Source organism: Salmonella sp. 32010601201800023SM (assembly GCF_017572235.1).
In the GTDB taxonomy this organism is placed as follows: domain Bacteria; phylum Pseudomonadota; class Gammaproteobacteria; order Enterobacterales; family Enterobacteriaceae; genus Salmonella; species Salmonella enterica.
This window is the reverse complement of sequence record NZ_JAGEQS010000004.1, coordinates 115344-172632: the sequence shown is the minus strand read 5'-3', so window position 1 is coordinate 172632 and position 57289 is coordinate 115344. Positions and strand designations below refer to the sequence as shown.

The 57289-nt window shown below is 51.6% G+C and carries 57 protein-coding genes and 1 tRNA gene (2 of these 58 only partly in view); 45 read left to right on the top strand and 13 right to left on the bottom strand.

The window, feature by feature from the left end:
• The 17 genes from J4617_RS14025 to J4617_RS13945 form a co-directional block, all read left to right on the top strand.
• Positions 1-412, top strand: partial view of a lysis protein gene (locus J4617_RS14025; protein ID WP_023138246.1) — the 3' portion only. Its footprint begins 26 nt before the window's first position; 412 of the gene's 438 nt are visible here — the last part of the coding sequence; its start codon lies beyond the left edge, outside the window; it ends in the stop codon at positions 410-412.
• Between the two features lie 198 nt (positions 413-610).
• Entirely contained in the window at positions 611-1153 is a 543-nt protein-coding gene (locus J4617_RS14020; protein WP_023138247.1) for a Rha family transcriptional regulator, read from the top strand.
• Positions 1154-1380: 227 nt separating this feature from the next.
• Positions 1381-1623, top strand: a complete 243-nt coding sequence (locus J4617_RS14015; RefSeq protein ID WP_000807788.1) for a DUF2560 family protein — start codon at positions 1381-1383, stop codon at positions 1621-1623.
• A 2-nt stretch (positions 1624-1625) separates the two neighbouring features.
• Positions 1626-2066 carry a hypothetical protein gene (locus J4617_RS14010; RefSeq protein WP_000113732.1) on the top strand — a complete coding sequence of 147 codons (441 nt, stop codon included), beginning with the start codon at positions 1626-1628 and terminating at the stop codon, positions 2064-2066.
• A complete protein-coding gene (locus J4617_RS14005) occupies positions 2063-3475 on the top strand; it encodes a PBSX family phage terminase large subunit (RefSeq protein WP_093984248.1) in 1413 nt (470 codons plus the stop codon). Before J4617_RS14010 ends, J4617_RS14005 begins: the two co-directional genes overlap by 4 nt.
• A 2-nt stretch (positions 3476-3477) precedes the next feature.
• Positions 3478-5604, top strand: coding sequence for a portal protein (locus J4617_RS14000; protein WP_093984247.1), 2127 nt, complete (start codon positions 3478-3480; stop codon positions 5602-5604).
• Positions 5605-5617: 13 nt separating this feature from the next.
• Positions 5618-6511 carry a phage capsid protein gene (locus J4617_RS13995; protein ID WP_140775540.1) on the top strand — a complete coding sequence of 298 codons (894 nt, stop codon included), beginning with the start codon at positions 5618-5620 and terminating at the stop codon, positions 6509-6511.
• Between the two features lie 10 nt (positions 6512-6521).
• The gene (locus J4617_RS13990; protein WP_093984245.1) at positions 6522-7799 is read left to right on the top strand and encodes a P22 phage major capsid protein family protein; all 1278 of its coding nucleotides are present in this window, start codon (positions 6522-6524) and stop codon (positions 7797-7799) included.
• 39 nt (positions 7800-7838) lie between these two features.
• Positions 7839-8024, top strand: coding sequence for a hypothetical protein (locus tag J4617_RS13985; protein ID WP_079957352.1), 186 nt, complete (start codon positions 7839-7841; stop codon positions 8022-8024).
• Entirely contained in the window at positions 7999-8481 is a 483-nt protein-coding gene (locus tag J4617_RS13980; RefSeq protein WP_079812206.1) for a packaged DNA stabilization gp4 family protein, read from the top strand. The genes J4617_RS13985 and J4617_RS13980 overlap by 26 nt, the downstream gene beginning before the upstream one ends.
• Before the next feature lie 8 nt (positions 8482-8489).
• On the top strand, positions 8490-9908 hold the full coding sequence (locus J4617_RS13975; RefSeq protein ID WP_093984244.1) for a packaged DNA stabilization protein gp10: 1419 nt from the start codon (positions 8490-8492) through the stop codon (positions 9906-9908).
• A gap of 3 nt (positions 9909-9911) precedes the next feature.
• Entirely contained in the window at positions 9912-10613 is a 702-nt protein-coding gene (locus J4617_RS13970) for a hypothetical protein (protein WP_000774917.1), read from the top strand.
• Complete coding sequence (locus J4617_RS13965) at positions 10613-11068, top strand: DUF2824 family protein (RefSeq protein WP_023241090.1); 456 nt, start codon at positions 10613-10615, stop codon at positions 11066-11068. The genes J4617_RS13970 and J4617_RS13965 overlap by 1 nt, the downstream gene beginning before the upstream one ends.
• A gap of 2 nt (positions 11069-11070) precedes the next feature.
• Positions 11071-11760, top strand: coding sequence for a hypothetical protein (locus J4617_RS13960; protein ID WP_023241089.1), 690 nt, complete (start codon positions 11071-11073; stop codon positions 11758-11760).
• Between the two features lie 9 nt (positions 11761-11769).
• Positions 11770-13125: a phage DNA ejection protein gene (locus J4617_RS13955; protein ID WP_170930909.1), complete on the top strand. Its 1356-nt coding sequence runs from the start codon at positions 11770-11772 to the stop codon at positions 13123-13125.
• On the top strand, positions 13125-15095 hold the full coding sequence (locus J4617_RS13950; protein WP_093984243.1) for a DNA transfer protein: 1971 nt from the start codon (positions 13125-13127) through the stop codon (positions 15093-15095). Before J4617_RS13955 ends, J4617_RS13950 begins: the two co-directional genes overlap by 1 nt.
• Before the next feature lie 138 nt (positions 15096-15233).
• A complete protein-coding gene (locus J4617_RS13945) occupies positions 15234-15527 on the top strand; it encodes a hypothetical protein (RefSeq protein WP_071533035.1) in 294 nt (97 codons plus the stop codon).
• Positions 15528-15547: 20 nt separating this feature from the next.
• Here the strand turns inward: J4617_RS13945 and J4617_RS13940 are convergent, their stop codons facing one another.
• Positions 15548-15796 (bottom strand): Arc family DNA-binding protein, encoded by a 249-nt coding sequence (locus J4617_RS13940; RefSeq protein ID WP_000532177.1) that lies wholly within the window; start codon positions 15794-15796, stop codon positions 15548-15550.
• 135 nt (positions 15797-15931) lie between these two features.
• On the opposite strand from J4617_RS13940, the gene J4617_RS13935 reads away from it, so the two are divergent.
• The gene (locus tag J4617_RS13935) at positions 15932-17683 is read left to right on the top strand and encodes a phage tailspike protein (protein WP_023241086.1); all 1752 of its coding nucleotides are present in this window, start codon (positions 15932-15934) and stop codon (positions 17681-17683) included.
• 63 nt (positions 17684-17746) lie between these two features.
• Here J4617_RS13935 and J4617_RS13930 read toward each other — a convergent pair whose 3' ends face one another.
• From J4617_RS13930 to J4617_RS13915, 4 genes are all read right to left on the bottom strand, one after another.
• Positions 17747-18886 (bottom strand): acyltransferase, encoded by a 1140-nt coding sequence (locus J4617_RS13930; RefSeq protein WP_110161801.1) that lies wholly within the window; start codon positions 18884-18886, stop codon positions 17747-17749.
• A gap of 149 nt (positions 18887-19035) precedes the next feature.
• Positions 19036-20205 (bottom strand): tyrosine-type recombinase/integrase, encoded by a 1170-nt coding sequence (locus J4617_RS13925; protein ID WP_053253415.1) that lies wholly within the window; start codon positions 20203-20205, stop codon positions 19036-19038.
• A gap of 163 nt (positions 20206-20368) precedes the next feature.
• Positions 20369-20443 (bottom strand) — tRNA-Arg (locus J4617_RS13920).
• Between the two features lie 75 nt (positions 20444-20518).
• Positions 20519-21460: a formate/nitrite transporter family protein gene (locus tag J4617_RS13915; protein WP_001590337.1), complete on the bottom strand. Its 942-nt coding sequence runs from the start codon at positions 21458-21460 to the stop codon at positions 20519-20521.
• A gap of 288 nt (positions 21461-21748) precedes the next feature.
• On the opposite strand from J4617_RS13915, the gene mlaA reads away from it, so the two are divergent.
• Positions 21749-22504: a phospholipid-binding lipoprotein MlaA gene (gene mlaA, locus J4617_RS13910; protein WP_000776787.1), complete on the top strand. Its 756-nt coding sequence runs from the start codon at positions 21749-21751 to the stop codon at positions 22502-22504.
• A 60-nt stretch (positions 22505-22564) separates the two neighbouring features.
• Here mlaA and fadL read toward each other — a convergent pair whose 3' ends face one another.
• Positions 22565-23872: a long-chain fatty acid transporter FadL gene (gene fadL, locus J4617_RS13905; RefSeq protein ID WP_001549822.1), complete on the bottom strand. Its 1308-nt coding sequence runs from the start codon at positions 23870-23872 to the stop codon at positions 22565-22567.
• 370 nt (positions 23873-24242) lie between these two features.
• On the opposite strand from fadL, the gene J4617_RS13900 reads away from it, so the two are divergent.
• The 4 genes from J4617_RS13900 to sixA all read left to right on the top strand — a co-directional run bounded on the left by J4617_RS13900 (position 24243) and on the right by sixA (position 28856).
• Positions 24243-24527, top strand: a complete 285-nt coding sequence (locus J4617_RS13900) for a YfcZ/YiiS family protein (RefSeq protein WP_000030904.1) — start codon at positions 24243-24245, stop codon at positions 24525-24527.
• Positions 24528-24704: 177 nt separating this feature from the next.
• The gene (fadI, locus tag J4617_RS13895; RefSeq protein WP_001248121.1) at positions 24705-26015 is read left to right on the top strand and encodes an acetyl-CoA C-acyltransferase FadI; all 1311 of its coding nucleotides are present in this window, start codon (positions 24705-24707) and stop codon (positions 26013-26015) included.
• The gene (gene fadJ / locus J4617_RS13890; RefSeq protein ID WP_017465507.1) at positions 26015-28162 is read left to right on the top strand and encodes a fatty acid oxidation complex subunit alpha FadJ; all 2148 of its coding nucleotides are present in this window, start codon (positions 26015-26017) and stop codon (positions 28160-28162) included. Before fadI ends, fadJ begins: the two co-directional genes overlap by 1 nt.
• 208 nt (positions 28163-28370) lie before the next feature.
• The gene (gene sixA, locus J4617_RS13885) at positions 28371-28856 is read left to right on the top strand and encodes a phosphohistidine phosphatase SixA (RefSeq protein ID WP_017465508.1); all 486 of its coding nucleotides are present in this window, start codon (positions 28371-28373) and stop codon (positions 28854-28856) included.
• A gap of 99 nt (positions 28857-28955) precedes the next feature.
• Here the strand turns inward: sixA and smrB are convergent, their stop codons facing one another.
• On the bottom strand, positions 28956-29507 hold the full coding sequence (gene smrB, locus J4617_RS13880) for an endonuclease SmrB (RefSeq protein WP_000730794.1): 552 nt from the start codon (positions 29505-29507) through the stop codon (positions 28956-28958).
• Between the two features lie 165 nt (positions 29508-29672).
• Between smrB and prmB the strand changes: the two genes are divergently transcribed.
• The 6 genes from prmB to J4617_RS13850 are packed head-to-tail and all read left to right on the top strand — an operon-like array spanning position 29673 to position 34219.
• A complete protein-coding gene (gene prmB, locus J4617_RS13875) occupies positions 29673-30605 on the top strand; it encodes a 50S ribosomal protein L3 N(5)-glutamine methyltransferase (protein WP_001542329.1) in 933 nt (310 codons plus the stop codon).
• A gap of 35 nt (positions 30606-30640) precedes the next feature.
• A complete protein-coding gene (gene aroC, locus J4617_RS13870) occupies positions 30641-31726 on the top strand; it encodes a chorismate synthase (RefSeq protein WP_000918456.1) in 1086 nt (361 codons plus the stop codon).
• A gap of 3 nt (positions 31727-31729) precedes the next feature.
• Complete coding sequence (mepA, locus tag J4617_RS13865) at positions 31730-32554, top strand: penicillin-insensitive murein endopeptidase (protein WP_000750429.1); 825 nt, start codon at positions 31730-31732, stop codon at positions 32552-32554.
• Complete coding sequence (locus tag J4617_RS13860; RefSeq protein ID WP_000368599.1) at positions 32554-33363, top strand: sulfite exporter TauE/SafE family protein; 810 nt, start codon at positions 32554-32556, stop codon at positions 33361-33363. Before mepA ends, J4617_RS13860 begins: the two co-directional genes overlap by 1 nt.
• Positions 33363-33911 (top strand): elongation factor P hydroxylase, encoded by a 549-nt coding sequence (locus J4617_RS13855; protein ID WP_001066345.1) that lies wholly within the window; start codon positions 33363-33365, stop codon positions 33909-33911. Before J4617_RS13860 ends, J4617_RS13855 begins: the two co-directional genes overlap by 1 nt.
• 32 nt (positions 33912-33943) lie before the next feature.
• Positions 33944-34219, top strand: coding sequence for a YfcL family protein (locus J4617_RS13850; RefSeq protein WP_000559749.1), 276 nt, complete (start codon positions 33944-33946; stop codon positions 34217-34219).
• A 51-nt stretch (positions 34220-34270) separates the two neighbouring features.
• Here J4617_RS13850 and mnmC read toward each other — a convergent pair whose 3' ends face one another.
• Complete coding sequence (mnmC, locus tag J4617_RS13845) at positions 34271-36271, bottom strand: bifunctional tRNA (5-methylaminomethyl-2-thiouridine)(34)-methyltransferase MnmD/FAD-dependent 5-carboxymethylaminomethyl-2-thiouridine(34) oxidoreductase MnmC (protein ID WP_000816086.1); 2001 nt, start codon at positions 36269-36271, stop codon at positions 34271-34273.
• 159 nt (positions 36272-36430) lie between these two features.
• Between mnmC and fabB the strand changes: the two genes are divergently transcribed.
• Together fabB and J4617_RS13835 are read left to right on the top strand one after the other, a co-directional pair.
• Positions 36431-37645 (top strand): beta-ketoacyl-ACP synthase I, encoded by a 1215-nt coding sequence (fabB, locus tag J4617_RS13840; RefSeq protein ID WP_017465509.1) that lies wholly within the window; start codon positions 36431-36433, stop codon positions 37643-37645.
• Positions 37646-37742: 97 nt separating this feature from the next.
• Positions 37743-38399 carry a type II CAAX endopeptidase family protein gene (locus tag J4617_RS13835; protein WP_001142900.1) on the top strand — a complete coding sequence of 219 codons (657 nt, stop codon included), beginning with the start codon at positions 37743-37745 and terminating at the stop codon, positions 38397-38399.
• Positions 38400-38465: 66 nt separating this feature from the next.
• On the opposite strand, the gene J4617_RS13830 is transcribed toward J4617_RS13835, so the two are convergent.
• From J4617_RS13830 to J4617_RS13820, 3 genes are all read right to left on the bottom strand, one after another.
• On the bottom strand, positions 38466-38984 hold the full coding sequence (locus J4617_RS13830; protein ID WP_017465510.1) for a YbjP/YqhG family protein: 519 nt from the start codon (positions 38982-38984) through the stop codon (positions 38466-38468).
• Entirely contained in the window at positions 38984-39352 is a 369-nt protein-coding gene (locus J4617_RS13825) for an NlpC/P60 family protein (protein ID WP_000118258.1), read from the bottom strand. The genes J4617_RS13830 and J4617_RS13825 overlap by 1 nt, the downstream gene beginning before the upstream one ends.
• Positions 39353-39520: 168 nt before the next feature.
• Positions 39521-39769, bottom strand: a complete 249-nt coding sequence (locus J4617_RS13820) for a transcriptional regulator (protein ID WP_000433425.1) — start codon at positions 39767-39769, stop codon at positions 39521-39523.
• A 172-nt stretch (positions 39770-39941) separates the two neighbouring features.
• Between J4617_RS13820 and J4617_RS13815 the strand changes: the two genes are divergently transcribed.
• Positions 39942-40316, top strand: coding sequence for a hypothetical protein (locus tag J4617_RS13815; protein WP_001051261.1), 375 nt, complete (start codon positions 39942-39944; stop codon positions 40314-40316).
• A gap of 179 nt (positions 40317-40495) precedes the next feature.
• Positions 40496-41674, top strand: coding sequence for an MFS transporter (locus J4617_RS13810; RefSeq protein WP_000127720.1), 1179 nt, complete (start codon positions 40496-40498; stop codon positions 41672-41674).
• On the opposite strand, the gene flk is transcribed toward J4617_RS13810, so the two are convergent.
• Complete coding sequence (flk, locus tag J4617_RS13805; RefSeq protein ID WP_000553397.1) at positions 41671-42672, bottom strand: flagella biosynthesis regulator Flk; 1002 nt, start codon at positions 42670-42672, stop codon at positions 41671-41673. The genes J4617_RS13810 and flk overlap by 4 nt on opposite strands.
• A gap of 103 nt (positions 42673-42775) precedes the next feature.
• Here flk and pdxB point away from each other — a divergent pair, with 103 nt between their 5' ends.
• The 9 genes from pdxB (at position 42776) to purF (ending at position 51932) form a co-directional block, all read left to right on the top strand.
• On the top strand, positions 42776-43912 hold the full coding sequence (pdxB, locus tag J4617_RS13800) for a 4-phosphoerythronate dehydrogenase PdxB (RefSeq protein ID WP_000699176.1): 1137 nt from the start codon (positions 42776-42778) through the stop codon (positions 43910-43912).
• 67 nt (positions 43913-43979) lie between these two features.
• Complete coding sequence (locus J4617_RS13795; protein ID WP_001289141.1) at positions 43980-44993, top strand: aspartate-semialdehyde dehydrogenase; 1014 nt, start codon at positions 43980-43982, stop codon at positions 44991-44993.
• On the top strand, positions 44993-45805 hold the full coding sequence (truA, locus tag J4617_RS13790) for a tRNA pseudouridine(38-40) synthase TruA (RefSeq protein WP_000016631.1): 813 nt from the start codon (positions 44993-44995) through the stop codon (positions 45803-45805). Before J4617_RS13795 ends, truA begins: the two co-directional genes overlap by 1 nt.
• A gap of 48 nt (positions 45806-45853) precedes the next feature.
• Positions 45854-46513, top strand: a complete 660-nt coding sequence (locus J4617_RS13785) for a DedA family protein (RefSeq protein ID WP_000364318.1) — start codon at positions 45854-45856, stop codon at positions 46511-46513.
• Between the two features lie 149 nt (positions 46514-46662).
• Positions 46663-47577, top strand: coding sequence for an acetyl-CoA carboxylase, carboxyltransferase subunit beta (gene accD / locus J4617_RS13780; RefSeq protein ID WP_000118383.1), 915 nt, complete (start codon positions 46663-46665; stop codon positions 47575-47577).
• Positions 47578-47644: 67 nt separating this feature from the next.
• Entirely contained in the window at positions 47645-48913 is a 1269-nt protein-coding gene (gene folC, locus J4617_RS13775) for a bifunctional tetrahydrofolate synthase/dihydrofolate synthase (protein WP_000792276.1), read from the top strand.
• Positions 48903-49577: a cell division protein DedD gene (gene dedD, locus J4617_RS13770; RefSeq protein WP_000157036.1), complete on the top strand. Its 675-nt coding sequence runs from the start codon at positions 48903-48905 to the stop codon at positions 49575-49577. The genes folC and dedD overlap by 11 nt, the downstream gene beginning before the upstream one ends.
• A 311-nt stretch (positions 49578-49888) precedes the next feature.
• A complete protein-coding gene (gene cvpA, locus J4617_RS13765) occupies positions 49889-50377 on the top strand; it encodes a colicin V production protein (RefSeq protein ID WP_000262102.1) in 489 nt (162 codons plus the stop codon).
• A gap of 37 nt (positions 50378-50414) precedes the next feature.
• A complete protein-coding gene (gene purF / locus J4617_RS13760; protein WP_000334205.1) occupies positions 50415-51932 on the top strand; it encodes an amidophosphoribosyltransferase in 1518 nt (505 codons plus the stop codon).
• A gap of 35 nt (positions 51933-51967) precedes the next feature.
• Here purF and J4617_RS13755 read toward each other — a convergent pair whose 3' ends face one another.
• Entirely contained in the window at positions 51968-53395 is a 1428-nt protein-coding gene (locus tag J4617_RS13755) for a sigma-54-dependent Fis family transcriptional regulator (RefSeq protein WP_000168925.1), read from the bottom strand.
• A 210-nt stretch (positions 53396-53605) separates the two neighbouring features.
• On the opposite strand from J4617_RS13755, the gene J4617_RS13750 reads away from it, so the two are divergent.
• The 3 genes from J4617_RS13750 to J4617_RS13740 form a co-directional block, all read left to right on the top strand.
• On the top strand, positions 53606-55003 hold the full coding sequence (locus tag J4617_RS13750) for an alanine racemase (RefSeq protein ID WP_000132306.1): 1398 nt from the start codon (positions 53606-53608) through the stop codon (positions 55001-55003).
• A 90-nt stretch (positions 55004-55093) separates the two neighbouring features.
• The gene (locus J4617_RS13745) at positions 55094-56515 is read left to right on the top strand and encodes an APC family permease (RefSeq protein WP_000072512.1); all 1422 of its coding nucleotides are present in this window, start codon (positions 55094-55096) and stop codon (positions 56513-56515) included.
• Between the two features lies 1 nt (position 56516).
• Positions 56517-57289, top strand: partial view of an alanine/ornithine racemase family PLP-dependent enzyme gene (locus J4617_RS13740; protein ID WP_000281907.1) — the 5' portion only. The gene runs 331 nt beyond the window's last position; the window shows 773 of its 1104 coding nt (coding positions 1-773); the start codon lies at positions 56517-56519; the stop codon falls past the right edge of the window.

The window sequence follows — 57289 nt, the reverse complement described above, 5'->3', positions numbered from 1 at the left end:
TGCTGTGGTTATTTGTCTGCTGGTTTCAATGGGGTGGGCTGTTAACCATTACCGTGATAACGCCATCTCCTACAAAGACCAGCGCGACAAAGCCACATCCACAATCGCTGATTTGCAGAAGCGCCAGCGTGACGTTGCAGAACTTGACGCCAGATACACAAAGGAGCTTGCTGATGCTAACGCGACTATCGAAAGTCTCCGTGCTGATGTTTCTGCTGGTCGTAAGCGCCTGCAAGTCGCCGCCACCTGTGCAAAGTCAACGACCGGAGCCGGCGGCATGGGCGATGGAGAAAGCCCAAGACTTACAGCAGATGCTGAACTCAATTATTACCGTCTCCGAAGTGGAATCGACAGGATAACCGCGCAGGTTAACTACCTGCAGGAGTATGTCAGGGCTCAGTGCCTGAAGTGATTCGTCACCCAATAAACAGAACAGCCTGACTTCGGCCGGGCTTTTTTATACCAAAATTTCACCGCGCACCGCAGCGCATCCAACCACGTCGAACCCAAACCTTTGGAATGAGCCTTTGAGGAGTCAGTTAGTGCTGGCGAGCCTCGACGGGCTGATCTCCTATGCGGCAAAGGTTCATCTCAAAGTAAGGTACACGCTATGAACTACCCAACAGTCGTTAACGGCATTGATTTTCGCGATCTGATTTTTGTAGCAGACAACGATCCGGTTACCGATTCTTTTATGGTGGCAAAAGCATTCGGCAAATTATCGAAAAACGTAGTCCGCGACATTGAAAGGACTATTGATGCTTGCCCTCCAGAGTTTGATACAAAGCTCAATTTTGAGCTTTGCTATAAAAACAATGAGTTACAGAATGGCAAGCCGCAGAAGTTTTACCGACTCCGCAAGGACGGCTTGATGCTTCTTGTCATGTCTTATACCAAGAAAGAAGCTATGCGAATCAAAATCGCATATATCAACGCTTTCAACTGGATGTACGCCATGCTTCAGGTTGGTAATCGTCAATTTGAAGAAGAGCGAAATGCCGTAATGCTGGAGTACATGAAAGAGAAGGATGTCGCCAGCATGTCAGGTCGCCTGCTAAATCGCTGGGGAAAAATTAAGAAACCACAGCTACTGGCGAGAATTGAACGCCTTGAACAGCACGGGCAAACCGTAATCCCCGGACTCACCAATTAACGGCAGTACCACGAAACAACCCAAGCCAGTAAGTGGGGAAATAACACTGGAAGCCACTGAAAGATGAACCTCCTGCCTTATGGCAAAAAAGATTCTTTGCGGTGGCGGACTGATGGAAAGACATCGGTTATTGCAGAGGCCATTCAATGAGTGGTCTCGACAATGGCTTATGCCCTACACGGGATAACTTAACTGATATCCCTTTTAACGGATAAACGGAGCCAACAATGGCAGAGATTATTCCCATGACTGAAGAACAGAAATTCCAGTTAGAGATTTACAAGCTGGTCATGAACCAGAACGCAGCAGCAGAGGAAGCATTTCAATTCATCGGCACTGACGAACTGAAGCTTGAACTATTCAAAATTCACTTCCAGTCAGGCGGCGCTAATTCAGATATCACGACTCGCACTATCGAAGCGGTTCGTAAATCGAAGGAAGCGTTAGACCTGTTCACTACCGGAGCATAAACATGGCGCGCCCAACAAAGTATCAAGAGGCGTATGCCGAACAGGCACGCAAACTGTGCTTGCTGGGCTACACCGATGCAGAACTTGCTGATTTCTTTGAAGTCAGTGAGTCAACTATTAACAAGTGGAAGCTTGATTATCCTAAGTTTTCGGAGTCCATAAAAAAGGGTAAGGCCGTCGCTGATGCAGAAGTTAGTGATCGTCTTTATCAACGCGCTATGGGCTTCGTGGCTCCAGATATCGATATTCGTGTTATTGAAAACAGAATTGTCGAAACTCCGCTTGAGAAGTATTACCCGCCTGATACAACCGCTGCCATCTTCTGGCTTAAGAACCGACAGAAGGATAAATGGCGCGACAAGGTTGATCACGAGCTAACAGGCAAAGACGGCGGCGCAATCCAGATTGAAACATCACCGATGAGCACTCTGTTCGGAAAATGACCTCGATTAATCCTATCTTTGAACCGTTCATTGAGGCGCATCGCTACAAAGTCGCCAAAGGCGGTCGAGGTAGCGGTAAATCATGGGCAATTGCGAGGCTGCTTGTTGAAGCGGCGCGTCGGCAGCCTGTGCGTATTCTCTGCGCTCGTGAACTGCAAAACAGTATCAGCGATTCGGTAATCCGGTTGCTTGAAGACACCATAGAGCGGGAAGGGTATTCGGCTGAGTTTGAAATTCAGCGTTCAATGATTCGTCATCTCGGAACGAATGCTGAATTCATGTTCTACGGCATCAAAAACAACCCTACGAAGATTAAATCGCTCGAAGGCATTGATATCTGCTGGGTGGAAGAAGCGGAAGCGGTAACGAAGGAATCATGGGATATCCTGATACCAACCATCCGCAAGCCGTTTTCCGAAATATGGGTGAGCTTTAACCCGAAAAACATCCTCGACGATACCTATCAGCGATTCGTCGTAAATCCTCCCGATGATATTTGTCTGCTGACGGTGAACTACACCGACAACCCGCACTTTCCTGAAGTCCTCCGTCTGGAGATGGAAGAGTGTAAACGCAGAAATCCGACACTGTATCGTCACATCTGGCTTGGTGAGCCAGTAAGCGCAAGTGATATGGCAATCATCAAACGTGAATGGCTTGAAGCTGCAACCGATGCGCACAAGAAACTCGGATGGAAAGCGAAAGGCGCTGTTGTTTCTGCACATGACCCGTCAGATACAGGGCCAGATGCTAAAGGTTACGCATCGCGTCACGGTTCGGTGGTTAAGCGCATTGCCGAAGGTCTGCTGATGGACATCAACGAGGGTGCTGACTGGGCTACTTCGCTGGCGATTGAAGACGGCGCTGACCATTACCTGTGGGATGGTGATGGTGTTGGTGCCGGGCTACGCAGACAGACAACGGAAGCATTCTCCGGTAAGAAAATCACCGCCACGATGTTCAAGGGAAGCGAATCGCCATTCGATGAAGACGCTCCATATCAGGCTGGAGCATGGGCTGATGAAGTGGTGCAGGGTGACAACATCCGCACTATCGGCGATGTATTCCGAAATAAGCGAGCGCAGTTCTACTACACCCTCGCTGACAGGCTCTATCTGACATACCGAGCAGTTGAGCATGGCGAATACGCAGACCCTGACGAAATGTTGAGCTTTGACAAGGAATCTATCGGCGAGAAGATGCTCGAAAAGCTATTCGCCGAACTCACTCAGATACAGCGCAAATTTAACGGTAATGGCAAGCTTGAGCTCATGACTAAGGTCGAAATGAAGCAGAAGCTTGGTATTCCATCCCCTAACCTGGCAGATGCACTAATGATGTGCATGCACTGCCCGGCATTAGCTCCAGAAGAAACGGACATCTACGTTCCATCATCCTCCGGTTGGTAAAAATGGCAGAGACATTAGAGAAAAAACATGAGCGCATCATGCTCAGGTTTGACCGCGCCTATACGCCGCAGCAAGACGTGCGCGAAAAGTGCATTGAGGCTACTCGATTCGCTCGTGTTCCTGGCGGTCAATGGGAAGGGGCAACGGCAGCGGGAACTAAGCTTGATGACCGGTTCGAGAAGTACCCAAAGTTTGAGATTAACAAAGTAGCGACAGAGCTTAACCGTATCATCGCCGAATACCGAAACAACCGCATCACCGTTAAGTTTCGCCCTGGTGACAAAGAAGCCAGTGAAGAGTTAGCAAATAAGCTGAATGGCCTGTTCCGCGCTGACTACGAAGAGACTGATGGTGGAGAGGCTTGCGATAACGCATTTGACGACGCCGCAACAGGTGGCTTTGGCTGCTTCCGCTTAACGTCGATGCTAGTCAACGAATACGACCCAATGGATGAGCGCCAGCGCATTGCCATTGAACCGGTATACGACCCTTCACGCTCAGTATGGTTCGATCCTGATGCGAAGAAGTACGACAAGTCAGACGCTCTGTGGGCGTTCTGCATGTACTCACTTTCTCCAGAGAAGTACGAAGCTGAGTATGGAAAGACACCTCCTGCATCGCTAGATGTAACCACGATGACCAGTTGGGAATATGACTGGTTTGAGCCTGAAGTGGTTTATATCGCCAAATATTACGAAGTACGCAAAGAGTCTGTAGATGTCATCAGTTATCGCCAGCCAATCACTGGCGAGATTGCTACCTACGACAGCGACCAGATTGAAGATATCGAAGATGAGTTGGCACTTGCTGGATTCCAGGAGGTTGCGCGTCGCTCCGTTAAACGCCGCCGTGTTTATGTATCAGTGGTGGATGGACAGAACTTTCTTGAGAAACCTCGCCGAATCCCTGGCGAGCATATCCCGCTTATCCCGGTATATGGGAAACGCTGGTTCATCGACGACATTGAGCGCGTAGAAGGTCACATTGCAAAAGCGATGGACCCGCAGCGCCTCTACAACCTTCAGGTTTCGATGCTCGCAGACTCAGCAGCACAAGACCCGGGTCAGGTTCCTATCTTTGACCCTGAGCAGGTGAGGGGGCTTGAGAAACATTGGGAGGATCGAGGCAAGAAGCGACCTGCATTCTTAGTTGCTAGAGCCCCAAGAGACAAGTCTGGAAATCCAATTGGTCCAGCGGCGCCAGGTTCATTTACTCCAGCGCCTCAGTTGAGTCCGGCAATTGCAACAATGCTTCAGCTAACCAGTGCAGACATTCAGGAAGTAACCGGTAGCAGCCAGGCAATGCAGCAGATGCCTAGCAACATCGCACAGGAAACGGTTAACAACCTGATGAACCGCGCAGATATGGCCTCGTTCATCTACCTGGACAATATGGCTAAGAGCCTGAAGCGCGCAGGCGAAGTCTGGTTATCCATGGCTCGAGAGGTATACGGTTCGGAACGTGAGGTTCGTGTCGTTAACGAGGATGGGACAGACGACATCGCGCTAATGAATGCTCAGGTCGTCGATAGCCAGACAGGGCGAGTGGTTGCACTGAATGACCTATCAACAGGTCGCTACGATGTCACCGTGGATGTTGGCCCAAGCTATACGGCGAGACGTGACGCAACCGTATCAGTACTGACAAATGTACTTAGCACGATGTTACCGAACGACCCAATGCGCCCTGCTATTCAGGGGATCATCCTGGATAACATCGACGGTGAAGGCCTGGACGACTTCAAAGAGTACAACCGCAATCAGTTGTTAACCTCTGGCATCGTTAAGCCGCGCAATGAGAAAGAGCAGCAGATTGTCATGCAGGCTCAGCAGGCAGCAGCTAACCAGCAAAATCCTGAAATGGTTCTCGCTCAGGCTCAGATGGTTGCGGCGCAGGCTGAAGCACAAAAAGCAACGAATGAAACGGCACAAACTCAAATCAAGGCATTCACCGCACAACAGGATGCAATGGAGAGTCAGGCCAATACCGTTTACAAGCTGGCTCAGGCCAGAAACATCGACGACAAAGCCGTCATGGAGGCTATCCGCCTGCTTAAAGACGTGTCTGAGTCGCAACAATCACAAATCCCCACATCACCACAGTCACCGGCAGACTTAATGCCGAGTTAATCAGGAGTAATCAATGGAAAACGAACTGATCATCGACGGTCAGGTTATTGACTTGTCTGAAAAACAGGAAACAGTCGAAGAAGTAACCACTGAAGAACAAAAGCAGCCTGAGGAGCAGGACCGGGCAGAAACTGAGAACGAGGTGGAAGCTAACGATAAGACCGAAGAGCAGCCAGAGCCGGATGAATACTCACTGCAAATCGGTGATGAGGAAATACCGCTGACGGAAGAGGATGACGATCACGTTGATGGTCAGCCTGCGCCGCAGTGGGTGAAGGATTTACGCAAAGGGTTTAAAGAGACACAAAAAGAAAACCGTGAACTGCGACGCCAGCTTGAGGAAGCTCTAGCCAAGCCAGCGGAACAGCAACCAACACAAACACAAACAGATGCTATTCCACCAAAACCTACGCTTGAGTCGTGTGACTACGATGAACAGGCGTTTGAAACAGCACTGACTGACTGGCATGAGAAAAAGAGCCGTGCCGAACAACAGAAACAGCAGCAGCAACGTCAGCAGCAAGAGGTTATACAGCGATTTAAGCAGCGCCTTGAGAAGCATAACGAACGTTCGACCAGGCTTCCGGTTAAAGACTATCGGGAGACTGAGGAAATTGTTCGCCGTGAACTTCCGGCCATTCAGCAGGAAATCCTGATCCATGCAGCAGACGAGGGTTCTGAACTGATTGCCTACGCACTCGGGAAGAACCAACAACTACGCCAGCGTGTAGCCGCTGAGACAGACCCAATTCGCGCAGCATTCCTCTTAGGCCAGATTAGTAAGCAAGTTAGCCTTGCACCGAAGCCTAAGAAAGCCCCAAAACCAGAGCCGGAAGTTCGTGGTGGCGGTGCTGATGCGAAACAAGACGACTTCAACAAACTCTGCCCCGGCGCAACAATCGAATAGGAAAAGCTAAATGGCTACCAATAACAAACTAGACAGCAACGTCAGTCAAATTGTTCTGAAAAAATTCCTGCCGGGCTTTATGTCCGACCTTGTTCTCGCTAAAACCGTAGACCGTCAGTTACTGGCAGGTGAAATCAACTCCAGCACTGGCGACAGCGTTAGCTTTAAACGTCCGCATCAATTCGCATCAGTGCGAACCCCTACTGGTGACATTTCCGGTCAGGCCAAGAACAACCTGATTTCCGGTAAAGCCACAGGCAAAGTCGGCAACTACATCACCGTTGCCGTCGAGTATGGGCAACTTGAAGAAGCCATCAAACTGAACCAACTGGACGAGATTCTCGCCCCGGTTCGTCAGCGAATCGTCACAGATCTGGAAACTGAACTCGCCAAATTCATGATGAACAATGGCGCGCTGTCACTTGGCACTCCGAACACCCCGATCAGCAAATGGTCTGACGTGGCTCAAACCGCTTCATTCCTGAAAGACTTAGGCGTGAAAGAGGGTGAAAACTACGCTGTTATGGACCCATGGTCTGCGCAGCGCCTGGCTGATGCCCAGTCCGGCCTGCATGGTAATGATCAACTGATTCGTTCAGCGTGGGAAGATGCGCAGATTTCAGGAAACTTCGGCGGTATCCGTGCGCTGATGTCCAACGGCCTTGCTTCGCGAACTCAGGGCGCTTTCGGCGGTACTCTGACTGTCTCCACAACTCCAACCGTTACTTATGACGCGGTGAAAGATACCTACCAGTTCAGCGTAACCCTGGCTGGCGCGACAGCATCTGTCACTGGCTTCCTGAAGGCTGGCGATCAGATTAAGTTCACAAGCACCTACTGGCTGCAGCAGCAGACCAAGCAGGCTCTGTATAACGGTTCTGCACCAATCAGCTTTACGGCTACCGTACTGGCTGACGCCAATTCTACATCTGGCGGTGCTGTAACTGTGACTCTTTCCGGTGTTCCAATTTACGACACCACTAACCCGCAGTACAACGCAGTGAGCCGGGCCGTGACTTCTGGTGATGAGGTAACAGTAGTTGGTACCGCAGGGCAGACCATGAAGCCGAACCTGTTCTATAACAAATTCTTCTGTGGACTGGGTACCATTCCGCTGCCGAAGTTGAACAGCATCGACTCTGCGGTCGCCACTTACGAAGGCTTTTCTATCCGCGTTCACAAGTACTCTGACGGCGACGCCAACGTGCAGAAAATGCGTTTCGACCTGCTGCCGGCCTATGTTTGCTACAACCCTCACATGGGCGGGCAATTTTTCGGCAATCCATAACCATAAGGGGCTTCGGCCCCTTCTTTTTGAGGAGACAACATGGATCGCATGAGTGTATTTCTTACCGCTGATAACGAAGCCGGTTATGTTCAGGCAGTTATTGCAGAAAAAGACTTCCCGATTTACGAAAAACTCGGCTTCGTTGCATCAGTAGACGACTTAAAACCAGCAACCAAGCGTGGACGCAAGGCGGCAGATAATGGCGACGACTCTAACAAAGGGTGAAATCGTACTGTTTGCCCTGCGTAAGTTCGCGGTGGCATCCAACGCAACACTGACTGACGTAGAACCTCAATCAGTAGAGGACGGTGTTGTCGATTTAGAAGATATGATGGCCGAGTGGCTAATTAACCCTGGTGAAATCGGGTACATTTTCTCTGCTGATGACGAAGAGCCGCTACCTGATGATGACTCTGGTCTGCCACGCAAATACAAGCATGCTGTTGGCTACCAACTTCTTCTCCGCATGATGTCGGATTATGGCATTGAGCCAACGCCACGAATCGAGACAAACGCGTCCAAGGCATACGACGCTCTATTGACCGACACGTTGGTCGTTCCATCAATGCGCCGCCGCGGAGACTTTCCTGTCGGTCAGGGTAACAAGTATGACGTGTTCACATCTGATCGCTATTACCCTGGCGATCTGCCTCCGATTGATGGCGATATTCCAAACCCATAGGTGAGTAAATGCCAATACAGCAGCTTCCACTAATGAAGGGGTTGGGGAAGAGTCCGATCAATGCTGATTACATCGACCAACTCCCTGTCAATCTTTTAGCAACGCCCAAAGAGGTACTCAACAGTAGCGGTTATTTACGCTCCTTCCCGGGAATTTCCAAGCGTTCTGATGTGAACGGCGTATCGCGCGGCGTCGAGTACAACATGGCGCAGAATGCCGTATATCGCGTCTGCGGTGGCAAGCTCTACAAAGGGGAAACCGTAGTAGGTGATGTTGCCGGAAGCGGTCGCGTATCTATGGCACATGGTCGCACATCACAGGCGGTAGGCGTTAATGGTCAACTGGTCGAGTATCGCTATGATGGCACCGTTAAAACCGTCTCAAACTGGCCTGCAGACAGCGATTACACGCAGTATGAGTTAGGCTCAGTCCGCGACATTACGCGCTTACGTGGGCGTTATGCGTGGTCAAAAGACGGCACTGATTCATGGTTTATCACTGACCTCGAAGATGAATCGCATCCTGACCGCTACAGTGCAGAATATCGCGCAGAATCGCAGCCGGACGGGATAATTGGCATAGGTTCATGGCGAGATTTCATCGTCTGCTTTGGCTCGTCGACGATAGAGTATTTCTCGCTTACCGGAACAACCACAGCAGGCGCTGCGTTGTATGTCGCACAGCCATCGTTGATGGTACAGAAGGGCGTTGCCGGAACATACTGTAAAACGCCATTCGCTGATTCATATGCATTCATCAGTCATCCGGCTACTGGCGCACCTTCCGTATACATCATCGGGTCAGGGCAGGCTTCACCAATTGCGACGGCCAGTATTGAGAAGATTATCCGCTCATACACAGCTGAAGAACTGGCGACTGGTGTAATGGAGACTTTGCGCTTCGATTCTCATGAGCTTCTGATTATTCATCTTCCTCGTCATGTTCTGGTTTACGACGCATCGTCAAGTCAGAACGGACCGCAATGGTGTGTGCTGAAAACAGGGCTTTACGATGATGTATATCGTGCTGTCGACTTCATGTATGAAGGCAACCAGATAACGTGCGGCGATAAATCAGAAGCGTTGACAGGACAATTGCAATTCGACATCAGCAGCCAATACGGACTACAGCAAGAACACCTGTTGTTTACCCCCCTCTTCAAAGCGGACAATGCCAGATGCTTCGACCTCGAAGTTGAATCATCCACTGGTGTTGCTCAATATGCTGACCGCCTGTTTCTGTCTGCAACCACGGACGGAATCAATTACGGTCGCGAACAGATGATTGAACAAAATGAGCCGTTTGTGTACGACAAGCGTGTTATCTGGAAACGTGTTGGGCGCATTCGTCGATTAATCGGATTCAAACTGCGGGTAATCACCAAATCACCAGTAACACTATCCGGGTGTCAAATTCGTCTGGAGTAACATATGGCAGACCCGTCACTTAATAAGCCTGTCATTATTCAGGCCACTCGTCTTGATGCCTCAATCCTCCCCCGCAACGTCTTCAGCCAGTCTTATCTGCTCTACGTAATCGCGCAGGGGGCTGACGTTGGCGCTATTGCGGGAAAGGCAAACGAAGCAGGGCAAGGTGCCTATGACGCGCAGGTAAAGAACGATGAGCAGGATGTTGAGCTTGCAGACCACGAAGCGAAAATTCAGCAGTTACGCATCGACGTAGACGACCATGAAATCCGTATTACTGCAAATACCAATGCAATTGCGGCGCTGGATGTCAGACTAACCACGGCTGAAGGAGAAATAGTCACCTTGCAGGCTGATGTCAGTGCTCTTGATGGTAGAGTGACGACGGCTGAAGGAAATATTTCTGCATTGCAGGTTGATTACGTATCGAAAACAGCTACCGCAACACAATCGCTGGCGTCACCTCTCAACGTGACAACGTCCTATTCAGTTGGCGGTACTAAAGTTATCGGTGCTCGACAGACCGGATGGACAGCAGCAACAGGCGCTGCGCTTCTCGGTGCATTCAACGCTAACCAGGCATACACGGTCAGTGCCACATATACGCAGTCTGAGGTATCAGCTCTGGCTACCGGATTGCAGCAGGCGCGACAGCGTATCAAAGCTCTCGAAGATGCAATACGAACTCATGGATTAATCAACTGATGATTACATTCATTCCAACACGCAACATCGACCTGATAGAAACGGTCGGCAATCATCCCGACATCATCGCCGGGAGTAACAACGGTGACGGATACGACTACAAACCTGAGTACCGCTATTTCGAAGTGAACGTACATGGTCAGTTCGGTGGCATCGTGTATTACAACGAGATTCAGCCGCTAACCTTTGAATGCCACGCCATGTATCTGCCTGAGATTAGAGGATTCAGTAAGGAAATCGGGCTGACGTTCTGGCGATATATTCTTACCAATACCACCGTTCAGTGCGTTACATCATTTGCTGCACGCAAATTTCGCCACGGTCAGATGTACTGCGCAATGATTGGTCTTAAGCGTGTAGGAACCATCAAGAAATACTTCAAAGGCGTGGATGACGTGACGTTTTACAGCGCCACACGCGAAGAACTAATCGACTTCCTGAATCACGGGAGATAAACATGTTATATGCATTTACGCTGGGCAGAAAACTGCGCGGTGAGGAACCTTATTATCCTGAAAAAGGCGGTAAAGGTGGCTCATCAAGCAGCGGGGCAAAAGAATCCGCAAAAGCAACACAGTACGCAGCAGACCTGCAAAACCAACAATTCAATCGTGTGATGGAGCAGTTGGCACCTTACGCCGCCGCAGGTTTGCCGGCTCTCCAGCAGATTCAGCAGCTATCAACGCTGGAAGGTCAGAACAGCGCTCTCAATCAGTATTACAACTCAGACCAGTATAAACAGTTGGCTGATCAGGCTCGCTATCAAAGCCTGAATGCAGCGGAAGCCACCGGAGGTCTTGGCTCTACAGCAACATCAAACCAAATTGCATCCATTGCACCAACGCTCGGGCAGAACTGGTTGTCAGGGCAGATGCAAAACTATGGCAACCTGTTAAACGTTGGTCAGTCTGCGGCAGCAGGCCAAGCATCGGCAGGACAGAACTATGCAAATAACGCAGGTAATCTTGCACAACAGATGGCGGCTATCCGCTCTCAGGGTTCTGGTCAATCCACGCTTGGAAGTGCCATTAGCGGGGGTACGAGTGGTGCGCTTGCAGGTGCTGGTATTGCAAGCCTGTTAGGTACTTCCACGCCATGGGGCGCTGGTATCGGTGCTGGTATCGGATTGCTTGGCTCACTCTTCTAAGGAGTTATCGTGGCTACATTTCAACTTGCTGGTTTGCCGTCAATGCAGGTGGCAAACCAAAACGCGCCCGGGCAGCCATCACTATCAAACTACGACTTTAGCCAGCGCCCAAACGTTGGAGTTCAACTTGCTCAGGGTCTTGGTGCAGTTGGTCAGGCAATACAGCAGAATGAGGCTGCTCAGAGGCTTTCTGACTTTCAAAAAGCTTTCGGTCAGGCTTATGCGGCAGGTGATCGGGACGCCTTGCGTCAACTTGCAGCCACCAATCCAGACCAGATTGAAACAATTCGTCAGGGCATGGGCTTTGTTGATGCTGACAGAAATCAGGCGATGGGCGATATGTCTGCACGATTGAATATTGCCGCCGCTCAGGGGCCTGAAGCGGTGATGCGAGAGCTTGCCACTCACCAGAATACACTGCAGCAAATTGGCGTATCTCCTGAACAGGCGTGGCAGACATATCAACAAAGCCCTGAAGGCTTCTCGCAGTTAACAGACCTTATTGGGATGCACGCGGTAGGACCAGAAAAGTATTTTGATATTCAGGACAAGTTGACAGGTCGCGAGATTGACAGAGGTCGACTAGCTGAAACAATCCGCAGCAATAAAGCAGGGGAAGGACTTCAGGCTCGCGGGCAAAATATTACTATGCGCGGACAAGACATGTCAGCCTCTACAGCCCGCCGCGGTCAGGATTTGGCAATGCAAAGGGCGAACGCCAGAACGATATCAGGAGTCGAGGGGAATCGGGTCGTTCAGCTTGCAGATGGTAGAACAGTCAACATTGACGGAAAACTTCACGGCGCAGGGGCGAATGCATTTTACGAAGGCATTGACGATAACGGCAATATGGTTCGCGTACCGGCAAGTGCTATTGCAGCACCTCCAACGTCTGCGGCAAGCGCACAGAACTACGCGATGAAGAAAGACATTGACGCAATCGCAAATGCAGATGCTTCTGCTCTCGATTTCATGACTGGCATGACTGGCGGAGCTGGAAATCCGGCAATTGGTGCAGATGTTCGCAGCCGACTCACAGGCAAAGAGCAACGCCAGTTATATAACTCCGCACAACGTATTCAGGGAAGAATGCAGAATCAGGGCGTGGCAGCAGCAAGAGATATGGGCGCTAGCGGTATCAACACCATTGCAGAAGCGAAGATGTATTTTCAGGGGATGCCGCAAGTAGATTACTCTAGCCCGAAGGCTATGCAGCAGTCTATTCGTGAGATTCAGGAATACACCAACAATTACAACCAGCAGTACAATGTTGATGTTGGTAAATCGCAGTATCAGCAATCCCAACCTGTACAGAAATCACAGCCTGCATCCAACAGCAACTTTTCTTCACTATGGGGTGATTAATGGCTAAGGCATGGAAAGACGTTATTGCCTCTCAGCAATATCAGGCATTGGCACCAGAACAGAAGGCACAGGCTCAGGAGCAATACTTCAATGAAGTGGTTGCACCTCAGGCAGGCGATCAGGCTGAGCAGGCTAAACAGGCTTTCTATGCTGCGTATCCGGTGCCGTCAGCAGAGCCTCAACAGGCACCGCAGGAAGCACAGCCACAAGATCGGGGGGGCTTCCTTTCTGACATCGTGAGCGCGGCAGCAGAAACAGGACGCGGAATGCTTCAGGCTGGAGTGAACCTGGCAAATATTCCTGCATCGATGGCTGATGCGGTTGCCAGCGCCGGCGCGTGGGCTGGCAAGCAACTAGGGTTAGGCGACGGAACTTATCAGCCCGCTCCTCGTGTTACTACTGAGGGGATTGCTCAAGATTTTGGTCTTCAGCAGGGAGCGCTAACCCCGCAAACAACAGAAGGGAAAATCTTCTCAGAAGCATTGCCCTATCTAACTCCGGTAGGAGCTGAACGTATTGCGGCGCAGGCTCCAACCATTGCCGGGAGAGTTGCACAAGGAGCATCTCGCTTGCTGGCAGAAAACGCAGTTGGATCTATGGCTGCAAATAGTGTGCAGGACAACCCCGAGGAACTCGCCACTGACCTCGGAACTGGTGTTGTACTTGGTGGGGCGATTAACCAGTTAGGTCGTGCCGCCGGCGCTGTATATCGTGGTGTGCGTGGTGCAATCTCTCCTGAAGCACAACAGGCAATCCGATTTGCTAACTCCGCAGATGTGCCATTGCACACAACCGATGTTTTGCCGCCAAACTCACGAGTCGGGCGCATGGCTCAAACAACGGCTGAAAACATCCCATTTGCCGGGACAAGTTCAATGCGAGCTAATCAGCAAGAAGCTCGCAGTCAGTTGGTAGATGAATTTGCATCACGGTTTGGTGAGTATGATCCGTCAATTGTTATTGGCAGCCTGAAGGCAAAAACATCAGGAATTCGGAAAGCAGCAGGGAACCGTCTTGAGCAAGTTCAGAGCGCAATGACAGGAGTCAACATTCAGCCAACGCGAGCAATTCAGCAGATAGATGATGAGATTGGAAAACTGCAAAAATTAGGACAAGTTGCCGACACGGATACAATTAGCAAACTTCAGGCATACAGGAATGAATTGGCTAAAGGTGATGTTAACCTGGAACAGTTAAGCAGACTGAGAACGCAGTTTAGGATGGATGTCAGAGGAGAAAGGACACAAATGCCACCGCCAGCTGAGGCGGCAGTGCAGCGTGTATACAGGGCAATGACAGGAGACATTGATAACTCCATTGGCCAGAACCTTGGAAACGACACTCTGCGCAGATACAAGCAGGCCAATGCGGTATACGCAGATGAGGCTAGTAAGCTCCAGAATACCCGCTTGAAGAACGTTCTGATGAAAGGGGATCTAACCCCTGAAGTTGTCAACAACATGTTGTTCAGCAAGAACAAATCAGAAGTTCAGAATCTGTACCGGTCAGTCGGTCATGTGGGACGCGCTCAGATGCGTAACGGCATCATCGGAAAGGCTATGGAGAAATCAGGCGGTTCTCCGGATCAGTTCCTGCGCCAGGTTAATTTAATGTCTACCCAGACGGGAATCGCTTTTAAAGGACGAGATGCTGCGTATCTGAAAGGACTGAAGAACTATCTTGAGTCAACCAAGCGTGCTGGTCAGGCAGGAGTAACAACGCCTACAGGTCAGCAAACTATACCGTTCATCCTAGGTATTGGAACGGTAACTAACCCTGCGCTGGTAGGTGTTGGTGGCGGGTATGGTTTGCTGGCAAGAATGTATGAGAGTAAACCAGCACGTAATTCAATGCTTCGCCTGGCTAATACTCCACGTGGTTCTACCGCATTCGAGAAAGCGTTAGCCGAAGTTGAGCGGGCTGTTAACTCTGTTGCTCAAGGCGCTAAATCAGATGCATTAAGCGAATAGCAGTCTACCAACTACGATGCCGAAGATAAGGAATGCAAAGTTCAATAAGTCTCTGTTCATAAATCCTCGTAGGAACCAATAGAGATCATTCTTTGATCTATATATTATCTGAATCCCTTACTTAATTGGGTGATGATAATGAAAAAAGGTGTGATGGTTGGCTGTTTTTGTGTATTTCTCGCTGGGTGCGCTACAGCAACAAAAACGTATGCTCCAGATGGAAGAGAGGCATATACCATAGAATGCTCTGGAGTAGGTGGTTCATGGGCTATGTGTCAGGCCAAGGCCGGAGATCTTTGTGGTTCAAAAGGCTATGACCTGATTAGCACTGGTAGTGATCAGGGAGCTATTGCAAACATTGACGGAAGTACTGGCAACGCATTTGCAACAAACACCATATCAAGAAGCATGTATATAGCTTGCAAAAAATGAGTAAAGCCCGGTTCGCCGGGCTATTTTTTTCGATAGAAATCTTTCAACTTTTCGAATACTAATTCTTGAATTTCTCTGGATACGATGTCTGCTTCGCGTTCAGCATCATCCCTGTATCCGATTACAGGCGTAGGCTTTTCAAGTGAATCAGCCACTATCTGTACTAGCTCTGCATTTAGTGACCTTCCGTTTGCCTTTGCCCTCTGCTTAACCTTTTCTTTCAGCTCGTAGGGTAGCCTGAGGTTAAATTGCGGGTCATCTCTTCCCATTTCTGATGCCTCACTTTTGTAAGTGGATCGGCATCATATGATCTACTGGTTGTATCCACAATAAGACCACCGTGGTCTTAATGACGCATTGGCGTAGCCACGCTGCGACGATTACTTTCATCTGGAGCACATTAAATGACAGATATCACTGCAAACGTAGTTGTTTCTAACCCTCGTCCCGTCTTCACTGAATCCCGTTCGTTTAAAGCTGTTGCGAATGGGAAAATTTACATTGGTCAGATTGATACCGATCCTGTTAATCCTGCCAATCAGATACCAGTATACATTGAAAATGAGGATGGATCTCACGTCCAGATTGCTCAGCCGCTAATTATCAACTCAGCCGGTAAAATCGTATACAACGGTCAACTGGTGAAAATTGTCACCGTTCAGGGTCATAGCATGGCTATCTATGATGCCTATGGTTCTCAGGTTGATTATATTGCTAACGTATTGAAGTATGACCCAGATCAGTTCCGACAAGAACTGGCTGAGCCGGATGGATCTAAAAAAGTAGGGTATAAAGACAGTAACGTATATGACACATTGAACAAGCTAGAATTAAAATTCAAATCATTCCAGGAAATGCGTGATGATAATTCAAATGAGATAGGCGATTACGCCCTACTCACAGGCTGGCATACAGAGCATCAGGGTTATGGTGCTGGCGTATTTCAGTGCGTCGATAAAACTGGCTTAACGGACGATGGTGGCACTATTGCAGTAGCATCCCCATATGCTTGGAAACGTATCACGGGTCCGGGTGATGCCACTGAGTTTGGTGTTGTGCCGAACGCCGGGAGTGCGTTTGATAATAAGGCGTATATTTTAGCCGCTGCTGCTACGGGGGCGCTTATCTTTCCGGCTGGTGATATTTATACAACATTCTTTACCCTTACTGATACCTACCTTGTGAGAGGGAACTCAACCAATATTCGCGAAATTGAAGCGCCAAATGTAACAGACTTTATTGTCCACTGCTCCAGAAACGGGACATGGGAAGGGCGAATTGACGGAATTGTATGGGAGGATGTTTCTATATTCCCTATTGATACGCATAGAGGTTTCCATACCTATTTTACTACCCTTGGTAATATGCGTAGTGTTAGAGTTAAAGGTGGTATTGGATCCTGGATTGAGGGATCTTCTGATTGGTCATTTTTTCAATGTGAATTTGTTGAGTCAAAGGGAAGAGAAAATATTTTAATAACACCAAAAGTAGATGAGCAGGGGACTATAGGCGGCGGACTGGTATTCAACAAATGCTTCATCGCCAGAAGTGCTAAAGATGGTGCCAGTATAACTCAAATGCCATCTGTTTGGTTCAGAGATTCTGTTATTTATCATAACGCCGACACGGGCCTCCGCTTCAGCACAGATCGTACAACATATCCAGGACCTGAATTTACTGTTAACAAAGTTACTGGTTGTGACATAGATGATAATTACTATGCGGGGGTACAGATAATTGGTGGGCGTTACGTTGATTTCTCAAATAACTGGGTAAGTTCTGGTCGTCAATCTTCTGGGCCGGGATTAAGTATTGATGATAGTATAGGTATCAATATTGAAAGCAACAGCGTTTACCTTTGCGGACAAAACGGGATAACCGTAAAAAATAGTAGTTTTGGAAGTGTTAGTAATAATAACTCTAATGACAATAAAAATACTGGAATCCGCATTATTAACTGCAACCGCATTTCTGTCTGCGGTAATATAGCATGTGGTGAAACCCCATTAGGAGCCTTTCCAAAACCACAGGAAGAAGGTATAAGAGTAGAAGGTGACAGGATAACAACGTATGGCAATATATGCACTGGCAATTCATTTGAAAATTACTCTAATACAGCAACAAACAAGCAAGATGGTTTAAATATAACATCTTGATAGTCCATTAACATGGCTTAATGCAAATTAAAATTCCCCTACCGATAGCGGTTGGGGCTTTTTTTAATTGCGCGTAGGTAATATTTTATTAGCAAGTCTATGACCAAATCTATTTATTGGCTTCTCAATTAAATTAAAAATTAACACGGAAAGTGTGATTGATAGCGATATTGATGCAATAAATAATGCCAATGTACCTTGTTTAGGTATAAATGAAAAATAGTTTCCGTAGTAATCGGCGAACTCCTTTACAGGGATGTGTATCAAGTACAAAGAATAAGATGATTCACCAATTATTGTAATTATTTTAGGAAACGATGGGGAAAAAATCCTTTCAATTCTCACAACGCTAAACACAAGAAAGAAAGCAATAATACCTGAGCGCGTGATACCGTTTCCACCGAACGCACTAGTAAACCATAATATGAAACAAATATTTATTATTACGATATAAAAATACCCAGTATTTTTATTGTTATAAAATCTGTTGTCCCCAAATAACTTTTCTGATTCCGCTATAATCATTCCTAAAATAAAATCTAAAACTATTGGGTTTCCTGCAAAACCAATGTACTTATCTGGTGTGGTGTTAGGTATTGGAAATGATTGCGCGTCTAAAACTAAATGGCCTTGGTAATAGTATGATGAAAAAATAAATATAGTAATAATTATTGCAGTTGTTAAAACAGACCTGTATTTTGCTGTAAATATCATTGAGATGGCAAAAATTATATAAAAATAAATCTCATATCTCAATGTCCACGCAACAACGAGCGTGCCCCAGCCATAAATTGGAGATATAACATCACTCTGATAAGAAGAAATAAATACTGATTGTATTATATTTTCAATAGAAAGATGCCCTAAACTAAATTCCCCTGTATAATAGTTGTAATAGTATAATGACACATAAAGTGCCAATACCATTAAATACAAAGGATAGATTCTAAAAAAACGCTTTATTAAGAATGATAAAGATTCTGCAAATGAACTGAATTTTATACTCTGTGTTGAATGAGATATTATAAACCCACTTATTACGAAAAAAACCTCAACACCAAAAATAGCATTGGATGTTATGTAATCAATAAATGAACCTGCAACTATATTGTCATACATTGTTCCTCTGTTGTGACCAAGAACAACAGCAAGAACAGCAAATCCTCGTAAAAATTGTATTCCATTTAATCGTTTATTAGACATTTTGTGCCTGTGAACATTAGAAAAAATAGTGAGTTTTGAGTGGGGGAAGTTTAGCATTTGAAAAGTGAGCGATCTACCTATGACGCAGGAGGGTGAGAAAAAATAGGGGAACACAGGCTTTTAACTGATTCGTATGGTTTGTTACATTTTTATGGCACCTTCTCATCAAGCCAGTCAGCCCAAAATTGCATCATTTCTCTGCGGGTAGCCAGATATGCAGCATGGTTGTAAACTGAGCGCGTCCCGCCGCTTACGTGTGCCAGCTGCATCTCTATTGCGTCGCTGTTCCAATGCTTCTCGTTGAGTACCGTGCTGAATTGATGTCTGAAACCGTGTCCGCATGTCTGCCCTTCATATCCTATTCCGCGGATTACACCAAGGACGGCATTTTCGCTGATTGGCTTCTTCCTGTCATTCCTTCCCGGGAAGCAAAGTTCGTACTGTCCGGTGATTTGTTGCAGGAATTTGAAAAGCGCTGTAACTTGCTCTGACATTGGAACGACATGCAGTTTTCTTCCTTTCATGACTTCAGGGTCAACAGTGATCAGCCTGTTTTCAAAGTCAATTCCTGACCATACCAACGAACGTAACTCCACTGTTCGCATTGCTGTATAGTGAAGAACCTGAGCAGCAATCTTACCTATAACCCAGCCTCCATACCCATTCAGCGCCCTCTGGAATTCGTGAATGCGATGCATAGGGAGGAAAGGGTAGTTGTTTTTTCTGTAACCCTTCATTGCCCCAACAAGGTCTGGAGCCGGATTATATTTAGCTCTGCCGGTTACTATTGCGTAGCTGAAAACCTCGCCACACCTGCGCCGAGCCTTATCAGCACGTTCCATCGCCCCTCTGTCCTCAAATAGCCTGATCACCTTCAGTAGCATCATCGGCTCCACCTCTTCCATTCTCAGATGCCCGATGAGCGGCAATATATCGCCAGTGAACATGTTCATCATTTCGTCAGCATATCCTTTCGACCATACCTTAGATTTGTGATCATGCCACTCCCTGAAGATTTCACCGAACGAATCAGCTACTTCTTCCTTTTCCTTCTTCTTTATAGCCTGCTTCTGTTCTGATGGGTCCACGCCAGCAAGCAGCTTCATTTTCGCGTCAGATTGTTTTGCCCTGGCTTCGGTAAGCGAGATTTGCGGGTACGGTCCGATGACCAGCGTCTTTTCCTTTCCTTCGAACCGGTAGCGCATTCGCCACACCTTTTTGCCTGATGGAGGTACGAACAGGAACAGGCCTCCAGAATCAGCAAGGCGATATGATTTTTCTGCAGGTTTTGCTGCGTCAATTTGCTTTACTGTGAGCATGTGGGCATAAATCCGTGGTCATTTTAACATGTGCCCACAATATGCCCGCATTATTGTGCGGTAGTCAACGATCTGCTACGAACGCCTAAGAACTAATATTGAGTGGAGATGCTGATTATAAAAGGGATTCGAGAACTGTTACGGACGAGGGAGAACGGAAAAGTGGTGTCCCCTGCAGGAATCGAACCTGCAACTAGCCCTTAGGAGGGGCTCGTTATATCCATTTAACTAAGGGGACAACGCGGCGCCAGTATAGCGTTTTTTATTCGCCGGAGTAAGTGTAGCGCCGCCTGACTGGTTAAACCGTCGCCACTCAGCGCTGTTTTTCCGCTTTTTTCCGCTCCCGTTCCAGGCGCTCGCCGCGTAGCCTCGCTTCTTCCTTACGTTTATTGCTCATATCGTTGCGGATCTGCGCGTGGCTCATTAATGCGAAAATAAAGGTGCCGCCGCAGATATTTCCGGCAAGTGTGGGAAGGGCGAAGGGCCAGAGAAAGTCGCTCCAGGGCAGCGTGCCGTTGAAAACCAAATACAAAATTTCAACGGAACCGACGACAATATGGGTGGTATCGCCCAGCGCGATAAGCCAGGTCATCAAAATAATGACCACAATCTTTGCCCCGCCTGCTGCAGGAAACATCCATACCATTGTGGCGATGATCCAGCCAGAGATAATCGCGTTGGCAAACATCTCCGTTGGGCTATTTTTCATGACCTCCATACCAATTTTGACAAAGGCGTCGCGGGTCTCTTCATCAAATATAGGCATATATTCAAATGCCCACGCCGCAACCCCGGTGCCAATAAGGTTGCCCAATAAGACTACGCCCCATAAGCGCATCAGCAGGCCAACGTTACTCAGAGTGGGATTTTGCATTACCGGCAATACGGCGGTAACGGTATTTTCAGTAAATAATTGCTGGCGGGCCATGATGACAATGATAAAACCAAAGGTATAGCCGAGATTTTCCAGTAAAAAGCCGCCGGGAACGCCTTCAAGCTGCACGTGGAAAATTCCTTTCGCCAGGAGTGATGCCCCCATAGAAAGTCCTGCGGCAATGGCTGACCAGAGCAAAGCCATCGCATCGCGTTCCATCTCTTTTTCACCATCCTGGCGAATATGTTCATGAATCGCCATGGCGCGGGAAGGAAGACGATTTTCATCCACTTCAATCTCTTTACCGCTTTGTTTTTCTTCGCTTTCAACTTCCAGGTCACTGCTGTGCCGGTTAATTTTATCGTCGTTAAGGCTATCCATGATGATCCCTGCTGATTAACACATATTAATAAAGCGTAGCGGTTTTTCATTTACCCAGGCCGGGGCATTCTCCGAAAAAATAAAAATGATCACGCTCGTTTTTATCTGTTTCGTTAGAATAGGGCCGTCACGTTGTTGCGTTACCAGGCTATGCTCAGAGCAATGAGATCGCGCATATAGACATCGTTTGACGTGCTGTTAAAATCGCTCACACCTAAACAGGCGGATACGGTAGCGTTCCGTCATGGATGGCAATCAGCGATAGCCATAATTCACAGGGAGACATCTATGAAGCTTCGCCTGTCGGCGCTGGCGCTGGGAACCACACTGCTGGTCGGGTGTGCGAGTTCCGGTACAGAACAGCAGGGGCGTTCAGACCCATTTGAAGGGTTTAACCGCACCATGTACAACTTCAACTTTAATGTGCTGGACCCGTATGTTGTTCGGCCGGTCGCGGTCGCCTGGCGTGATTATGTTCCACAGCCTGCGCGTAACGGTTTAAGTAATTTCACCGGCAACCTCGAAGAACCGGCGATCATGGTGAACTATTTCCTGCAGGGCGATCCTTATCAGGGTATGGTGCATTTCACCCGTTTCTTCCTGAACACCTTATTAGGGATGGGCGGCTTTATTGACGTCGCGGGAATGGCGAATCCTAAGCTGCAGCGCGTTGAACCGCATCGCTTTGGCAGTACGCTGGGCCATTATGGCGTGGGGTATGGGCCTTATATGCAACTTCCGTTCTACGGCAGCTTCACGCTGCGTGAAGATGGCGGGGATATGGCGGATACCTTGTATCCGGTGCTCTCGTGGTTGACCTGGCCAATGTCCATAGGAAAATGGACTATCGAAGGGATAGAAACCCGCGCGCAGTTGCTGGACTCCGATGGTTTGCTGCGCCAGTCTTCCGATCCTTATATTATGGTGCGCGAGGCATACTTCCAGCGTCATGACTTTATCGCCAATGGCGGAAAACTCAAGCCGCAGGAAAACCCGAACGCGCAGGCGATTCAGGACGAACTCAAAGAGATCGACTCGGAATAAACGGCAGTAAATAAAAAGGTGAGCGGAATGCTCACCTTTTTGATCCGTTTCAGAAAGAGATTAGAACGCGTAGTTAAAGTTAGTACCGAACAGCCAGGCTTTCCCTTCAGATTCAAACTGATAAGGGCCTTCATTAATTTTCACGCTCTGACCATGCATATAAGAGACGCCAACGTCGACAGACGCATCTTTGTTAAAGGCGTAAGTCGTACCGGCGCTCAGCCAGAAACGGTCCTGGTCCGGAATAGAGATAGAACGGTTTTGCGCTGGTACCGGGCTGTCATCGAAGGCGATACCGGTACGGAACGTCCAGTTGTCATCGTAGTAATAGGTGGTACCCAACGCAATGCGATAAGCGTCTTTAAAGCCTTCATGCTTCTCAAAGAGCGTATCGCCAGCGGTCGATTTTGCCTTCAATTCCTGGAACTGACTCCAGCTGGTATAGGCCAGGCTATAGTGGATGGCCCACTGTGGCGCCACACGGTTATAACCGGACACTTCCCACATTTCCGGCAGATTCAGCGTCAGGTAGCCTGACTGCGTCGCGCCGCCGGTTGCCGTTGGGATAGGCAGATTAAATTGGTTTATAGCGATGGGAAGATCGCTACTGTAGTTGCCTTTAAAGTCAATTTTGACTTCCGAGCGGTAGGTCAGCGCGTAGCGGTTATTTTTATCCAGTTCATAAAGGATACCGGCATTCCAGCCAAAGCCCCACTGATTACCGTTCAGGTGGGCAATCTTGGTGTCGCTGGGAATCCGACCCGCGACCGGCGCCAGCGCCGGATTCTGTGCCGCGACCAACTGGCCTAAATCGCCCGCAAAACGTTCGATTTTCGCACGTGCGTATACCGCATCAAAGCCGAGGCCGAAGCTCCAGGCCTCATTTAAGCGATAAGCGCCGCTTAAATTCAGGTTCATGGTTTCAAGATCGGTCGTACCGCCAACCGAGCCGCCGGCGTATGTATCGTTAAACTCTGTCGCCAGACCATAGTTAGAGGTAATAGAAGCCCCCCAGCCAAACTGGTCGTTAATCGGGGCGACAAAATGGACGTTCGGCACCCAGGCCGTCGGCGCGATGTTATCCGCATCTAACGTCCGACGAGATGGCGATGTCCCGCTAATATTAACATCAGGATCAATATAAACCGCGCCCGCTGAAAACGTCGGGCGGTCAAACATGGTAATTAACGCCGGGTTGCGGCTAACGTTACCCGCATCATCTGCGATTGCGCCTTCACCCGAATAGGCCCGGCCAAGGCCAGAGGAAGAAAATTCGTTTAACTGAAAGCCTGCAGACCAGGCCTGGGTGGAGATGATTGCCACTGCGACTGCGAGAGCAGACTTTGTAAACAGGGTTTTCTGGCTCATGACCATAACCTCATTGATTATTTTTATACAAACTATGTTACATGCTGTAACAGGAGCGCGAAGTGTAGGGTCTGCGGTACGACTTAGAAATCAGACCAGTGGCGAGAGTATAGGTCTGACCAGCTAGAATGTTGCAAGTATGTTTATAAGTTTTTTCAATTGTGATCTTAGAAACGAGATCTGGCTGGCAAAATCGGCGGGCTTAACGGTCACCCGATCGCGCGATTTTTGTTTTAGATCATTTTTAAGTGTGATTTCGGTCACTTAACGCGTTTCCCACCATTAACGACTGGAGAGGCGAATGCCGGGAGCGTAAAATATCCCCATCGTTTATCTGGCACCCTGGGTGCAAATACAGAGGAAATCTACAATGAGTAAATGCAGTGCTGATGAAACCCCGGTTTGCTGCTGTATGGACGTTGGAACCATCATGGACAACTCCGATTGCACCGCGTCATACAGCCGCGTATTCGCTACCCGCGCAGAGGCTGAAGAGACGCTGGCGGCGTTAACCGAAAAAGCGCGTAGCGTGGAGTCTGAACCTTGCCAAATTACGCCAACCTTTACCGAGGAATCCGAAGGCGTTCGTCTGGATATTGATTTTGTTTTCGCCTGCGAAGCAGAAACGCTGATCTTCCAGCTCGGCCTGCGTTAATCCGTTCATTCACGACGCCTCCATCATCATCTGGCGGAGGCGTTTTCTTTTTTTGTCGTTTCCCTTCACTGTGCCTTAGCTCCCACTTTCTTTTCTCTCTGCTTGGCTAAATGTAAAAAATTGGTTAAGACTGTGATCAGGTCAGACCACTAATTTATTTTTTTACAGGGGAGTACTATGCGTCAGGCTTTACCGTTGGTCACCCGTCAGGGCGATCGCATTGCTATTGTCAGTGGGTTACGAACCCCCTTCGCTCGTCAGGCCACTGCATTTCATGGTATTCCCGCTGTTGATCTCGGCAAGATGGTGGTAGGCGAGCTGCTGGCGCGCAGTGAAATTCCAGCCGATGCCATTGAGCAACTGGTTTTTGGTCAGGTAGTACAAATGCCGGAAGCCCCCAATATTGCGCGCGAAATTGTGCTGGGTACGGGAATGAATGTTCATACCGATGCCTATAGCGTAAGCCGCGCCTGCGCCACCAGTTTTCAGGCGGTAGCGAATGTGGCGGAAAGCCTGATGGCCGGCACGATACGCGCGGGTATCGCTGGCGGCGCAGATTCGTCGTCGGTACTGCCAATAGGCGTGAGTAAAGCCCTGGCGCGGGTACTGGTTGATGTCAATAAAGCCCGGACGACCCGCCAACGGCTGACGCTTTTTTCTCGTCTGCGCTTACGCGACCTGCTGCCCGTTCCTCCCGCCGTTGCTGAGTATTCCACCGGTCTGCGCATGGGCGATACCGCCGAACAGATGGCGAAAACGTATGGTATTACGCGTGAACAGCAGGACGCGCTGGCGCATCGTTCACATCAGCGCGCCGCGCAGGCATGGGCGGAGGGCAAACTGGCGGAAGAAGTGATGACGACCTATGTGCCGCCGTATAAAAACCCCTTTGCAGAAGACAACAACATTCGCGGCGCCTCCACGCTGGCGGACTACGCTAAACTGCGTCCCGCTTTTGACAGAAAACATGGCTCTGTGACCGCCGCCAATAGTACACCGCTGACCGACGGCGCTGCCGCCGTTATTCTGATGACCGAATCCCGCGCTAAAGAGCTGGGGCTGCACCCGCTTGGTTATCTGCGCAGCTACGCCTTTACCGCTATTGATGTCTGGCAGGACATGCTATTGGGGCCGGCCTGGTCAACGCCGCTGGCGCTGGAGCGGGCCGGGTTGACGATGGCCGATCTGACGCTTTTCGACATGCATGAAGCGTTTGCCGCTCAGACTCTGGCGAACTTACAACTGCTGGGCAGCGAACGATTTGCCCGTGAGGTGCTTGGTCGTGCGCAGGCGACAGGGGAGGTGGATGACGCTAAATTCAACGTGCTCGGCGGCTCAATCGCCTACGGGCATCCTTTTGCCGCAACGGGCGCACGGATGATAACCCAAACGTTGCATGAATTACGGCGTCGGGGCGGAGGTTTTGGCCTGGTCACGGCCTGCGCGGCTGGCGGTCTTGGCGCGGCGATGGTTCTGGAGGCGGAATAATGACTACCACATCAGCTTTTATGCTTAACGTGCGTCTGGATAATGTCGCGGTTGTCGCTATTGATGTCCCTGGAGAAAAGGTGAACACCCTGAAAGCGGAGTTTGCCACGCAGGTACGCGCCATCCTGAAGCAGATCAGGGAAAACAAAGCGTTGCAGGGCGTTGTTTTTATCTCAGCCAAAGCAGATAACTTTATTGCTGGCGCTGATATCAACATGATAGGCCACTGCCAAAACGCGCAGGAAGCGGAAACGCTGGCGCGTCAGGGACAGCAACTGATGGCGGAGATCCAGGCGTTGCCTGTTCCGGTCATCGCCGCCATTCACGGCGCCTGTCTGGGGGGCGGCCTTGAAATGGCGCTGGCCTGCCATCGGCGCATCTGTACCGATGACGTTAAAACCGTTCTCGGACTGCCGGAGGTACAGTTAGGGCTTTTACCGGGATCGGGCGGAACGCAGCGTCTTCCACGGCTGGTGGGGGTCAGTACCGCGCTGGATATGATCCTGACAGGTAAACAGCTTCGCGCCAGACAGGCGCTTAAAGCCGGGCTGGTTGATGATGTGGTGCCGCAAACCATTTTACTGGAAGCAGCTGTCGAGCTGGCTAAAAAAGAACGCCTGGCGCAGCGGACATTACCGGTCCGTGAACGTATCCTGGCGGGGCCGCTGGGGCGCGCGCTGTTATTTCGCCTGGTGCGTAAAAAGACGGCGCAAAAAACGCAGGGTAATTATCCGGCGACGGAGTGGATCATTGATGTGATTGAAACCGGACTGGCGCAGGGCAGCAGTAGCGGCTATGACGCGGAAGCGCGCGCTTTCGGCGAGCTGGCGATGACGCCTCAATCGCAGGCGCTGCGCGCTATTTTCTTTGCCAGTACCGAGGTGAAAAAAGATCCCGGTAGCGATGCGCCGCCCGGCCCGCTGAACAGCGTGGGCATCTTAGGCGGCGGGTTAATGGGCGGCGGTATCGCCTGGGTTACGGCCTGTAAAGGCGGCTTGCCAGTACGAATTAAGGATATAAATACTCAGGGGATCAATCATGCTCTGAAATACAGCTGGGATCTGCTTGAAACAAAAGTACGCCGCCGCCATATCAAAGCCAGCGAACGCGATAAACAGTTGGCGTTGATATCAGGTTCGACCGATTACCGTGGTTTCAGTCATCGTGATCTGGTCATTGAAGCGGTGTTTGAAGATCTGCCGTTAAAACAACAGATGGTGGCGGAAGTGGAACAAAATTGCGCTGCTCACACCATTTTTGCCTCCAATACTTCTTCCCTGCCGATTGGCGATATTGCGGCGAATGCGGCCAGACCGGAACAGGTGATTGGATTGCACTTTTTTAGCCCGGTCGAAAAAATGCCACTGGTTGAGGTTATTCCTCATGCGTCTACTTCCGCGCAGACCATCGCCACGACCGTTAAGCTGGCGAAAAAACAGGGTAAAACCCCGATAGTCGTCAGTGATAAAGCCGGGTTTTATGTTAACCGAATTCTTGCGCCGTATATCAATGAGGCGATTCGGATGCTGACTGAAGGCGAACGCGTCGAACATATTGACGCCGCCCTGGTAAAATTTGGTTTTCCGGTGGGACCAATCCAACTTTTGGATGAGGTGGGAATCGATACGGGCACTAAAATTATTCCTGTGCTTGAGGCGGCGTATGGAGAACGTTTTAGCGCGCCTGCAAATGTTGTTGCTTCAATTTTGAATGACGATCGCAAAGGTAGAAAAAATGGTCGCGGTTTCTATCTTTATGGTGAAAAAGGGCGTAAAAGCAAAAAACAGGTTGACCCTGCTATTTATAAGCTTATTGGCGTGCAAGGGCAGAGTCGATTGTCTGCGCAGCAGGTGGCAGAGCGCTGTGTCATGTTAATGCTTAACGAAGCGGCGCGCTGTTTCGACGAAAAAGTGATTCGCAGCGCGCGCGATGGCGATATCGGCGCCGTGTTTGGTATCGGTTTTCCGCCGTTTCTCGGTGGCCCGTTCCGCTATATGGATGCTCTCGGGCCGGGTGAAATGGTGGCGACATTACAGCGCCTGGCCGCACTTTACGGTCCTCGTTACGCGCCTTGTGAACAATTAGTGCGCATGGCGGAGCGCAGGGAGCATTTCTGGACGAATGGGGAAACTGACCAGGGAAATTGAGGTCAAAGAGAATATGAATCCGCACTGAATGCCTCCTTAGTGGCGAAATAATAATCAAGGATTGACTATACTTACGCCATTGAGGTAAAAAACAGCGTTTCATTCAGTGAATGGATAAGGCACAATGCCGGCCACCGCATTTTTGCCGCAGCCAATAGGGGCATGTGGTAAGCGTGTTGGTGAAACTGGTTAACAAAAGCGGTGCAATATGCAAGTTTTTATCATGCGTCACGGCGACGCAGCCCTCGATGCCGCCAGTGATTCGGTTCGTCCCTTGACCCCTTGTGGGTGTGACGAGTCTCGCCTGATGGCGAACTGGCTGAAAGGTCAAAAAGTGGATATCGAACGTGTTCTGGTGAGTCCGTTTCTTCGGGCCGAACAGACGTTAGATGTGGTCGGCGATTGTATGAATCTGCCGGCTCAGGTGGATGTCCTGCCGGAGCTAACGCCCTGTGGCGATGTCGGTCTGGTCAGCGCCTACCTCCAGGTGCTGGCCAATGAAGAGATCGGATCGGTGCTGGTGATTTCTCACTTACCTCTGGTCGGATACCTGGTATCTGAGCTTTGTCCGGGCGAAACGCCGCCGATGTTCACGACGTCCGCAATTGCCAACGTTACGCTTGATGAAAGCGGCAAGGGGACATTCAACTGGCAAATGAGTCCCTGCAATCTGAAAATGGCGAAAGCGATTTAATCTTTGCTGCCTGATGGCGCTTCGCTTATCAGGCCTACGACAGCGCTGGCTGTTCGTAGGCTGGATCAGGCGCTTGCGCCGCCATCCGGCAATTCCGCATCAGGGTAATTCGGGCGGTTGCCACTCTTCCACTTCAATCAACACCAGCAGCGCGGCGTCGCCGCCGTACTCTTTCGGCGCCTGATGAAAGGCCATCACATGCGGATGCTGCGCCAGCCATAACGGCGTTTGCTGTTTCAGAATATGTTTACCGTGTCCATGCATGACGCAGGCGCAAAAAATATGTTCCCGACGGCAGGCGGCAATCAGCGCCCCCAGTTCCTGCTTGGCCTGAAGCTGCGTTAAGCCGTGTAAATCCAGAAACAGTTCCGGCGAATAGTCGCCGCGGCGCATTTTTTTTAGCTCGAAATGGCTGACATCTTCACGGACATACTTTACCGGCCCTTCCGTATTGAGCAGCGGCTGGAACTCATCGGAAAAATAGTGGCTGGCGTCCGCCTGTTCCTGAATTAACCTTCGGGTAGGGACTTCCGTGATTTTCTTGCGCAGTGGCCGATGGACGATAGTATCCTGTTTAATCTTTCGGGTGCCGACCATCAGCTGACGGAACAGCGCCTGGTCCTCCTCGCTGAGCGATGTTTTCTTTTTCATTCGTGGGTCTCGTCTGATCTTTTGCCTTAGTTTACCCGACCCGGAGGATATCCGAACGGTCAAAACGGATTTTTCGTATTCTCCCGCCGCGTCAATGCTGATTTATCCCTGTCTTCGTGGCAAACTAGCCGCCGAATTTAATGCGAGCATGCCCTGGAGGAATACGTGGATAAAATTTTCGTCGATGAAGCAGTAAGTGAACTGCATACCATTCAGGACATGTTGCGCTGGGCGGTAAGCCGCTTTAGCGCGGCGAATATCTGGTATGGACACGGTACCGATAACCCGTGGGATGAAGCGGTACAACTGGTGTTGCCGTCTCTTTATCTGCCGCTGGATATTCCGGAAGATATGCGGACCGCGCGGCTGACGTCCAGCGAAAAACACCGCATTGTCGAGCGAGTGATTCGTCGCATTAACGAGCGTATCCCGGTCGCCTACCTGACCAATAAAGCCTGGTTCTGCGGCCACGAATTTTATGTCGATGAGCGCGTGCTGGTGCCGCGTTCGCCGATTGGCGAGCTGATTAATAACCACTTCGCCGGCCTTATTAGCCAACAGCCGAAATATATTCTGGATATGTGTACCGGTAGCGGCTGCATCGCCATCGCCTGTGCTTATGCTTTCCCGGACGCAGAGGTTGATGCGGTCGATATTTCGCCGGATGCGCTGGCTGTCGCCGAGCATAACATTGAAGAACACGGTCTTATCCATCACGTGACGCCAATCCGTTCCGATCTGTTCCGCGATCTGCCGAAAGTTCAGTACGATCTGATTGTCACTAACCCGCCTTATGTCGATGCGGAGGATATGTCCGATCTGCCGAACGAATATCGCCACGAACCTGAGCTGGGGCTGGCGTCCGGCACTGACGGCCTCAAATTGACCCGTCGTATCCTGGGGAATGCGCCGGATTATCTGTCCGATGACGGCGTTCTGATTTGTGAAGTCGGAAACAGCATGGTACATCTGATGGAGCAGTATCCGGATGTGCCGTTCACCTGGCTGGAGTTTGACAACGGCGGCGATGGCGTCTTTATGTTGACCAAAGCGCAGTTGCTCGCGGCCCGTGAACATTTCAATATTTATAAAGATTAAAACACGCAAACGACAACAACGATAACGGAGCCGTGATGGCAGGAAACACAATTGGACAACTCTTTCGCGTAACCACTTTCGGCGAATCACACGGGCTGGCGCTTGGGTGTATCGTCGATGGCGTGCCGCCCGGCATCCCGTTGACGGAGGCCGATCTGCAACACGATCTCGACAGACGCCGCCCCGGCACCTCGCGCTATACTACCCAGCGCCGCGAACCGGACCAGGTAAAAATTCTCTCCGGCGTGTTTGATGGCGTGACGACCGGCACCAGCATTGGCCTGCTGATTGAAAACACCGATCAGCGCTCGCAGGACTACAGCGCGATTAAAGATGTTTTTCGTCCGGGACACGCGGATTACACCTATGAGCAGAAATACGGCCTGCGCGATTACCGTGGCGGTGGACGTTCTTCCGCGCGTGAAACCGCGATGCGCGTAGCGGCAGGGGCGATTGCCAAGAAATACCTGGCGGAAAAGTTCGGCATCGAAATCCGCGGCTGCCTGACCCAGATGGGCGACATTCCGCTGGAGATTAAAGACTGGCGTCAGGTTGAGCTTAATCCGTTCTTTTGTCCCGATGCGGACAAACTTGACGCGCTGGACGAACTGATGCGCGCGCTGAAAAAAGAGGGTGACTCCATCGGCGCGAAAGTGACGGTGATGGCGAGCGGCGTGCCGGCAGGGCTTGGCGAACCGGTATTTGACCGACTGGATGCGGACATCGCCCATGCGCTGATGAGCATTAATGCGGTGAAAGGCGTGGAGATCGGCGAAGGATTTAACGTGGTGGCGCTGCGCGGCAGCCAGAATCGCGATGAAATCACGGCGCAGGGTTTTCAGAGCAACCACGCTGGCGGCATCCTCGGTGGCATCAGTAGCGGGCAACACATTGTGGCGCATATGGCGCTGAAACCTACCTCCAGCATTACCGTGCCGGGACGTACGATCAACCGGGCAGGTGAAGAAGTCGAAATGATCACCAAAGGGCGCCACGATCCGTGTGTGGGGATTCGCGCAGTGCCGATCGCAGAAGCCATGCTGGCGATCGTGCTGATGGATCACCTGCTGCGCCATCGGGCACAGAATGCGGATGTAAAGACAGAGATTCCACGCTGGTAAGAAATGAAAAAAACCGCGATTGCGCTGCTGGCATGGTTTGTCAGTAGCGCCAGCCTGGCGGCGACGCCGTGGCAGAAAATAACCCATCCTGTCCCCGGCGCCGCCCAGTCTATCGGTAGCTTTGCCAACGGATGCATCATTGGCGCCGACACGTTGCCGGTACAGTCCGATAATTATCAGGTGATGCGCACCGATCAGCGCCGTTATTTCGGCCACCCGGATCTGGTCATGTTTATCCAGCGGTTGAGTCATCAGGCGCAGCAACGGGGGCTCGGAACCGTCCTGATAGGCGACATGGGGATGCCTGCCGGAGGCCGCTTTAATGGCGGACACGCCAGTCATCAGACCGGGCTTGATGTGGATATTTTCTTGCAGTTGCCGAAAACGCGCTGGAGCCAGGCGCAGCTATTGCGCCCGCAGGCGTTAGATCTGGTGTCCCGCGACGGTAAACATGTCGTGCCGTCGCGCTGGTCGTCGGATATCGCCAGTCTGATCAAACTGGCGGCACAAGACAATGACGTCACCCGTATTTTCGTCAATCCGGCTATTAAACAACAGCTTTGCCTCGATGCCGGAAGCGATCGTGACTGGCTACGTAAAGTACGCCCCTGGTTCCAGCATCGCGCGCATATGCACGTGCGTTTACGCTGCCCTGCCGACAGCCTGGAGTGCGAAGATCAACCTTTACCCCCGCCGGGCGATGGATGCGGCGCTGAACTGCAAAGCTGGTTCGAACCGCCAAAACCTGGCACCACAAAGCCTGAGAAGAAGACACCGCCGCCGCTGCCGCCTTCCTGCCAGGCGCTACTGGATGAGCATGTACTCTGATGGACAATTTTTATGATCTGTTTATGGTCTCCCCGCTACTGCTGGTAGTGCTGTTTTTTGTCGCCGTACTGGCAGGATTTATCGATTCTATCGCCGGGGGCGGAGGGCTGCTCACTATCCCTGCGCTGATGGCCGCCGGGATGTCGCCGGCAAACGCGCTGGCGACCAATAAATTACAGGCGTGCGGCGGCTCCCTCTCGTCTTCGCTCTATTTTATTCGCCGTAAGGTGGTAAACCTGGCCGAGCAAAAGCTCAATATTCTGATGACGTTCATTGGCTCGATGAGCGGCGCGCTGCTGGTGCAGCACGTGCAGGCGGATATTTTGCGCCAGATCTTGCCTATCCTGGTGATTTTCATCGGCCTCTATTTTTTATTGATGCCGAAGCTGGGCGAGGAAGATCGCCAGCGCCGCCTGTATGGATTACCGTTCGCGCTGATAGCCGGGGGATGCGTCGGGTTTTACGACGGCTTTTTCGGGCCTGCCGCCGGGTCGTTTTACGCTCTGGCGTTTGTCACCTTATGTGGCTATAACCTGGCGAAATCCACGGCACATGCCAAAGTGCTTAACGCTACTTCCAACGTTGGCGGCCTGCTGTTATTTATCATCGGCGGCAAAGTGATCTGGGCGACGGGCTTCGTGATGCTGGTTGGTCAGTTTTTAGGGGCGCGAATGGGGTCGCGTCTGGTGTTGAGCAAAGGCCAAAAGCTTATCAGACCGATGATCGTTATTGTCTCGGCGGTAATGAGCGCCAGGTTACTTTATGATAGCCACGGACAGGAGATCCTCCACTGGTTGGGGATGAATTAATGAACAATACGCACCATTACGAACAGTTAATTGAGATTTTTAACGGCTGCTTTGCCGAAGAATTTAATACCCGTCTGATTAAAGGCGACGACGAACCGATCTATCTTCCTGCTGACGCGCAGGTACCGTACCACCGCATCGTCTTTGCGCATGGGTTTTACGCCAGCGCGCTGCATGAGATTTCTCACTGGTGTATCGCCGGTAAGGCGCGCCGCGAACTGGTCGACTTTGGTTACTGGTACTGCCCGGACGGACGCGACGCGCAGACCCAAAGTCAATTTGAAGACGTTGAGGTGAAGCCACAGGCTTTCGACTGGTTGTTTTGCGTGGCGGCGGGGTATCCCTTTAACGTCAGTTGCGACAATCTGGAAGGCGATATTGAACCGGATCGCGTGGCGTTTCAGCGCCGGGTTCATGCGCAGGTAATGGCGTATCTGGAGCAGGGCATTCCTGAACGTCCGGCCCGCTTCATCAAAGCGCTACAGAATTACTATCACACGCCCGAACTTAAGGCGGAACAGTTCCCGTGGCCGGAAGCGCTTAATTAAAGCCAGCGCCACGTTTACAATGAGGAAAGAAGATGATCGCGGAGTTTGAATCACGCATTCTGGCATTAATTGACGATATGGTAGAGCACGCCAGCGACGATGAGCTTTTTGCCAGTGGATACCTGCGTGGCCACCTGACGTTAGCCATTGCCGAGCTGGAGAGCGGTGATGACCACTCCGTTGAGGCGGTCTATGCCAACGTTAGCCAAAGTCTGGAAAAAGCGATCGGCGCCGGCGAACTGTCGCCGCGCGATCAGGCGTTAGTCAAAGCGATGTGGGACAATTTGTTCGACAAGGCAAAACAATAACGCCGTGGGCCGGAAGGCGACGCTTGCCGCCTTCCGCTATTGACTGACCCATTACTTCACCGCTTTTCCCTTCAATAACTTTCTCACCCATAACCGATTTGGATTTAACGCCGCCAGCGTACCGGCATCCAGTGGAATCGGCTCGTTACTCATCTGCGCCGCCAGAATTTCTGCGCATAATGGCGCTGAGCACAAACCACGCGATCCCAGCGCGCCAAGCACAAATAAACCCGGATACACAGGCGCAGGCGCCGCCGACGTTTTGTTATCGGCTAAATCGGCGTAATGCGTCAGCGTGGCGTGGTAATCCGGGACATTGCCCACCATCGGCAGATGGTCGCGGGTGGCGCAACGCACGCCGCAACGGGCGCTGTTGCCGCTAACGTCAACCTCTGTGGCCCATTTCGCATCCGGAAAACAGTCAAGCAGACGCTGTCGGTTCTGACGCTGATCTTCTTCGCGCCAGACGGTGCTTTCGTCGCCCCGGTGATAGCTGGCGCCAATACAGTGCTGCTGATTATGCGGATTTTGCGGCGTCAGATAGCCGTCGTAGCATAACACCTGACGCAACGCCGAGAGGGCGGGGGTGGTGGGAATATGACTGACCTGCCCCCCGACGGCATACACCGGCAGCGGCCGGGTCTGATCAAAACGGTTAATCTGATGGCCGTTCGCCAGGACGACGGTCTCATGGCTGGCGGTTTCACCTGACATAAAGCGCAGTTGCCAGCGCGACTCCTGCGCAACGAGCGACGTGAGCGTATGGCGAAAGCGCGTTTGTAAACCCTGTTCGGTCGCCAGTGCGATGACTGCGCGAGTTAATTGTTCCGGGCATAGCCAGCCGCCTGCCGGATAGGTAATTCCTCCGCAGCGTGTCGTCACGCCAACCGCCTGTTCCGCCTCTTCGGCATTGAGCGCCGAGGCCAGTTCGGCGGGCAGCGCCAGGGACAGCATCTGGGCAATTTTCTGCTGGCTTTTCTCATCCCATCCGAGCTGTGTCACGCCGCACCAGTCATGATCAAAAGAGACGGGCAGGGCATCATACAGGCGACGGGCAAAGGTGAATGCGGTCGGGAAAAAGCGATTAATGGCGGCGTCATGTTTGCTAAGGAGTGGATAAAGCGCACCCTGTCGATTACCGGAGGCGCCCTGGGCGGGCTGGTCGTCCGCGCAATAGAGCGTCACCTGCCAGCCGCGACGCAGTAACGCCAGTGATAACAGCGCGCTGGCGATGCCGCCGCCAATGATCGCCGTTTCACGTTTTTCGCTTCCGCTGCGGTAAAACCAGGGCGCGGAAAGGGTCGGCATGAGGTGTTGTTCCATCACTCCACAAAGCATCTCGCGTTTACGTCCGAAGCCTTTGCGTTTTTGCATGGTAAAACCGGCTTCCTGTAATCCCCGACGAACGAAGCCCGCCGAGGTAAACGTCGCCAGCGTTGCGCCGGGCCGCGCCAGCCGCGCCATCGCGTTAAACAGGTTTGGCGTCCACATATCCGGATTTTTCGCCGGGGCAAAACCGTCGAGGAACCAGGCGTCGACTGTTTGATTCAGCGTGGCGTCCAGTTGGTCGGTCAGCTCATTAATATCGCCAAACCACAAATCCAGCGTCACCCGACCCCGATCCAGCAATAGGCGGTGGCACCCCGGGAGCGGCAGCGGCCATTGCGCCTGCAGCTGCTCTGCCCAGGGCGCGAGCTCCGGCCAGTGTTGGTGCGCCAGCGCCAGATCGTCGCGCGTTAACGGGAATTTCTCAAAACTGATGAAATGTAACCTTTGCAGCGTCGCTTGTGGGTGCGCAGAACGAAAGCTGTCAAACGCCTGCCACAGCGTCAGGAAGTTGAGTCCGGTGCCAAAACCGCTTTCCGCGACTATAAATAATGGATGTGAATGTACGGGAAATCGCTCCGCAAGACGATTGCCGCCAAGAAAAACGTAGCGTGTCTCTTCGAGTCCATTGTCATTAGAAAAATAGACATCATCAAAATCTCGGGAAACAGGTGTACCCTCAGCGTTAAATTCGAGTGTGGCGGGTTGTATGGCGTATTGTTTCACGTAAGTTACTCGTCTGACGGGCGGTATCGCGATCTTAACGATGTGTGCCTGATGGCGCAAATTTCCGTACTAAATGGCTGATCGGACTTGTTCGGCGTACAAGTGTACGCTATTGTGCCAATCGAAACTTAAAAATAGTGCGAATTACAGAGGTATTGAATGAAACGTGCAGTGATTACTGGCCTGGGCATCGTTTCCAGCATCGGTAATAACCAGCAGGAAGTCCTGGCATCTCTGCGTGAAGGACGTTCAGGGATCACTTTCTCTCAGGAGCTGAAGGACGCCGGCATGCGTAGCCAGGTATGGGGCAACGTAAAACTGGATACCACTGGCCTCATTGACCGCAAAGTCGTGCGCTTTATGAGCGACGCCTCCATTTATGCTTATCTGTCTATGGAGCAGGCAGTGGCCGACGCCGGTCTGGCGCCGGAAGTCTATCAGAATAACCCGCGTGTCGGCCTGATTGCAGGTTCCGGCGGCGGCTCCCCGAAATTCCAGGTCTTTGGCGCAGACGCCATGCGTAGTCCGCGTGGTCTGAAAGCCGTTGGCCCGTATGTGGTGACGAAAGCAATGGCATCCGGCGTTTCCGCCTGCCTCGCTACGCCGTTTAAAATTTATGGCGTGAACTACTCCATTAGTTCCGCTTGCGCGACCTCCGCACACTGTATCGGCAATGCGGTTGAACAGATCCAACTGGGCAAACAGGACATCGTTTTTGCTGGCGGCGGCGAAGAGCTGTGCTGGGAAATGGCCTGTGAGTTCGACGCGATGGGCGCACTGTCCACCAAATATAACGATACGCCTGAAAAAGCGTCCCGTACCTATGATGCGCACCGTGATGGGTTTGTCATCGCGGGCGGTGGCGGTATGGTTGTTGTCGAAGAGCTGGAGCACGCTCTGGCGCGCGGCGCGCATATCTATGCGGAAATCGTCGGCTATGGCGCAACATCCGATGGCGCAGACATGGTTGCTCCGTCTGGTGAAGGCGCAGTACGTTGCATGCAGATGGCGATGCACGGCGTAGACACGCCGATCGACTACCTGAACTCTCACGGTACCTCTACTCCGGTAGGCGACGTGAAAGAACTCGGTGCAATCCGTGAAGTGTTTGGCGATAACAGCCCGGCTATCTCCGCGACCAAAGCGATGACCGGCCACTCGCTGGGTGCGGCTGGCGTGCAGGAAGCCATCTACTCTCTGCTGATGCTGGAGCACGGTTTTATCGCGCCGAGCATCAACATCGAAGAGCTGGATGAGCTGGCTGCGGGTCTGAACATCGTGACCGAAACGACCGAGCGTGAACTGACTACCGTAATGTCTAACAGCTTCGGTTTTGGCGGCACCAACGCCACGCTGGTGATGCGTAAGTTGTAAGCCTGACTATTACGTTGTAGTATCAACAATGAAACAGGTCGCTAATGCGACCTGTTTTTTCATTCAGGGAACAACAAATTATATGGATATTATATAAATGCCAACTAATACATTAGATAAAATTAGGCATAGTTTGAGTTGTGTGGCTGTTTTATTTGGTTTGTTCGGCATTTTTGTTTTTGCCTCATTTTCGCCTTCCTATGCCTGGCTTTATTTGGGAGGTCTGGCTGCGCCTTTTATATATAGTATTGTTTTTGTCTATGCGATTGCCGCCTGGAGTATTTATTCAAAGTATTACCCGTTTTTATCATTGGGTCGCTTATCATTCGTGGAGTGTTTTGTTCCGGCGCTGGCCCTGGTGTGCCTTACCGTTCTCTACAATGCTTTTAGTGGCCCGGAACCCTGGATGGCCGAGTTATCAAGGCAATTTTTTCTTCATAAATTTCTTAACACGCTGGCGATGTGCTTTCTGGCTCCTGTGGCGGAGGAAATTATATTCAGAGGGTTTTTATTAAACAGCAGTATCGGTTGGGGTCGGTACTCAAGAGCTTCCGGTATTATTATTACTTCACTCGCTTTTGCATTTATGCATACACAATATCTCTTTGCGGTGACTTTTGTTTATCTGTTTGTTTTTTCATCGATATTATGCGTTGTTCGAATGAGAAGCCGTGGGCTAATGATACCGATAACACTTCATATTTTAAATAATGCCTGGGTTGTTTTCGGCTTACTGTTTTCAGCGACGGAATAAGAGCCTGATGAAATAGGCGCTTTAACCTCTCCGGTACGAACAAGAGACCGATGGCGATTCCCTTTTTTAATGCTTCTTATATTCCGGCGCGACTTTTGCTGACCAGGCCTCAGCCTGGGTGATGGCGCCTGCGTCATAAATCGGCTGTTCATAACCCCTGTCAGCATCCCGAACGCGGTAAATTTTCCAGCGTCCCTCTTCCCAACGGGTATAAACTTCCAGGTGGATGGGCGTTGACTCTGTGCCCAACAGAACATCCACTTTTTCTCCGCCGAGGAAAGGGTGTGCCTTCCCAACCCGTAACTGTGGAATCCACTCTGGCGCATAGTCCTGCGCATACATAAAATAATCTGCCCCCACAATCTCCTGTTCATAAAGGGACTGTATTAGCGCCAGGCGAAGAATAACCTCTTTAGCAACGTAACGTTGCATTAAGGCGGTGGTGTCGTCAGGGGGATTCACATCGTTCGTGAACGTCGTCATCCATGAGGTATAGAACTGCTTCACGGCCTGCGTACTGTCGTGATGAGGCGCAGAGCAACTACAAAGCAACAGGATAAGCGCGACAAGGGAGAACGTGTTCATTAATTCTTCCTGTAGATGGTATATGAGGGCCTGGCTGCCCGGTAGCCCGGGCCGGCCCACATATCGCGTTGTTTAAAATCTGAATACCACTCTGTGCCATCGTATATCGCCATGTGACCGCTCGGGTTTCCGCCAGCGTAAGGTTGAATAATGATGACGTCACCCTCGCGCGGCATTTCATAGGTACCAATAGCGGTGAATCCGGCGCTTCTTAACATTGGGCCATAATCTTTCGCATGATACGTATGCCCCAGCGTGATACCGCCCGCCTGAATTGCCTTTCGGGTAAATTCCGCACACCGGCCTTGAGAATGAGAACCTGCATGCGTTTTGGCATAATTAACCGCCACTCTTTTATCCCAACTCATAATGATTCCTGTTAATAAAATACGTAATAGCAATTACGTAATGCTTTAACAGTATTTGATTCGGGAAGCATGACAGATAGTGCTATTACTATTTTCAATATAATAAGTTTAAATATTTATTAATTGTTGAGATTGATAGGTTAAAGCCAATTTATTCAGCATTAACTATTATTCTGCGATATCGGCATCATTTTTTATTTGCATATCATCATAGCGCGACGGCCAGATCTCCTGCGGCGTGATGCCCAGCGCGTCCGCAATAATTCGTTCAGCTCTCGGCCAGGAACGGGTAAAGACATTGCGCAGTGAATCAGGTGATAAACCGGCCTGACGAGAAAGATCTCTGAGCGTAATACCTCTTTTTTCAAGTGCACTTTTAATATCTGCACGATGCCAGTCTTGGCTTTTTGGTTCCATTCTGTAATCCTAAGAAGATGTGTTATCGGCACCGATATTTTTAAGGTAAAAATTAGCGCGAGAAAAAGAAAGTTACTTTCTTTTTCACTCTGAGAATAGTGCCAGAAAGAAAGCAAAATTTCGCGAAAAAGAAGAAATATTTTTATTTCATCAGGGGAAAGGAAAGAAACCGATGGCAAAGGAATGGTTCACGGTTAAGGAATGTCTTGGCTTACCGGGGTTTCCGGGAAGCGAGCCTGCGGTTCGCGAACGTTTATATAAGTACAGTGAAGGGAAAGCGGGGGTCAGGCGTAAGCGTGTTAAATCAAAGGCCGAGGAGTTTCATATATCTGTTTTCCCTCTCTATGTTCATCGTTATCTGGACGACAGCGGAGAGGAACCGACGCCAGAACCCATTTCCTTACAGGAAGCGGAGCCTGAAGATATCTGGGAGATGATGTTCAGGTTACTGACGCCAGAACAGCGCAAGCAGGTGACCGGACGGTTTAAGGTGAGAGGGATGAAAGCGGTCTTTCCCTTTCTGTTTGATGACACGCCGCCACGTTGATACCCTGGCTGCAATTTCAAGGTTGACAAGTTTCGCGTCTCACAGGCAGACTTCACTCTCTACATTATCCTTCCGATAATGCGTAAGCGTTTAACGTTATCCAACGCACCTTAATCCTGACGTTCAGGTAGAGGGGGGCGTGGCCTTTCCCCGCCTTACTCTGCATTCTGGAGTAATGCATGACAGCAGTTAGCCAAAAAACAACGACCCCGTCTGCGAATTTTTCGCTGTTCCGCATCGCCTTTGCGGTTTTCCTGACCTATATGACGGTCGGCCTGCCGTTACCCGTCATCCCGCTTTTTGTTCATCACGAACTGGGCTATAGCAATACGATGGTTGGGATCGCCGTGGGCATTCAGTTTTTTGCGACGGTACTGACGCGCGGCTATGCCGGACGGCTGGCGGATCAATATGGCGCTAAACGATCGGCGTTACAGGGGATGTTTGCCTGCGGGCTGGCGGGCGCCGCCTGGCTCCTGGCCGCGCTGTTGCCGGTTTCCGCGCCGATAAAATTCGCGCTGCTTATTGTCGGGCGTTTGATCCTCGGATTTGGCGAAAGCCAGCTGCTGACCGGAACCCTGACCTGGGGACTGGGGCTGGTTGGCCCAACGCGTTCCGGTAAGGTGATGTCGTGGAACGGGATGGCGATTTACGGTGCGCTGGCGGCCGGTGCGCCGTTGGGCTTGCTGATCCATAGCCACTTTGGCTTCGCGGCGCTGGCGGGGACGACGATGGTTTTACCGCTGCTGGCCTGGGCATTCAACGGCACCGTGCGTAAAGTGCCTGCGTATACGGGGGAGCGACCTTCACTGTGGAGCGTGGTCGGGCTTATCTGGAAACCGGGCCTGGGCCTGGCATTGCAGGGCGTGGGCTTTGCCGTCATCGGTACGTTTATTTCACTTTATTTTGTCAGCAATGGCTGGACGATGGCGGGATTCACCCTGACCGCGTTTGGCGGTGCGTTTGTACTGATGCGCATATTGTTCGGTTGGATGCCGGACCGCTTTGGCGGCGTGAAGGTCGCCGTTGTCTCATTGCTGGTTGAGACGGCAGGGTTGCTGCTCTTGTGGCTGGCGCCGACGGCCTGGATAGCGCTGGTAGGCGCGGCGCTCACCGGGGCAGGGTGTTCACTGATTTTCCCGGCGCTGGGCGTGGAGGTTGTGAAACGCGTACCTGCACAGGTACGCGGTACGGCGCTCGGCGGCTACGCCGCGTTTCAGGATATCTCCTACGGCGTTACCGGCCCGCTGGCGGGCATGCTGGCCACGTCATGCGGCTATCCTTCCGTATTCCTCGCGGGAGCGATCTCCGCTGTGGTTGGCATCCTGGTGACGATATTATCGTTCCGGCGTGGTTAAGAAACCAGCCAGAAAAGCGCCAGTACAATTATTAGCGCGATAAACAACAGGCCTGGCCGCGCAGACAGATTTTTCACGGTTTCAATCATCGGCGCAAACGGGCGGTAGATGGGTTGAATAGAGAGCGGTTCCAGCTCATCAGTCTCCCGCTCTACGCGACGCAGGAAAATATGGTTAAGTAAATCCTGCACCTGGGCGGTGGTCAGCACCGTTTGCGGCTGAATTTGATAAGTGTGCTGGGCATACTCTTTGATCGCTGTGAGTTCGTCCGGCTCAAGCGGTTGTTTTAACGCAGCCTGAAGCGTATGTAGCGTAGGCGCGTGTTGTAGTGACAGCGTCTGCCGCGCCTGTAGCCATGTCGCCAGATGGGTAAACTGCTTTGCCGGAATGAGCTCGCCGCTTTTCACGCCGGAGAGTTCCAGCATTGATTGCCAGATAAGTTTGTTTGACTCGCCGGTCGCGGCTGCCAGCTTCGTCACCAACTGATTCAACGTATTATGTTCAGCAGGCAATAATGGCCGATCCGTTGCCGGACGTTGCTGCGGCTGCGGAATGGAAAGCTGCCCCTGTTGCAGGAGCGTCAGCACGTTTTTGAGTTGATCGGGCGTAAGCTGGCTAAGCGCGGTTTGACCGTATTGTTGACGGATAAAATCGCTGACGGCCTGACGATTATTCCCGACGCCAAGCAGCTCTGTTAGCTGTGAAAGCACCTGACGATTGGCATGATTTTGCTGCGCTACGCCCAGACGCTGGGTAAGATTCTGTTCAGCGGCGGGGAAGTGGCGCGACAGTAGCGGCGCGTCATTTTTTATCCCCAGATCGTGTTTCATTCCGGCCCATACTTCCGCGCTTTGCTGCTGGGTCAGTGAAATCAGGCGCGTGATCAGCCTTTCCAGTACCGTACGCTGTTGCATGGAAAGCGGCTGCTCGCTCGCAGCGGAAAGAGGATTACGCCCTTCGCCTGGAGGCTGTGCAGGGGCGCCGGAGATGGGATGCATAATTAATTATCCTTTAACCATAAATCTGAGCAATATATGCCTGGCGGCCAGATTATGGCACACTTGTCCGGTTAACTCTCGTTCTCAAACAGGTACGACAGTCGTGAAAATTCTCGTTGATGAAAATATGCCTTACGCCCGCGAATTATTTAGCCGCCTGGGTGAGGTAAAGGCAGTGCCGGGTCGCCCGATCCCCGTTGAAGAATTGAACCATGCCGATGCGTTAATGGTGCGTTCGGTCACGAAAGTGAATGAATCGCTGCTGAGCGGCACGCCGATTAACTTCGTTGGTACTGCTACGGCAGGCACCGATCATGTGGATGAGGCATGGCTGAAGCAGGCGGGCATCGGTTTTTCAGCCGCGCCCGGCTGTAATGCTATCGCCGTGGTGGAGTATGTGTTTTCCGCGCTGTTGATGCTGGCCGAACGTGACGGCTTTTCGTTACGCGATCGCACTATAGGGATTGTCGGCGTGGGTAACGTCGGAAGCCGGCTACAGACCAGGCTTGAAGCGTTGGGTATCCGCACGTTGCTGTGCGATCCGCCACGCGCCGCACGCGGGGACGAGGGTGATTTTCGTACGCTGGATGAGCTGGTGCAGGAAGCGGATGTCCTGACTTTCCATACGCCGCTCTATAAAGACGGACCGTACAAAACGCTGCATCTGGCCGATGAGACGCTGATCCGTCGACTGAAACCCGGCGCCATTCTCATTAACGCCTGCCGCGGTCCGGTGGTGGATAACGCCGCGTTGCTGGCGCGACTTAATGCCGGGCAGCCGCTGAGCGTGGTGCTTGATGTGTGGGAGGGCGAACCGGATCTTAACGTCGCGCTACTGGAAGCCGTGGATATCGGCACGTCGCATATTGCCGGTTATACGCTGGAAGGCAAAGCGCGCGGCACCACTCAGGTCTTTGAGGCGTATAGCGCGTTTATTGGCCGCGAGCAGCATGTCGCGCTGGAGACATTACTGCCTGCGCCTGAGTTTGGTCGTATTACGCTTCATGGCCCGCTGGATCAACCGACGCTGAAAAGACTGGCGCATTTGGTGTATGATGTGCGCCGCGACGATGCGCCGCTGCGTAAAGTCGCTGGAATTCCGGGTGAATTTGATAAATTGCGTAAAAATTATCTTGAGCGCCGTGAATGGTCGTCTTTATACGTGATGTGTGATGACGAAACGGCAGCCGCCTTGTTGTGTAAGCTAGGTTTTAACGCTGTTCATCACCCGGCACATTAATGTCTTCTTAATGCTCCCTGTCGAATAATGCGACAGGGACGCTTATGTATTTCTGGAGTAAATCACCATGTCTGAAGGCTGGAACATTGCCATTCTGGGCGCAACGGGCGCCGTAGGCGAAGCCCTGCTTGAAACACTGGCTGAACGCCAGTTCCCGGTCGGTGAAATTTATGCGTTGGCGCGTCATGAAAGCGCCGGCGAGCACCTCCGTTTTGGTGGCAAGTCGGTCATTGTCCAGGATGCGGCGGACTTTGACTGGACGCAGGCGCAGTTGGCGTTTTTCGTTGCCGGCGCAGAGGCATCGGCTGCCTGGATAGACGACGCGACTAATGCAGGTTGCCTGGTGATAGATTCCAGCGGTCTGTTCGCGCTGGAGCCTGATGTGCCGCTGGTCGTGCCGGAAGTTAACCCGTATGTACTGGCGGATTACCGTAACCGTAACGTGATTGCGGTCGCCGATAGTCTGACCAGTCAACTGCTGGCGGCGCTCAAGCCGTTAATCGATCAGGGGGGACTGTCGCGCATCGCCGTCACCAGTATGTTATCAGCGTCCGCACAGGGGAAAAAAGCGGTCGATGCGCTGGCTGGACAGAGTGCGAAGCTGCTTAACGGCATACCGATTGATGAAGATGATTTCTTTGGCCGCCAGTTAGCGTTCAATATGCTGCCGCTGCTGCCGGATCGTGAAGGCAGCGTGCGCCAGGAACGTCGTATCGTCGATGAAGTGCGTAAAATTTTGCAGGACGATGGCGTGATGATCTCCGCCAGTGTCGTGCAGTCGCCAGTGTTCTATGGCCATGCGCAGATGGTGAGCTTTGAAGCGCTCCGTCCGCTGGCGGCGGAAGAGGCGCGCGAGGCGTTTTCCCGCGGTGAAGATATCGTACTGTCAGAAGAGACGGATTACCCGACGCAGGTGGGCGACGCTTCCGGCAATCCACAGCTCTCTATTGGCTGTGTGCATAATGATTACGGTATGCCGGAACAAATTCAGTTCTGGTCAGTGGCGGACAACGTGCGTTTCGGCGGCGCGCTGATGGCCGTTAAAATTGCGGAGAAGCTGGTGCAGGAGTATCTGTACTGATGTCCGGACAGCAATCATCGCCGGTCTATAAAATTGCGCTGGGTATTGAGTACGACGGCAGCAAGTATTATGGCTGGCAGCGTCAGAATGAAGTGCGCAGCGTGCAGGAAAAGCTGGAAAAAGCGCTCTCGCAGGTGGCAAATGAACCTATTAACGTGTTCTGCGCCGGGCGTACCGATGCCGGCGTTCACGGCACCGGGCAGGTTGTCCATTTCGAAACGACCGCATTGCGCAAAGATGCGGCATGGACGCTGGGGGTAAATGCGAATTTGCCTGGTGACATTGCCGTGCGCTGGGTGAAAACTGTACCGGATGATTTTCACGCGCGATTTAGCGCTACGGCTCGCCGTTATCGCTATATCATCTACAATCATCGACTGCGTCCTGCGGTATTAGCAAAAGGCGTGACGCATTACTATGAGCCGCTGGATGCAGAGCGGATGCATCGCGCGGCGCAGTGTCTGCTTGGCGAAAATGATTTTACCTCGTTTCGCGCGGTGCAGTGCCAGTCGCGCACGCCGTGGCGTAATGTGATGCACATCAACGTTACCCGCCACGGCCCTTATGTGGTGGTCGATATCAAAGCGAATGCCTTTGTTCATCATATGGTCAGGAATATTGTCGGCAGCCTGCTGGAAGTAGGCGCTCACAACCAGCCGGAGAGCTGGATCGCAGAGCTGTTAGCGGCCAGGGACAGAACGCTGGCGGCGGCAACGGCGAAGGCGGAAGGGCTATATTTGGTTGCGGTGGATTACCCTGACCGGTTTGACCTTCCAAAACCGCCAATGGGCCCGCTATTTCTGGCGGACTAATCCGAATCGCACACCCGAAACGTGTCGGGTAGAAAGGCAAAGACAAATATGGACCTGATCTACTTTATTATTGATTTTATTCTGCACATCGATGTGCATCTGGCGGAGCTGGTCGCGGAGTACGGCGTCTGGGTGTACGCTATTTTGTTTTTGATTCTGTTTTGTGAAACCGGCCTGGTCGTCACGCCGTTCCTGCCGGGCGACTCGCTGCTGTTTGTCGCCGGGGCGCTGGCTTCGCTGGAAACCAACGATCTCAATGTGCATGTCATGGTGGCGTTAATGCTGATCGCCGCAATTGTCGGCGATGCGGTAAATTACACGATTGGTCGACTGTTCGGCGAAAAACTGTTCAGTAATCCGAATTCGAAAATTTTCCGCCGTAGTTATCTGGATAAAACCCACCAGTTTTATGAAAAACACGGCGGTAAAACTATCATTCTCGCTCGCTTCGTGCCGATCGTCAGAACCTTTGCGCCGTTTGTGGCAGGGATGGGGCACATGTCCTATCGGCATTTTGCCGCCTATAACGTCATCGGCGCGCTGCTGTGGGTGCTGCTCTTTACCTACGCCGGTTATTTCTTCGGTACGATACCGTTGATTCAGGATAACCTTAAGTTGCTGATTGTGGGGATTATCGTGGTTTCGATATTACCTGGCGTCATTGAGATTGTCCGGCATAAGCGCGCTGCGTCGCGTGCCGCAAAATAGAAAGTAACTCAGCGGTTCGACCACTTTTTTATCCAAAGTTTCGGGCTGTTATGTTTTAATGTGCAACATTCATGGTCTGTTGGGGGCAAAAATGGCATTATGCGCCCCTTATAATAAAGCTGACTAAGGTTCAGGCAGAAAGGTCACCAATGAGCTGGATTGAACGAATTAAAAGCAACATTACTCCCACCCGCAAGGCTAGCATTCCTGAAGGGGTGTGGACCAAGTGTGATAGCTGCGGTCAGGTTTTATACCGCGCTGAGCTGGAACGTAATCTTGAGGTCTGTCCTAAGTGTGACCATCATATGCGCATGTCGGCGCGCAATCGCCTGCATAGCCTGTTAGATGAAGGTTCCCTTGTGGAGTTGGGTAGCGAGCTGGAGCCAAAAGACGTGCTCAAGTTCCGCGACTCCAAAAAATATAAAGACAGACTGGCGTCCGCGCAGAAAGAAACCGGCGAGAAAGACGCGCTGGTGGTCATGAAAGGGACGCTTCACGGTATGCCGGTTGTCGCCGCCGCGTTTGAATTCGCGTTCATGGGCGGCTCAATGGGGTCTGTCGTTGGCGCACGCTTCGTTCGCGCCGTTGAACAGGCGCTGGAAGACAACTGTCCGTTAGTGTGTTTCTCTGCTTCCGGCGGCGCGCGTATGCAAGAAGCGCTGATGTCGCTGATGCAGATGGCGAAAACCTCGGCGGCGCTGGCTAAAATGCAGGAACGTGGTCTGCCCTACATTTCGGTATTGACCGATCCGACAATGGGCGGCGTTTCCGCCAGTTTTGCGATGCTGGGCGATCTCAACATCGCCGAGCCAAAAGCTCTGATTGGCTTCGCCGGCCCGCGCGTTATCGAACAGACCGTTCGCGAAAAACTGCCGCCAGGATTCCAGCGCAGTGAGTTCCTGATCGAAAAAGGCGCTATTGATATGATAGTCCGCCGCCCGGAAATGCGCCTGAAGCTGGCGAGCATTCTGGCGAAGCTGATGAATCTGCCCGCGCCGAACCCGGACGCCCCGCGTGAAGGCGTGGTGGTGCCTCCGGCGCCGGATCAGGAGTCTGAGGCCTGATAACTGAAAAGGGCAGGGCCGCAGGCTCTGCCCTTTTGCTTTTCACCGTAAAGAAGCAGCGGAAACAATGAAAAACAAATCTATACCTCAAGCTGCGTCGCCCCTGGCCTCGTGGCTTTCTTATCTGGAAAACCTGCACAGCAAGAGTATCGATTTAGGCCTTGAGCGCGTAAGCCAGGTGGCAGCGCGTCTGGACATCCTCAAGCCTGCGCCGTTCGTTTTTACCGTTGCGGGAACCAACGGCAAAGGTACGACCTGTCGCACGCTGGAGTCGGTGTTAATCGCGGCGGGATACCGTGTGGGCGTCTATAGTTCGCCTCATCTGGTACGTTACACCGAGCGCGTGCGCGTGCAGGGGAAAGAATTAGCGGAATCCGCGCATACCGCGTCCTTTGCGGAAATAGAAGCGGCACGCGGCGATATTTCATTGACCTATTTTGAATATGGCACGTTGTCGGCATTGTGGCTGTTTAAACAGGCTAACCTTGACGTGGTGATTCTGGAGGTCGGGTTGGGCGGGCGCCTGGACGCCACGAACATTGTGGATGCCGATGTAGCGGTAATTACCAGCATCGCGCTTGACCATACTGACTGGCTGGGGCCGGATCGCGAAAGTATCGGCCGCGAGAAGGCCGGGATTTTTCGCGCGGAAAAACCCGCTATCGTCGGCGAACCGGAAATGCCGGCAACCATCGCGGATGTCGCGCAGGAGACCGGCGCGCTGTTGCGGCGTCGTGGCGTTGACTGGCGTTATGAGGTGACAGCGACCCACTGGGCGTTTACCGATGGTGACGGCACGCTTGCCGGACTGCCGTTGCCGCAGGTTCCTCAGCCGAATGCCGCCACCGCTCTGGCCGCGCTGCGCGCCAGCAGGTTGAACATTGACGAGCAGGCGATTCGCGACGGTATTGCGCAGGCTACCTTGCCGGGACGTTTTCAAATCGTGAGTGAGTCGCCGCGCGTTATCTTTGATGTCGCCCATAATCCCCACGCGGCGGAATACCTGACGGGTCGTCTGAAAATGTTGCCGAAACGCGGGCGCGTGCTTGCGGTGATTGGTATGCTGCATGATAAAGATATCGCCGGCACGTTAGCCTGGTTGAAAAGCGTGGTTGACGACTGGTATTGTGCTCCGTTAGAGGGGCCGCGCGGCGCGACGGCGGAACAACTTCTGGAACATCTGGGGAAAGGGAATGTCTATGATAGCGTCGTGCAGGCATGGCAGGCCGCTATCGACGCGGCGCAGCCAGAAGATACCGTGCTGGTGTGCGGATCGTTCCACACCGTCGCACATGTTATGGAAGTGATAGACGCGGGGAGAATCGGTGGCGAGTAAGTTTCAGAATCGTTTAGTCGGCACGATTGTGTTAGTCGCGCTGGGGGTTATTGTGCTTCCCGGTCTGTTGGACGGACAGAAAAAGCATTATCAGGATGAATTTGCTGCGATTCCACTGGTACCGAAGCCTGGCGACCGCGATGAGCCGGATATGATGCCGGCCGCAACGCAGGCGCTGCCGACACAGCCGCCGGAAGGGGCGGCTGAAGAGGTGCGGGCGGGAGATGCGGCAGCGCCATCGCTGGACCCGTCGCGCATGGCGTCTAACAATGTCGAGCTTGATCCGATACCGGTGGAGACGCCTAAACCGAAGCCGGTTGAAAAGCCGAAGCCGCAGCCTAAACCGCAACAGCCGGTTGTCGCCGCTTCCACGCCGACGCCCGCGCCGCAACCGGCTACCGACGATAAACCTGCGCCGACCGGCAAAGCCTATGTCGTACAGTTGGGCGCGCTGAAAAATGCGGATAAAGTCAACGAGATAGTCGGCAAGCTTCGTTCCGCCGGGTTCCGGGTTTATACTTCCCCCTCAACGCCGGTACAGGGTAAAATAACCCGTATTCTCGTCGGGCCGGATGCGTCGAAAGATAAGATGAAAGGATCGCTTGGCGAGCTCAAGCAGATTTCCGGGTTAAGCGGCGTGGTGATGGGATATAGCCCGAACTAAGGCGCGTTTTGCCTGAGCGCGCAGCGTTAAGGCCTACGGTGTTCACCTGGTAAATAGCCGAAGTTCTGTAGGCAGGATAAGGCGTTTACGCCGTCATCCGGCAGAAGGAATAAACCTGGTATCCTGCGCTTATCAGGCCGATGGCAGCTCTTCTGGTCGTGCCCGAAGAGATAAAAAGTGTGATGGCGTTGAATATTTTTTCAGCGCCATTTTTATTTACGCGTGGGAAGGAAATCCCTACGCAAACGTTTTCTTTTTCTGTTAGAATGCGCCCCGAACAGGACGACAGGGCGTAAAATCGTGGGACATCTATGGTCTGGATTGATTACGCCATTATCGCGGTGATTGCTTTTTCCTGTCTGGTTAGCCTGATCCGCGGCTTTGTTCGTGAAGCGTTATCGCTGGTGACGTGGGGTTGTGCTTTCTTTGTCGCCAGTCACTACTACACTTACCTGTCTGTCTGGTTTACGGGCTTTGAAGACGAACTGGTTCGTAATGGGATTGCTATCGCGGTACTGTTTATCGCGACGCTTATCGTCGGCGCTATCGTGAATTTTGTGATAGGTCAGCTAGTAGAAAAGACCGGCCTGTCGGGAACTGACCGGGTGTTGGGGATCTGTTTCGGCGCACTGCGAGGCGCGCTGATTGTCGCCGCCATTCTGTTCTTCCTTGATACCTTTACCGGCTTGTCGAAAAGCGAAGACTGGAGCAAATCGCAGCTCATCCCGCAGTTCAGCTTCATCATCAGATGGTTCTTTGACTATCTGCAAAGCTCGTCGAGTTTCTTGCCCAGGACGTAACAGGTTCTGAGATGTGGCTTAACGAGGAAAATGACGTATGTGCGGTATTGTCGGTATCGCCGGTGTTATGCCGGTCAACCAGTCGATTTATGACGCGTTAACAGTGCTCCAGCATCGTGGTCAGGATGCTGCCGGTATCATCACCATTGATGCGAATAACTGCTTCCGCTTGCGTAAGGCAAACGGGCTGGTGAACGATATTTTTGAAGCTCGCCACATGCAGCGTTTGCAGGGCAACATGGGGATCGGCCATGTACGCTACCCTACCGCAGGCAGCTCCAGCGCTTCGGAAGCGCAACCTTTTTACGTTAACTCGCCGTATGGCATCACGTTGGCCCATAATGGCAACCTGACTAATGCGCACGAGCTACGTAAAAAGCTGTTTGAAGAAAAGCGCCGTCATATCAACACCACCTCCGATTCCGAAATCCTGCTCAATATTTTCGCCAGCGAGCTCGACAACTTCCGTCACTATCCGCTGGAAGCCGACAATATTTTTGCCGCGATTGCCGCGACTAACCGTCAAATCCGCGGCGCCTATGCCTGCGTAGCGATGATTATCGGCCACGGCATGGTGGCTTTTCGCGATCCGCACGGCATTCGCCCGTTAGTGCTGGGCAAGCGTGACGTTGGCGATGGTCGTACGGAGTATATGGTCGCTTCTGAAAGCGTGGCGCTGGATACGCTGGGCTTTGAATTCCTGCGCGATGTTGCGCCAGGCGAAGCTATCTATATTACCGAAAAGGGGCAACTGTTCACGCGCCAGTGCGCGGATAATCCGGTCAGTAATCCCTGTCTGTTCGAGTACGTTTACTTTGCTCGCCCGGACTCCTTTATCGACAAAATCTCCGTCTACAGCGCTCGTGTGAATATGGGCACCAAACTTGGCGAAAAAATCGCTCGTGAATGGGAGGATCTGGACATCGACGTCGTGATCCCTATCCCGGAAACCTCCTGCGATATCGCACTGGAAATTGCCCGTATTCTCGGCAAGCCGTACCGCCAGGGATTTGTCAAAAATCGTTACGTGGGACGTACCTTTATCATGCCGGGCCAACAGCTACGCCGTAAATCCGTGCGCCGTAAGCTCAATGCTAATCGCGCGGAATTCCGCGATAAGAACGTCCTGCTGGTGGATGATTCCATCGTGCGTGGCACCACATCAGAGCAGATCATCGAGATGGCCCGGGAAGCCGGCGCGAAGAAGGTTTATCTGGCGTCCGCCGCGCCGGAAATTCGTTTCCCCAACGTCTATGGCATTGATATGCCGACCGCCAATGAGCTGATCGCGCATGGTCGCGAGGTGGATGAGATTCGGCAGATTATCGGCGCAGACGGGCTTATCTTCCAGGATCTGAACGATCTGATCGAAGCCGTACGCGCGGAAAATCCGGATATCCAGCAGTTTGAATGTTCGGTATTTAACGGGGTATATGTCACCAAAGACGTAGACCAGCAATACCTCGACTTCCTGGATTCATTACGTAATGACGACGCCAAAGCGGTGCTGTTCCAGAACGAAATGGAAAACCTGGAAATGCATAACGAAGGCTAATGGCTTTGCCAGCGGCGCGATGCCGCTGGCTGATGTCAATTACGCACCACGCCGAAGCGAATAGCGTATTTTTGTACTTTGTACTGTAACGTGGTGCGGGATACGTTAAGGCTACGGGCCGCGGCGGCAATGTTCCCCTGATGCGTATCCAGCGCGGTTTCTATTAAATGCCTTTCGTAGTTGGCAACCCGTACCTCCAGCGACCCTTCATACTGTGGATCGGGTGACGAGGGAAGGGGATTTTCCGGCGCGGTTTCCGGTACGCCTAAATTTAACTCGTCCTGTTCAAAAATGATGTGTTTCAGCAGCCCGTCTTTTTCCTGCATGATCATGCTGCGTACAATCGCGTTTTCCAGCATCCTGACATTACCCGGCCAGGCGTGATTGAGCAGATCAGCACGTGCCGTCTCGCTTAATCCGTGAATATCCTGCGGCACGTCATTACGGTATTTATCAATAAAATAATTCGCCAGTAAGGGAATATCTTCCGGGCGGGCGCGCAGCGGCGGTAGCGTCAACATTCCGACGCTCAACCGATAAAAAAGATCTGCCCGCAGGCGTTCTTGTTGAATTAATTTGACGGGCGCTTCGTTCATGGCGGCAACGATCCTGACATCAGAGTGGAGTTGCTGTTGTCCGCCGAGCCGCCAGAAGGTTTTATCCTGCAAGAATCGCAGCAGCTTACTTTGCATTTCTATCGGCATGGCGTTCAGCTCATCAAGAAAGAGCGTTCCCCCGTTTGCCAGTTCCAGATAGCCCTGGCTATTTTCCGCGCCGGTATAGGCGCCGCGCACGGTGCCGAAAAGCGTACTTTCGATAAGCGTAGGCGGTAGAGCGCCGCAGTTCAGGGCGATAAATGGCTTATTCGCCCGCTTGCTGCATTGATGTATCAGGCGGGAAAATAGCTCCTTACCCGTTCCCGTCTCCCCGACAATCGTCACCGGAATATTACTGGCGGCCAGCCGTTTGGCTTTGGCGATATTACTGAGCATTTCCGGATTTTCGGTAATAATGGCATGGTGCTTCTCATGGTGATCGGCATACAGCAGTTGGTTCAGTTCTACCACCTGCTCCTGGAGCCGCCTGACGCCGGACATATTCCTGCCGATTTCGATAACGCCGACCATGCCGCCATCGCTTGCATAGAGCGGCGCGGTGGTGTGCTGATAGTCAACGGCCTGGCCTCGCGCATTGTAATAAATTTGATAATGGCCAATGTATTCCACGCCTTTTTTTAACGATGAAAGCATCGTACTTTGCGTCTCTTTCATGCCCGGATAGACATCCAGCATATGTTTTCCCATTGCCCGTTCAATGCTGTAGCCGTCCAGATCCGCGCTTTCCTGATTGTAGTAAACGTATTCACCACGCTCATTAATGACGGCCAACGGCTGATGAATCAAATCGAAAAAGCGGGAAAACATCCTGAGCGCCGAGGCCAGCTCCTGATTGGTGGATGCCATATATGCATTCCTCATATCTATTGTTCATGTTGTCATTATAAAAGTGACGAATTTTCGTCGTTGTGATGAATAGCAAACTCAATGACGAAAATGAGAAAAAGCTTATTTTTATAAGTAATTGATTATTTTGATAAAAAATAGTGGCATGCCTTTTGCCTTATCCCTGTAAAGAATGCGGATTTTTACCATAAACATTAAGCAGAGGGCGTTATGACTGACTCGATTATGCAGAATTACAACCAGCTACGTGAGCAGGTAATCAACGGCGATCGCCGTTTCCAGCACAAAGACGGTCATTTGTGTTTTGAAGGGGTCGATCTGGACGCTCTGGCGCGCCAGTACCCCACGCCGTTCTATGTGTTTTCTGAGCCGGAGATTATTCGTAACATTCATGAAATCCAGCAGGCATTTGCGGCGCATAAAAATACCAAAACCTTCTTTGCGTCAAAAACCTGCTCGGTCATGGGGGTATTGAAAGCCATTCGTGACGCCGGAATTTGCGCGGAGGCAAACTCACAATATGAGGTTCGCAAGTGTCTGGAGATAGGCTTTCGCGGCGATCAGATCGTCTTCAACGGCGTGGTGAAAAAGCCTGCCGATCTGGAATATGCCATCGCTAACGATCTGTATCTTATTAATGTTGATAGCCTGTATGAGCTGGAACATATTGATGCCATCTCTCGCAAGCTGAAGAAAGTCGCCAATGTTTGCGTCCGTGTAGAGCCGAATGTTCCCTCGGCGACGCATGCGGAACTGGTTACCGCTTTCCATGCGAAGTCGGGTCTCGACCTGGAACAGGCGGAAGAAACCTGCCGCCGCATTCTGGCGATGCCTTATGTGCATTTGCGCGGCTTGCATATGCATGTGGGCGATCAGGTGCCGGAGTCAGAGCCTTTCGCAAAAGCGACTAAAGTGCTGGTGGATGAATCCCGTCGCCTGGAAGAGGTGCTTGGTATTAAATTTGATTTGATCAACGTGGGCGGCGGAATTCCGGTTCCCTATAAATATGACGACGAGAATGGCGACCCGTTAAAAGATAATATGTATGCCGGTATTACCGCCCAGGATTTTGCCGATGCGGTCATTCGCGAAGTGCATAAATGGCGTACCGATGTGGAAATATGTATTGAACCGGGACGTAAAGTGACCGGGTCGGCGGCGGTTTTACTTACGGAAGTCTCCTGCGAAAAACGTAAAACAAATTACGATCTTAACGGCAATGTGGAATGCCACGTTGAATGGAAATTTGTCGACGCTGGTTACAGCGTACTCTCTGACAGCCAGCATTTTGACTGGTTCTTTTATGTCTATAACGCCTCTCGCATGACGGCAGCGCACGACGCCTGGATAAAATTAGCCGGGCCGCTGTGTGATGGCGGAGATTATTTCCACATGGGAGTGAAAGGCGAAGAGTTTTTACTGCCGAAGGAGACTCATGTTGGCGATATTGTCGCGTTTCTTGATGCCGGGGCATACACCATTGAAAGTCAAACCGTTTATAACAACCGTCCGCGCACGGGCGTGGTGATGATCGATAAAAATGGTGAGACGCGTCTGATTCGTCGGGAAGACAGTTACGAAGATATGGTCAAGTACGACATTTATTAATACTGTTTTGGGCTTCAGTTTCATGCTGAAGCCCGTCGTCAGATGATAAGAAGAGGGCAGTGATGCCTGAATGCATAACAGGAGATGGCCATGAGTAACACGAATTCTGGCTTACTTGGCATCAAAGACATTGTCTTTATGAATGTCATCGCTATTCTGAGTTTGCGGCAAATCCCTAACGTGGCGCCTTACGGGGCATCGGCCATGTTGTTATGGGTGATAGCCGCATTCTGCTTGTTTTTTCCTTTAGCGATGGTATGCGGCGAGCTGTCAACCGGCTGGCCGAAAGATGGCGGGATATTTGTCTGGATTAAAGAGGCATTTGGTAAACGTATTGCATGGATTGTCGTGGTTTGTTTTCTATTTTCCTGCGTACTGTTTTTCCCATTAATGCTGCAATTCGGCTTTACCGCGTTGGGCTATATGATCGGCGGCGGCCTGGCGGAAAATAAAGCGTTTATCGGTATTGGTTCCGCGGTAATTTTCTGGCTATTAACGCTGATGAATATCCGCGGGATGGAATGGACAAAAATTATTAATAGCATCAGCGCCTGGTGCGGCGTATTTATTCCCTCCGCCATCCTCATTTTACTGGCGGTGGTATGGCTATGTACCGGACACCAGATGCAGACGGACTACACTACAGCGAAAAACTGGATTCCGGATCTCGGGCACTGGGATACGATCGTTTTCTTATCCAGCATGATGTTTGCGTTTGCCGGACTGGAGGTCGCCCCGATGATTGCCGGGCGTACCCGTAATCCACAGCGTGATTTTCCGCGAGCGATGGCCGTCTCCGCCGCCGTTATCGTTGGGATCTATATGGTCGGCACCTGGGCGCTAAACACGCTTTTACCCGCAGGGAAAACCGACATCGTGGCAGGCGTCATGCAGGCTATGCATGCTGCTGCGGACACGCTGCATATGCCGTGGTTAATTCCTGTTATGGCCATCTGTATGTTTTTTGGCGCTCTCGGGCAGATTAACTCCTGGCTGGTGGGGCCGATTTATATGCTCCAGGAAGCCTCGCGTGAAGATAATCTGCTGGGGGACCGAATCGGCAAATTACATCCGGTGTGGAAAACGCCCGCCTTTGCCTTGACTGTACAGGCGATTATTGTCACGGTCCTGTGTTTTTCGACTTTTATTTCGCCAAGCGTTGCGGCGGCTTACTGGATGTTAACGGCGCTAACGACCATCACCTATTTTATTCCTTATCTGGTGATGTTCCCGGCGTTCTGGCGTTTACGTAAGACCCAGCCGGATACGCCAAGAAGTTTTAAAATTCCGGGCAAGGTTTTACCGGCTATTTTACCCGCGCTGGGCTTTCTTTCTATCGCCTTTGCCGTTGCGCTGTTATTTATTCCGCCTTCTCAAATTGATATGGGCGGATATTTCCAGTACGCCGGGAAAATTATTGGCGGAGCCGTGCTGGCGGTTGTCGTCGCGGAGTACATTTACCATCGGGCGCAGAAACGTAATGCCCGTTTAAGCATGGCGGGAGGAAAATAAAATGTATATGCCAGTTCTGGAAATAAATCTACGCAAGCTGGAAGAAAACGCCCGCACGGAAAAAGCTCTGCTGGCAAGCAGCGGTATTGACGTGATGGCTGTCAATAAAGTTTTTGACGGCTGCGTGGAAACCGCGCAGGCGGTGTTCAACGGCGGAATTACCGTTATCGCTGAATCACGAACCTATAATTTGAAAAAAATACGCGAGACAGGATGTACGACCTGCCTGTTACGCAGTCCGTGTCTGAGTGAAATCGAAGATGTGGTGCGCTACGCGGATATTAGTTTAAATAGCGAGCCGGTGGTATTACGGGCATTATCGCAAGAAGCCCAACGCCAGGGGAAAACGCATCAGGTATTACTGATGGTGGATATGGGCGATTTACGCGAGGGTATCTGGTTTGGTGAATATCAACGCATTCTTGAGACCGTGACTCTGATTACTGGTCTGCCCGGTCTGGAATTATATGGACTGGGCACCAACTTTAATTGTTACGGCACCGTGTTGCCAACGGTAAAAAATGGCGAGGATTTTCTGGCGCTGGCCGCCCGGCTGGAAGCTGACAGCGGTATTCCTGTCCGGCGGCTTTCTGCGGGAAACTGCACCAGCTATCACCTGCTGGATAAAGGTATCTGGCCGCAGGGGCTGAATCATCTGCGCATCGGCGGACTGCATGAATTCGGCATTGAATATGTGGACATGAAATACCTGAATGAATTTCACCACTCCGCAAAACCGGTCGATAAAGCCTGTTCCGATATGTATATCCTGGA

Excerpts from the sequence above, each read along its gene's own strand:
- mlaA (WP_000776787.1), top strand. The coding sequence starts at position 21,749 with ATGAAGCTTCGCCTGTCGGCGCTGGCGCTGGGAACCACACTGCTGGTC.
- J4617_RS14020 (WP_023138247.1), top strand. The coding sequence starts at position 611 with ATGAACTACCCAACAGTCGTTAACGGCATTGATTTTCGCGATCTGATT.
- fabB (WP_017465509.1), top strand. The coding sequence starts at position 36,431 with ATGAAACGTGCAGTGATTACTGGCCTGGGCATCGTTTCCAGCATCGGT.
- J4617_RS13965 (WP_023241090.1), top strand. The coding sequence starts at position 10,613 with ATGATTACATTCATTCCAACACGCAACATCGACCTGATAGAAACGGTC.
- mepA (WP_000750429.1), top strand. The coding sequence starts at position 31,730 with ATGAAAAAAACCGCGATTGCGCTGCTGGCATGGTTTGTCAGTAGCGCC.
- J4617_RS13935 (WP_023241086.1), top strand. The coding sequence starts at position 15,932 with ATGACAGATATCACTGCAAACGTAGTTGTTTCTAACCCTCGTCCCGTC.
- J4617_RS13925 (WP_053253415.1), bottom strand. The coding sequence starts at position 20,205 with ATGCTCACAGTAAAGCAAATTGACGCAGCAAAACCTGCAGAAAAATCA.
- fadI (WP_001248121.1), top strand. The coding sequence starts at position 24,705 with ATGCGTCAGGCTTTACCGTTGGTCACCCGTCAGGGCGATCGCATTGCT.
- J4617_RS13755 (WP_000168925.1), bottom strand. The coding sequence starts at position 53,395 with ATGGCATCCACCAATCAGGAGCTGGCCTCGGCGCTCAGGATGTTTTCC.
- J4617_RS13950 (WP_093984243.1), top strand. The coding sequence starts at position 13,125 with ATGGCTAAGGCATGGAAAGACGTTATTGCCTCTCAGCAATATCAGGCA.
- J4617_RS13820 (WP_000433425.1), bottom strand. The coding sequence starts at position 39,769 with ATGGAACCAAAAAGCCAAGACTGGCATCGTGCAGATATTAAAAGTGCA.
- J4617_RS13900 (WP_000030904.1), top strand. The coding sequence starts at position 24,243 with ATGAGTAAATGCAGTGCTGATGAAACCCCGGTTTGCTGCTGTATGGAC.
- J4617_RS14000 (WP_093984247.1), top strand. The coding sequence starts at position 3,478 with ATGGCAGAGACATTAGAGAAAAAACATGAGCGCATCATGCTCAGGTTT.
- J4617_RS13945 (WP_071533035.1), top strand. The coding sequence starts at position 15,234 with ATGAAAAAAGGTGTGATGGTTGGCTGTTTTTGTGTATTTCTCGCTGGG.
- aroC (WP_000918456.1), top strand. The coding sequence starts at position 30,641 with ATGGCAGGAAACACAATTGGACAACTCTTTCGCGTAACCACTTTCGGC.
- J4617_RS13815 (WP_001051261.1), top strand. The coding sequence starts at position 39,942 with ATGGCAAAGGAATGGTTCACGGTTAAGGAATGTCTTGGCTTACCGGGG.
- purF (WP_000334205.1), top strand. The coding sequence starts at position 50,415 with ATGTGCGGTATTGTCGGTATCGCCGGTGTTATGCCGGTCAACCAGTCG.
- fadL (WP_001549822.1), bottom strand. The coding sequence starts at position 23,872 with ATGAGCCAGAAAACCCTGTTTACAAAGTCTGCTCTCGCAGTCGCAGTG.
- J4617_RS14005 (WP_093984248.1), top strand. The coding sequence starts at position 2,063 with ATGACCTCGATTAATCCTATCTTTGAACCGTTCATTGAGGCGCATCGC.
- J4617_RS13855 (WP_001066345.1), top strand. The coding sequence starts at position 33,363 with ATGAACAATACGCACCATTACGAACAGTTAATTGAGATTTTTAACGGC.
- J4617_RS14015 (WP_000807788.1), top strand. The coding sequence starts at position 1,381 with ATGGCAGAGATTATTCCCATGACTGAAGAACAGAAATTCCAGTTAGAG.
- truA (WP_000016631.1), top strand. The coding sequence starts at position 44,993 with ATGTCCGGACAGCAATCATCGCCGGTCTATAAAATTGCGCTGGGTATT.
- J4617_RS13985 (WP_079957352.1), top strand. The coding sequence starts at position 7,839 with ATGGATCGCATGAGTGTATTTCTTACCGCTGATAACGAAGCCGGTTAT.
- folC (WP_000792276.1), top strand. The coding sequence starts at position 47,645 with ATGAAAAACAAATCTATACCTCAAGCTGCGTCGCCCCTGGCCTCGTGG.
- J4617_RS13810 (WP_000127720.1), top strand. The coding sequence starts at position 40,496 with ATGACAGCAGTTAGCCAAAAAACAACGACCCCGTCTGCGAATTTTTCG.
- fadJ (WP_017465507.1), top strand. The coding sequence starts at position 26,015 with ATGACTACCACATCAGCTTTTATGCTTAACGTGCGTCTGGATAATGTC.
- J4617_RS13915 (WP_001590337.1), bottom strand. The coding sequence starts at position 21,460 with ATGGATAGCCTTAACGACGATAAAATTAACCGGCACAGCAGTGACCTG.
- J4617_RS13940 (WP_000532177.1), bottom strand. The coding sequence starts at position 15,796 with ATGGGAAGAGATGACCCGCAATTTAACCTCAGGCTACCCTACGAGCTG.
- J4617_RS14010 (WP_000113732.1), top strand. The coding sequence starts at position 1,626 with ATGGCGCGCCCAACAAAGTATCAAGAGGCGTATGCCGAACAGGCACGC.
- J4617_RS13930 (WP_110161801.1), bottom strand. The coding sequence starts at position 18,886 with ATGTCTAATAAACGATTAAATGGAATACAATTTTTACGAGGATTTGCT.
- J4617_RS13850 (WP_000559749.1), top strand. The coding sequence starts at position 33,944 with ATGATCGCGGAGTTTGAATCACGCATTCTGGCATTAATTGACGATATG.
- J4617_RS13860 (WP_000368599.1), top strand. The coding sequence starts at position 32,554 with ATGGACAATTTTTATGATCTGTTTATGGTCTCCCCGCTACTGCTGGTA.
- smrB (WP_000730794.1), bottom strand. The coding sequence starts at position 29,507 with ATGAAAAAGAAAACATCGCTCAGCGAGGAGGACCAGGCGCTGTTCCGT.
- J4617_RS13750 (WP_000132306.1), top strand. The coding sequence starts at position 53,606 with ATGACTGACTCGATTATGCAGAATTACAACCAGCTACGTGAGCAGGTA.
- accD (WP_000118383.1), top strand. The coding sequence starts at position 46,663 with ATGAGCTGGATTGAACGAATTAAAAGCAACATTACTCCCACCCGCAAG.
- J4617_RS13960 (WP_023241089.1), top strand. The coding sequence starts at position 11,071 with ATGTTATATGCATTTACGCTGGGCAGAAAACTGCGCGGTGAGGAACCT.
- cvpA (WP_000262102.1), top strand. The coding sequence starts at position 49,889 with ATGGTCTGGATTGATTACGCCATTATCGCGGTGATTGCTTTTTCCTGT.
- J4617_RS13975 (WP_093984244.1), top strand. The coding sequence starts at position 8,490 with ATGCCAATACAGCAGCTTCCACTAATGAAGGGGTTGGGGAAGAGTCCG.
- J4617_RS13980 (WP_079812206.1), top strand. The coding sequence starts at position 7,999 with ATGGCGACGACTCTAACAAAGGGTGAAATCGTACTGTTTGCCCTGCGT.
- J4617_RS13990 (WP_093984245.1), top strand. The coding sequence starts at position 6,522 with ATGGCTACCAATAACAAACTAGACAGCAACGTCAGTCAAATTGTTCTG.
- J4617_RS13745 (WP_000072512.1), top strand. The coding sequence starts at position 55,094 with ATGAGTAACACGAATTCTGGCTTACTTGGCATCAAAGACATTGTCTTT.
- J4617_RS13835 (WP_001142900.1), top strand. The coding sequence starts at position 37,743 with ATGCCAACTAATACATTAGATAAAATTAGGCATAGTTTGAGTTGTGTG.
- sixA (WP_017465508.1), top strand. The coding sequence starts at position 28,371 with ATGCAAGTTTTTATCATGCGTCACGGCGACGCAGCCCTCGATGCCGCC.
- J4617_RS13970 (WP_000774917.1), top strand. The coding sequence starts at position 9,912 with ATGGCAGACCCGTCACTTAATAAGCCTGTCATTATTCAGGCCACTCGT.
- J4617_RS13825 (WP_000118258.1), bottom strand. The coding sequence starts at position 39,352 with ATGAGTTGGGATAAAAGAGTGGCGGTTAATTATGCCAAAACGCATGCA.
- J4617_RS13795 (WP_001289141.1), top strand. The coding sequence starts at position 43,980 with ATGTCTGAAGGCTGGAACATTGCCATTCTGGGCGCAACGGGCGCCGTA.
- J4617_RS13995 (WP_140775540.1), top strand. The coding sequence starts at position 5,618 with ATGGAAAACGAACTGATCATCGACGGTCAGGTTATTGACTTGTCTGAA.
- J4617_RS13785 (WP_000364318.1), top strand. The coding sequence starts at position 45,854 with ATGGACCTGATCTACTTTATTATTGATTTTATTCTGCACATCGATGTG.
- flk (WP_000553397.1), bottom strand. The coding sequence starts at position 42,672 with ATGCATCCCATCTCCGGCGCCCCTGCACAGCCTCCAGGCGAAGGGCGT.
- J4617_RS13830 (WP_017465510.1), bottom strand. The coding sequence starts at position 38,984 with ATGAACACGTTCTCCCTTGTCGCGCTTATCCTGTTGCTTTGTAGTTGC.